The 57,671-nt window shown below is 72.6% G+C and carries 41 protein-coding genes and 1 tRNA gene (1 of these 42 running past the window's edge); 18 read left to right on the plus strand and 24 right to left on the minus strand.

The window, feature by feature from the left end; genetic code table 11:
• Window positions 1-21: 21 nt before the first annotated feature.
• Window positions 22-94 (plus strand) — tRNA-Arg (locus ACFYYF_RS27955).
• A 184-nt stretch (window positions 95-278) separates the two neighbouring features.
• Here ACFYYF_RS27955 and ACFYYF_RS27960 read toward each other — a convergent pair.
• From ACFYYF_RS27960 to ACFYYF_RS27980, 5 genes are all read right to left on the minus strand, one after another.
• Entirely contained in the window at window positions 279-2,852 is a 2,574-nt protein-coding gene (locus ACFYYF_RS27960) for an Ig-like domain repeat protein (protein ID WP_388780359.1), read from the minus strand.
• A gap of 327 nt (window positions 2,853-3,179) precedes the next feature.
• Complete coding sequence (locus ACFYYF_RS27965; RefSeq protein ID WP_388780360.1) at window positions 3,180-4,562, minus strand: hypothetical protein; 1,383 nt, start codon at window positions 4,560-4,562, stop codon at window positions 3,180-3,182.
• 163 nt (window positions 4,563-4,725) lie between these two features.
• Entirely contained in the window at window positions 4,726-5,130 is a 405-nt protein-coding gene (locus tag ACFYYF_RS27970; protein ID WP_388780361.1) for a hypothetical protein, read from the minus strand.
• Window positions 5,131-5,496: 366 nt separating this feature from the next.
• Window positions 5,497-5,796, minus strand: a complete 300-nt coding sequence (locus ACFYYF_RS27975; RefSeq protein WP_388780362.1) for a hypothetical protein — start codon at window positions 5,794-5,796, stop codon at window positions 5,497-5,499.
• A 325-nt stretch (window positions 5,797-6,121) separates the two neighbouring features.
• Window positions 6,122-7,354 carry an MFS transporter gene (locus ACFYYF_RS27980; protein WP_388780363.1) on the minus strand — a complete coding sequence of 411 codons (1,233 nt, stop codon included), beginning with the start codon at window positions 7,352-7,354 and terminating at the stop codon, window positions 6,122-6,124.
• A 90-nt stretch (window positions 7,355-7,444) separates the two neighbouring features.
• Here ACFYYF_RS27980 and ACFYYF_RS27985 point away from each other — a divergent pair, with 90 nt between their 5' ends.
• From ACFYYF_RS27985 to ACFYYF_RS28000, 4 genes are all read left to right on the plus strand, one after another.
• Entirely contained in the window at window positions 7,445-8,491 is a 1,047-nt protein-coding gene (locus ACFYYF_RS27985) for a transcriptional regulator (RefSeq protein ID WP_388780364.1), read from the plus strand.
• A gap of 9 nt (window positions 8,492-8,500) precedes the next feature.
• Entirely contained in the window at window positions 8,501-9,007 is a 507-nt protein-coding gene (locus ACFYYF_RS27990) for a glutathione peroxidase (RefSeq protein WP_388780365.1), read from the plus strand.
• Between the two features lie 71 nt (window positions 9,008-9,078).
• Window positions 9,079-9,945, plus strand: a complete 867-nt coding sequence (locus ACFYYF_RS27995) for a MerR family transcriptional regulator (protein ID WP_388780366.1) — start codon at window positions 9,079-9,081, stop codon at window positions 9,943-9,945.
• Window positions 9,946-10,471: 526 nt separating this feature from the next.
• Window positions 10,472-11,407, plus strand: coding sequence for an alpha/beta fold hydrolase (locus ACFYYF_RS28000; protein ID WP_388780367.1), 936 nt, complete (start codon window positions 10,472-10,474; stop codon window positions 11,405-11,407).
• 103 nt (window positions 11,408-11,510) lie between these two features.
• On the opposite strand, the gene ACFYYF_RS28005 is transcribed toward ACFYYF_RS28000, so the two are convergent.
• Both ACFYYF_RS28005 and ACFYYF_RS28010 read right to left on the minus strand, forming a co-directional pair.
• Window positions 11,511-13,631, minus strand: coding sequence for an MFS transporter (locus tag ACFYYF_RS28005; protein WP_388780368.1), 2,121 nt, complete (start codon window positions 13,629-13,631; stop codon window positions 11,511-11,513).
• Window positions 13,632-13,834: 203 nt separating this feature from the next.
• Complete coding sequence (locus ACFYYF_RS28010) at window positions 13,835-16,432, minus strand: D-alanyl-D-alanine carboxypeptidase (RefSeq protein ID WP_388780369.1); 2,598 nt, start codon at window positions 16,430-16,432, stop codon at window positions 13,835-13,837.
• A 394-nt stretch (window positions 16,433-16,826) separates the two neighbouring features.
• On the opposite strand from ACFYYF_RS28010, the gene ACFYYF_RS28015 reads away from it, so the two are divergent.
• The 3 genes from ACFYYF_RS28015 (at window position 16,827) to ACFYYF_RS28025 (ending at window position 19,358) form a co-directional block, all read left to right on the plus strand.
• The gene (locus ACFYYF_RS28015; RefSeq protein ID WP_361678322.1) at window positions 16,827-17,582 is read left to right on the plus strand and encodes a GPP34 family phosphoprotein; all 756 of its coding nucleotides are present in this window, start codon (window positions 16,827-16,829) and stop codon (window positions 17,580-17,582) included.
• A gap of 428 nt (window positions 17,583-18,010) precedes the next feature.
• Window positions 18,011-18,868 carry a helix-turn-helix transcriptional regulator gene (locus ACFYYF_RS28020; protein ID WP_361678325.1) on the plus strand — a complete coding sequence of 286 codons (858 nt, stop codon included), beginning with the start codon at window positions 18,011-18,013 and terminating at the stop codon, window positions 18,866-18,868.
• Window positions 18,869-19,148: 280 nt separating this feature from the next.
• The gene (locus tag ACFYYF_RS28025) at window positions 19,149-19,358 is read left to right on the plus strand and encodes a DUF397 domain-containing protein (protein ID WP_361678328.1); all 210 of its coding nucleotides are present in this window, start codon (window positions 19,149-19,151) and stop codon (window positions 19,356-19,358) included.
• Window positions 19,359-19,493: 135 nt separating this feature from the next.
• On the opposite strand, the gene ACFYYF_RS28030 is transcribed toward ACFYYF_RS28025, so the two are convergent.
• Window positions 19,494-20,333: a hypothetical protein gene (locus ACFYYF_RS28030; RefSeq protein ID WP_388780370.1), complete on the minus strand. Its 840-nt coding sequence runs from the start codon at window positions 20,331-20,333 to the stop codon at window positions 19,494-19,496.
• A 121-nt stretch (window positions 20,334-20,454) separates the two neighbouring features.
• Between ACFYYF_RS28030 and ACFYYF_RS28035 the strand changes: the two genes are divergently transcribed.
• Complete coding sequence (locus ACFYYF_RS28035; protein ID WP_361678334.1) at window positions 20,455-21,240, plus strand: SDR family oxidoreductase; 786 nt, start codon at window positions 20,455-20,457, stop codon at window positions 21,238-21,240.
• 343 nt (window positions 21,241-21,583) lie between these two features.
• Window positions 21,584-23,155 (plus strand): sodium:solute symporter family protein, encoded by a 1,572-nt coding sequence (locus ACFYYF_RS28040; RefSeq protein WP_388780371.1) that lies wholly within the window; start codon window positions 21,584-21,586, stop codon window positions 23,153-23,155.
• Between the two features lie 42 nt (window positions 23,156-23,197).
• Here ACFYYF_RS28040 and ACFYYF_RS28045 read toward each other — a convergent pair whose 3' ends face one another.
• The 4 genes from ACFYYF_RS28045 to ACFYYF_RS28060 all read right to left on the minus strand — a co-directional run bounded on the left by ACFYYF_RS28045 (window position 23,198) and on the right by ACFYYF_RS28060 (window position 32,759).
• Complete coding sequence (locus ACFYYF_RS28045) at window positions 23,198-24,313, minus strand: ADP-ribosylglycohydrolase family protein (RefSeq protein ID WP_388780372.1); 1,116 nt, start codon at window positions 24,311-24,313, stop codon at window positions 23,198-23,200.
• A gap of 116 nt (window positions 24,314-24,429) precedes the next feature.
• A complete protein-coding gene (locus ACFYYF_RS28050; protein ID WP_388780373.1) occupies window positions 24,430-27,762 on the minus strand; it encodes a tetratricopeptide repeat protein in 3,333 nt (1,110 codons plus the stop codon).
• A 156-nt stretch (window positions 27,763-27,918) separates the two neighbouring features.
• Complete coding sequence (locus tag ACFYYF_RS28055; protein WP_388780516.1) at window positions 27,919-30,027, minus strand: LamG domain-containing protein; 2,109 nt, start codon at window positions 30,025-30,027, stop codon at window positions 27,919-27,921.
• A 137-nt stretch (window positions 30,028-30,164) separates the two neighbouring features.
• Complete coding sequence (locus tag ACFYYF_RS28060) at window positions 30,165-32,759, minus strand: bifunctional FO biosynthesis protein CofGH (protein ID WP_388780374.1); 2,595 nt, start codon at window positions 32,757-32,759, stop codon at window positions 30,165-30,167.
• A 194-nt stretch (window positions 32,760-32,953) separates the two neighbouring features.
• Here ACFYYF_RS28060 and ACFYYF_RS28065 point away from each other — a divergent pair, with 194 nt between their 5' ends.
• Complete coding sequence (locus ACFYYF_RS28065) at window positions 32,954-34,468, plus strand: CehA/McbA family metallohydrolase (protein WP_388780375.1); 1,515 nt, start codon at window positions 32,954-32,956, stop codon at window positions 34,466-34,468.
• 124 nt (window positions 34,469-34,592) lie between these two features.
• Here ACFYYF_RS28065 and ACFYYF_RS28070 read toward each other — a convergent pair whose 3' ends face one another.
• Entirely contained in the window at window positions 34,593-35,429 is an 837-nt protein-coding gene (locus ACFYYF_RS28070) for an endonuclease/exonuclease/phosphatase family protein (RefSeq protein ID WP_388780517.1), read from the minus strand.
• Window positions 35,430-35,521: 92 nt separating this feature from the next.
• Between ACFYYF_RS28070 and ACFYYF_RS28075 the strand changes: the two genes are divergently transcribed.
• Entirely contained in the window at window positions 35,522-35,917 is a 396-nt protein-coding gene (locus ACFYYF_RS28075; RefSeq protein WP_388780376.1) for a nitroreductase/quinone reductase family protein, read from the plus strand.
• A 365-nt stretch (window positions 35,918-36,282) separates the two neighbouring features.
• A complete protein-coding gene (locus ACFYYF_RS28080; RefSeq protein WP_388780377.1) occupies window positions 36,283-37,113 on the plus strand; it encodes a DUF4232 domain-containing protein in 831 nt (276 codons plus the stop codon).
• Here ACFYYF_RS28080 and ACFYYF_RS28085 read toward each other — a convergent pair.
• From ACFYYF_RS28085 to ACFYYF_RS28125, 9 genes are all read right to left on the minus strand, one after another.
• On the minus strand, window positions 37,100-37,900 hold the full coding sequence (locus ACFYYF_RS28085) for a TetR/AcrR family transcriptional regulator (RefSeq protein WP_388780378.1): 801 nt from the start codon (window positions 37,898-37,900) through the stop codon (window positions 37,100-37,102). The two genes, ACFYYF_RS28080 and ACFYYF_RS28085, sit on opposite strands and share 14 nt — an antisense overlap.
• Before the next feature lie 46 nt (window positions 37,901-37,946).
• A complete protein-coding gene (locus ACFYYF_RS28090; protein ID WP_388780379.1) occupies window positions 37,947-38,690 on the minus strand; it encodes an SDR family oxidoreductase in 744 nt (247 codons plus the stop codon).
• A 287-nt stretch (window positions 38,691-38,977) separates the two neighbouring features.
• Window positions 38,978-40,441: an aldehyde dehydrogenase family protein gene (locus ACFYYF_RS28095; protein WP_388780380.1), complete on the minus strand. Its 1,464-nt coding sequence runs from the start codon at window positions 40,439-40,441 to the stop codon at window positions 38,978-38,980.
• Window positions 40,438-42,168: an amidohydrolase family protein gene (locus ACFYYF_RS28100; protein WP_388780381.1), complete on the minus strand. Its 1,731-nt coding sequence runs from the start codon at window positions 42,166-42,168 to the stop codon at window positions 40,438-40,440. The genes ACFYYF_RS28095 and ACFYYF_RS28100 overlap by 4 nt, the downstream gene beginning before the upstream one ends.
• A gap of 14 nt (window positions 42,169-42,182) precedes the next feature.
• On the minus strand, window positions 42,183-43,301 hold the full coding sequence (locus ACFYYF_RS28105; protein WP_365482464.1) for an LLM class flavin-dependent oxidoreductase: 1,119 nt from the start codon (window positions 43,299-43,301) through the stop codon (window positions 42,183-42,185).
• Window positions 43,302-43,399: 98 nt separating this feature from the next.
• Complete coding sequence (locus ACFYYF_RS28110) at window positions 43,400-44,176, minus strand: SDR family NAD(P)-dependent oxidoreductase (protein WP_388780382.1); 777 nt, start codon at window positions 44,174-44,176, stop codon at window positions 43,400-43,402.
• 11 nt (window positions 44,177-44,187) lie between these two features.
• A complete protein-coding gene (locus ACFYYF_RS28115; protein ID WP_388780383.1) occupies window positions 44,188-45,129 on the minus strand; it encodes an LLM class F420-dependent oxidoreductase in 942 nt (313 codons plus the stop codon).
• A gap of 159 nt (window positions 45,130-45,288) precedes the next feature.
• Entirely contained in the window at window positions 45,289-46,764 is a 1,476-nt protein-coding gene (locus tag ACFYYF_RS28120; protein ID WP_388780384.1) for a VCBS repeat-containing protein, read from the minus strand.
• A gap of 182 nt (window positions 46,765-46,946) precedes the next feature.
• On the minus strand, window positions 46,947-48,206 hold the full coding sequence (locus ACFYYF_RS28125) for an amidohydrolase family protein (protein WP_361678381.1): 1,260 nt from the start codon (window positions 48,204-48,206) through the stop codon (window positions 46,947-46,949).
• 291 nt (window positions 48,207-48,497) lie between these two features.
• On the opposite strand from ACFYYF_RS28125, the gene ACFYYF_RS28130 reads away from it, so the two are divergent.
• Window positions 48,498-51,452: a BTAD domain-containing putative transcriptional regulator gene (locus ACFYYF_RS28130; RefSeq protein WP_388780385.1), complete on the plus strand. Its 2,955-nt coding sequence runs from the start codon at window positions 48,498-48,500 to the stop codon at window positions 51,450-51,452.
• 217 nt (window positions 51,453-51,669) lie between these two features.
• The gene (locus ACFYYF_RS28135; protein WP_351859908.1) at window positions 51,670-51,849 is read left to right on the plus strand and encodes a hypothetical protein; all 180 of its coding nucleotides are present in this window, start codon (window positions 51,670-51,672) and stop codon (window positions 51,847-51,849) included.
• Between the two features lie 103 nt (window positions 51,850-51,952).
• On the opposite strand, the gene ACFYYF_RS28140 is transcribed toward ACFYYF_RS28135, so the two are convergent.
• On the minus strand, window positions 51,953-53,581 hold the full coding sequence (locus ACFYYF_RS28140; RefSeq protein ID WP_388780386.1) for a fatty acid--CoA ligase family protein: 1,629 nt from the start codon (window positions 53,579-53,581) through the stop codon (window positions 51,953-51,955).
• A gap of 98 nt (window positions 53,582-53,679) precedes the next feature.
• Between ACFYYF_RS28140 and ACFYYF_RS28145 the strand changes: the two genes are divergently transcribed.
• The 3 genes from ACFYYF_RS28145 to ACFYYF_RS28155 all read left to right on the plus strand — a co-directional run bounded on the left by ACFYYF_RS28145 (window position 53,680) and on the right by ACFYYF_RS28155 (window position 56,154).
• Window positions 53,680-54,828, plus strand: coding sequence for a lipid-transfer protein (locus ACFYYF_RS28145; RefSeq protein ID WP_361678391.1), 1,149 nt, complete (start codon window positions 53,680-53,682; stop codon window positions 54,826-54,828).
• 112 nt (window positions 54,829-54,940) lie between these two features.
• Window positions 54,941-55,366: a Zn-ribbon domain-containing OB-fold protein gene (locus ACFYYF_RS28150; RefSeq protein WP_388780518.1), complete on the plus strand. Its 426-nt coding sequence runs from the start codon at window positions 54,941-54,943 to the stop codon at window positions 55,364-55,366.
• Window positions 55,363-56,154, plus strand: a complete 792-nt coding sequence (locus ACFYYF_RS28155) for an enoyl-CoA hydratase/isomerase family protein (protein ID WP_388780387.1) — start codon at window positions 55,363-55,365, stop codon at window positions 56,152-56,154. Before ACFYYF_RS28150 ends, ACFYYF_RS28155 begins: the two co-directional genes overlap by 4 nt.
• Before the next feature lie 356 nt (window positions 56,155-56,510).
• Here ACFYYF_RS28155 and ACFYYF_RS28160 read toward each other — a convergent pair whose 3' ends face one another.
• Window positions 56,511-57,671, minus strand: the 3' end of a protein-coding gene (locus ACFYYF_RS28160; protein WP_388780388.1) for a PQQ-binding-like beta-propeller repeat protein. The gene runs 1,164 nt beyond the window's last position; only the last 1,161 of its 2,325 coding nucleotides appear in the window; its start codon lies beyond the right edge, outside the window — the gene reads right to left on this strand; the stop codon is at window positions 56,511-56,513.

Raw genomic sequence — 57,671 nt, forward strand, 5'->3', positions numbered from 1 at the left:
CGGATCGCACACGATCCGCACGCCTTCGTAGCTCAGGGGATAGAGCACCGCTCTCCTAAAGCGGGTGTCGCAGGTTCGAATCCTGCCGGGGGCACCGACAGAAGGGCCAGCTCAGGAGGGGTTTCCTCCCGGGCTGGCCCTTTGTCGTGATCGCGGCCGTGGCACGCCCGTCGCCCGGAAAGGCCCCGGACCGATCGCGGTCCGGGGCCTGGGGTGTCCGGGTCCTGTTCGCCGGCAGTGCCGGCCTCTCGGGAGTTCCGGCCGGCCCGGGACGTGGGTCAGTTGGTGAAGTAGATGTACTTCCAGGCGCTGTAGGTGGTGGAGTTGACGGTGTCGCCGGAGGTGTCGTTGATGTAGGCCGAGCGGACGCGGACGCGGAGGCCCGCCTCGTCGGAGGCACCGAGGTCGATGACGCTCTTGCCGTTGGAGGCGAGGTCGTAGAACTCCTCGAAGCCGCGGTGCCACGCGCCCTGGTAGTAGACGTCGACGTCCAGCCGGTGGCTGCGGCCCGGGTAGTAGCTCATCGTCGTGGTGAAGAGCGGGCCGGTGTTCTTGCGGTACCAGTAGTACGTCGAGGAGTTCGCGCTGATCTTGCCCGTCTTGTAGTACTTCGTCAGCGAGGTGGAGACGTTCACCTTGGCGTACGCGGTGACCTTGACCGACTTCGGGGCGGTGCGGGCGTCACCGGCGAAGACCGCGGTGATCGTGGTGTCCCGCTTCATGTCCACCACGGCGGAGACGTTTCCGCTGGAGTTGACGGTCGCCTTCTTCACCAGGACGTCGGGTTTGTCCGAGCCGAAGGGGTTGGCCCAGATCTCCACCGTGCGGTTCTTGTAGGTGGTGCCCAGGTGCGCCGTGAAGGTGACGTCCTTGTCGTACGAGTACACCGTGCCGTTGTTGTTCAGGCTCAGCGTGGTGGCGGTCCGCGAGACGGCCACCGTGTCCGAGCCGGACGCCGGGGCGTGGGTGGCGTCGCCCGCGTAGGAGACCGTGTACTTCACGTCGCCGCCGGCGGGCGGGGTGTCGGTGAGGGAGAAGGTGCCGTCCGTCTTGGTCTTCACCGAGGTGAGGGCCTTGCCGGAGGGGGACTCCAGGTCCGTGCGCTTGACCGTGAGCACCGTGCCGGCCGGCAGCGCCTCGGCGTTGGCGGCCTTGCCGGTGACGGTCAGCGACTTGGCGCGGGTGGCCGTGGCGGGCGCGCTCACCGTCACCGTCGTGGTGCTGCGGGAGACGGCCACGGTGTCCGAGCCGGACGCCGGGGCGTGGCCGGTGTCGCCCGCGTACGAGACCGTGTACTTCACGTCGCCGCCGACGGGCGGGGTGTCGGTGAAGGAGAACGTGCCGTCCTCGGCGGTCGTCACCGGGTCCAGCGTCTTGCCCGACGGCGACTGCGCATCCGTACGGGTCACCGTCAGCGACGTCCCCGCCGGCAACGGATCACCACCACTCACCTTCCCGCCGACCGTCAGCGACTTACCGGGAACGACCGACGAAGGCGCGCTCACCGTCACCGTCGTGGTGCTGCGGGACACGGTCACCGTCTGGGTGCCGGACGCCGGGGCGTGGCCCGTGTCGCCCGCGTAGGAGACCGTGTACTTCGCATCGCCCTCGGCCGACGGAGTGTCCGTGAAGGAGAACGTGCCGTCCTCGGCCGTCGTCACCGGGGCCAGCGTCTTGCCCGACGGCGACTGCGCATCCGTACGGGTCACCGTCAGCGACGTCCCCGCCGGCAACGGATCACCACCACTCACCTTCCCGCTGACTGTCAACGACTTACCGGGAACGGCCGACGAAGGCGCGCTCACCGTCACGGTGGTGGCGGCCTTGGAGGGCGCGTTCAGGGTGTTGAGGCGGTACGTGCTGCCGTTGGCGGTGACGGCGAAGAGGTGGTTGCCGTCCGGTTCCCAGGCCAGGCCGTCCGGAACCAGGGTGCCGGTTTCGGCGAACTCGTACGTGCGGAGCGGGTCGGTCGTGCCGGGCTTGAAGACGTAGACGTCCGCCTCGTACGAGCCGTCGATGCCCGCGGCGACGGTGCCGTCCGCGGCGATGTCGACGGCGTTCGGGTAGGCGTCGGTCGGGTAGCTGCCGACCTCCTTCAGGTCCGCGGTGGACAGCACCTGGTGCTTGTAGGGCCAGCCGCTGGCCGTGACGACCTGGCTGCCGTCGGGGGTCACCGCGAGATCGCGCAGGTTGCTGCCGCCCTGTCCCTGCGCGATCAGCTTGGGCGCGCCGGCGCCGGAGACGTCATAGGTCGCCACGGCGGCGGGGCTGAGGCCCGACTCGGCGGCGGCCAGCACACCCGGCGCGGCCGGGTTGGTGTTCAGCAGGGGCGCGTAGTACCAGCGGCTGGCGCTGTCCTGGGCCACGGCGAGGACGGGGTCCGGGCCCGAGAGGTCGAGGGAGCCGATGTCTCCGTGGGTCGGGGTGCCGTAGCCGAACCACAGCTTCCCGCCGGTGCGGGCGAGGCTCTTCGGGGCGTCGGCGGTGCCGGTCGAGTAGCGGGCGGACTCGGTGAGGCCCGCCGTGTCGATGGCCGCGATCTCGTCGCTGCCGGCGACGGCCACGTACAGCGTCTGCGAGTCGGCGGAGAGTTCGAGGCCGGTCGCCGCGGACAGCGAGCCGAACGTCCCGACGACGTCGCCGTCGTAGTCGGTGGCGACGACCTTGTCGCCCTCCGGGTCGCTGACGAAAACGTGCTGGTGAACGCTGTCCACCACGACGTCGGCGACGGAGGCGACGGGCAGGACGACGTTGCCGTCGGCGTGTGCGGCCGTGGACCCGAGGCCCGTCAGCGCCGCGGAGCTGAAGAGGACGGCGAGGGCCGTCGCGGTGGAGATTCTGCGGTTGCGCAAGGTGGTTCGAACCCCATGAGCCGTGGGAGGCCGCGCGTCACCGGAGGTCGGAAGGCACCGGGCGCGGCATGTTCCGGCTGCCTATGACATGTGTGTGACAACGAAGCCGTCGCAATGGTTGTGCGCGGGAAGGAGAGATTCCGGGATTCCGGGATTCCGAGACCTCTCCCGCGGCGGTGTCCGGGCCGGGACCGCGGCCGGTGCGTGCGTCCGGTCGGCGCGGCCCCGGTGGCGTCGGCGTCCGGTCGGCGCGGCCCCGCTGGCGTCAGCGTCGGGTCGCCCCGGCCCCGCTGACGTCGGCGTCCGGTCGGCGCGGCCCCGGTGGCGTCAGCGTCGGGTCGCGCGGCGGCGGACCAGGAGCACCGTGCCCGCTCCGACGGCGAGGGCCGCGCCTGCCGCGGCCGTCAGCGGCAGCGTCGTACCGGAGCCGGTGCTCGCCAGGCCGCCACCCGTGGTCGCGGCGCCCGGGGTACCCGTGGAACCGGCCGTCGCGGGGCCGCCGGTACCGGATCCGTCCGTGGAGCCGGAGCCGCCGGTGGAGGACGTCGAGCCGGACGTCGAACCGGAACCGCCCGCGGAGCCGGCTCCCCCGGCCGAGCCGCCGCCCGTGGAACCGGTGCCGCCCGTCGACCCGCCGCCCGTGGAACCGGTGCCGCCCGTCGAGCCGTCGCCGTCGGCATGGGCGTCGAGAAGGATCGCGGCCGTGTCGTTCTTCTTGTTCCTGTCGAACGGGCGATCCTTCGCCTCGAGAGCAACCGAACCCTTGGCCCCGGGCACCGTCTTGTCGACGCGCACGGTGAAGGTGTAGGTGTCCGTGGTGTTCTCGTTGACGAAGTAGTAGTCGTGGGGAACGCAGCTGTAGCTGCCGGAGCCGGTCTGCTTGCAGAAGCGGGCTGTCCTGGTCACCGTCGTTCCGGCGGGCATCTGCACCAGGATGCTGGTCGCTGGGCCGTCCCCGTTCACCCAGGCCGGTCCCGCGTTGGTGAAGCCCACCTCCAGCGTGACCGACTTCCCGGCGCGGCCCGTCTGCCGTGCCGCCACCTGGAAGTCGGCCGTGTTCACCGCCGCCACCGGCACGGTGGCCCGGTCGGCCTGGAAATACTCGTCCTCCGAGGACGGCCGGTGGCCGTCGCCGACCGGAGTGTCCGGGGGCAGCTGGACCAGCTTCACCGCGGGTCCGGTCCCGGGCACGTAGTCGTCGGCGCTGCCGTCCTCACGGGGGTCGTAGTTGCCGACCATCACATGGGCGTGCTCGTACAGGGCGGGGGCGAGAACGTCCAGGGACAGCGTCTTCTCGGGTGCGTAGACGGCACCCGCCTCCACCGTCTGGTCGAACTCGCAGATCACGCCGGACTCCCCCGGGAGCCCGTCCTCGTCGCCGGGGACCGCCGGGGCGCCGGGGGACTCCCGGCGGGGGCGTTCACAGTTGGAGGGCAGCTCCTGGTGCGTCAGTCCACGGCTGAAGTCGTAGCTCAGCCAGACCTTCGCGATGGGCTTGGAGCCCTTGTTCGCGAAGGTGCCCGGCAGCTCGAAGCTGTCGCCGGGCCTCACGCCGTCGACCGGGCTCTGCGGGCCCAGGACCAGACCGGGCCGGGTGCCGTCGGCAGAGGCGGGCGCCGCGGCCAGGGCCAGGGAGGCCAGGGCGGCGGCGGCCAGCACGGCGGCGGTCCCGCTCAGCGGGCGGACGCGGCCGGCAACGGTTCGGAGCATGAGCCATCCCTTGCGGTGAAGCGGCGAGAACGAAGAGGCGAACGGCGGGGGAACGGAAGTTCCGCCGCGTCAGACACCCCTCGGCACCGGACGGTTGTACGGCGTCGATGCCAAAGGGAGGTCGCCCTTCCGCCGCGACCCGCAAGGGCCGGGCGTCTTCGTCCTACTTCTTCACGGGGTCCAGGCAGAGGACGAACTTCTCGGCGTCCCACTCCTGCGCGAGGGCGGCCTCGCCGACCTTGCACGCGTTGACGTCGAAGGTGTCCTCGACGACCTTGAGCACCTTGTAGTTGGCGTCCTTGTCGTCGCAACCCTTCGTCTCCACGTCGGGGTTGTTCTCGGAGCCGGTGACCCGGACGCAGTCGCCGACCTCGGCATGCACCGGGGAGTCGAAGACGTAGCCGATGCCGAGCTTCACGACCACCGCGACGACGATCAGGACGACGACGCCGAGGAACTTCTTCACCTTGCTCTGCTTGGCGGGCGCCTCGGGCGCCGGCGCGGGAGCCCCCGGAGCCTGGGGGAACTGCGGGTCTTGCGGGGCGGCGGGGGGCGTCGGAGCGCTCATGTGTGGTCTTCCCGGATCTTGCAGGGTCATCGAACGCGCGTACGCTACACGAACCGTAAGAATGAGATAAGCGGGGGCTGTGAGGCAGCTCGGCGGCCGGATCGGGGCCTTCGCGGCCCATCGCGGCCCATCGGGACCTTCGCGGCCGGATCGGGGCCTTCGCCGGGGCATGGCACAGAGGGCCGGCCCGGGAGAGGTCTCTCCCGGGCCGGCCCTCTGTGCTCCGTCGGTGCTCCGCCGGTGTTCCGCGCCGCCGCTTCCGGCAGTCCGGCAGCGTCACGGCGACCGCCTACGACCTGCCTCCAGGGCGCTGTACGGCTCTACCGGTGGGTGTCGCGGGCCGGAGTCCCGCCGGCCGGACAGGCCTCAGGCGGCACCGGTGATGCCGGGGGCGATGTAGCGGCGGTGGAGCGGGTTGAAGGACGTGTCGGGGGCGCCGGTCATGCCGGCCTTCTGGATCGCGGGGGCGAGACGTTCGGCGAAGAAGGCCTCGAACGCCTCCTGGGACTCCCAGACGTCGGTGACGTGCAGGCCCTGGGCGTCGAACCAGGCCACGTGCATCTGACCGCCCGCCCCCGGAACCTCCTCCCACTGCACCGCGTCCCGCACGGTGTCGTACTGCTCCGGCGTGGCGTCCGCCCAGTGCATCGACATCACGATTGCCATGTCCGGCCCCTTGCTGCTCGTAGTGGTGACGCCGTTCCCGGACCAGCAGACACCCGCCCGCCGCCGCTCACATCTCCACAGCGGCCAAAGGCGTCCCTGCCGGTACCGGGCACCGAGATCGTTCCACCCGCCGGGCCGCGCCGGACAGAGCGTGCGGAGGCACACCGGCGCCCGCGGACACCCTCGTACGCTCGCCACCGGGCCCGCGCTCCGCAGGCTTCGCGACGGTACGACGACCGACGGTACGGCGGCTCAACAGGCCTCCCCCTCGGCGGGATCGGCGGTGGCCCTCGCCGTACAACCAGTCGCGGTAACCAGTCGCGTTTCAGGGAGAGTTCACTTCCGCCGGCCGGTCCCTCGGCGTGGACGATTCCGGGCCTCGGCCCTTCGGGAGCGCGGTGCGGTGACGGAGCAGTGCGGGGGTCAGGGCCAGTGTCACGGCGACCGAGGCGGCGGCCATCACCGTCATCGCCTGTGCGGGCGAGGTGAGTTGGGCGATCCCGCCTGCCAGTGCCGCGCTCACGCCCTGCAGGGTGAGCATGCCCGCCGTGTGGAGCCCGAGGGCGTGACCGCTGAGTTCGTCGGGGATGAGCGCCACCAGCCGTTCCTGCTGGATCAGGCTCGCGCCGAAGCCGATCGAGGCGAGGGCGACGAGGGCGGCCGCCACGGCCACGCCCGGGCGCAGCGCGAAGAAGAGGTACGGCGTCGCGAGGAGCAGCAGGACGGGGATGCCCAGGCGGGCGCGGACGCGGGGCGGCAGCAGCCGTCCGGTCGTCAAGTCGCCGGCGAACATGCCGAGGGCGGCGAAGGCGAACAGCGCTCCGGCCCGGTCCGGCGCGTACGACACGTACAGCGATTCGCAGCCGACGATCAGGCCGTTCGGCACCCAGAGCAGGAGATAGAGGGTGCGCCGCTCGGGTGAGGAGAAGAGGCGGGCGTTGGCGCGCCAGGTCCGGGCGACGGACGGACGGCCCTTCGCGCGCGGCGCCCGGGCGGTCAGGCCGAGCCGGGCGGTCAGGGCGGCCGCCAGGTACAGCCCGGCCGCCAGGAGGAGCGTGACGCGCGGGGACAGCAGGGCCACCAGGACGCCACCGGTGGCGTATCCGGTGATCTGGGCGATCCCGCTCATCATGTTGAACACCGAACGCCCCAGCAGATAGCCCTCCTTGGCGAGGATCTCGGTCAGCAGGCCCCACAGGACCCCGCCGCCGAAGGACTGGATCAGCCCGAGGAGCAGGAGGAGGGCGAAGACCGTCCAGACCGGCAGACCGGGGACGGCCATCACCGCCGTGCCGAGCCCGAAGAGGAGCGCGATGCCCGCCACCGTCGCGCGCGGCGGCAGCCGGTCGGCGGCCGAGAGCAGGGTGGCCGCGCCGACCATCTGGGCGAGCGAGGGCCCGAACATGCTCAGCGCGCTGAGCAGGGGCGAGCCGGTGGCCCGGTACACGAGGGTGCCGAGGGCCAGACCGCTCACCGTCGAGGCGGCGGTCCGGAAGCAGGAGGAGACGAAGAGCGGGGTGAACTCCCGCGTGCGGAAGAGCTCGGAGTAGCTGCGCATCCGCGGAGTCTGCGGCGGCGACCGGGTGGTCGATATTGTTTCGCGCGGGTGCGAAACGTCAGGGGCCGGACGGGACGGGGAGGGAAGGACATGGGCTGGTGGCAGGTGAACGCCGACACTCTCGCCGGGAGCCGCTTCGTGCTGTCGCCGCTCGCCGAGACGTTCGCCTCCCTGAAGCTGCTGCACTCGCGGACCGCCACGCACCCCGGGGAACGCGCCTGGCTGGACGCCCATCTGCCGGCGTACCTCGCACGGCTGGCCGCCGACCCCGTCACCGCGCTGCTCGTGCGCTGCGGGCTCGGACAGGCGTGGATCGCCGACTTCCTCACCCCGACCCCGTACGGCGACGAGACCTTCGAGGCCGAGGTCGCCCGGGTGCGGGACGTCTCGCCGCGTGACGCCCGCGCCCATCTGGTCCGCTCGGTGGGCGGCCCGCTGCCCGCCGCTCTCGCGGACCGCGACGACCTGCCCGAGCGGGCCGCCGCGCTGCTCACCGCCGTGTGGGAGGAGTCCGTACGCCCCGACTGGGAGCGGCGGCGGCGCGTCCTGGAGGCCGACGTGGTGGCGCGGACCGCGCGGCTGGGCCAGGGCGGCTGGGCGGCGGCACTGGACGGGCTGCGGCCCGGGACGCGCTGGCTCGGGGACAACCGGCTCCAGGTCAACCTCCACGAGTACCCGCCGCGGGAGATCTCCGGCGCCCAGCTCGTCTTCGTCCCCGTCACACCGAAGGCCGGCTGGGTCTCCTGGGAGGGGCACGACCGCTACGCCCTGGTCTACCCGTGCTCGGGCGCCCTGACCGACGTGGGCGCGGCGGTGGTGCCGGAGAGTCTGGGGGCGCTGCTCGGGGCGGCGCGGGCCGGAGTCCTGGCCCGCCTCGACTCGCCCCTGTCCACCAGCCAGCTCGTCGCCGTGACGGGGCAGGGGCTGGGGTCGGTCGGCCGCCATCTGCGGGTCCTGCTGGACGCGCGGCTCGTGCGGCGGCGGCGGGCCGGACGGTCGGTGCTGTACTCGCGCACGGCCGCCGGTGAGGTGCTCGTCACAGCGCAGGGCCAGGACCTGCCCGGGACAGGGGAATTGCCGGACGGGCCCCGGGAGCCGGCCGGCGGAACCGACGGGGCCGCCACCTACCGGAGTTAGCATCCGCTTATGACTACTGACAACACCGGTACCTCCGTGCTCGACATCGAGATCGGGTCCCTCCAGGGGGGCTCCGCCGACCTGTCCCAGTACGCGGGCAAGGCCGTCCTCATCGTGAACGTGGCCTCCAAGTGCGGGCTGACCCCGCAGTACGCCGGTCTTGAGCGGCTGCAGGAGCGCTTCGCCGGCCAGGGCTTCACCGTCCTCGGCGTGCCCTGCAACCAGTTCCTCGGCCAGGAGCCCGGCAGCTCCGAGGAGATCGCCGAGTTCTGCTCCGCGACCTACGGCGTGACCTTCCCGATGACCGAGAAGGTCGAGGTGAACGGTGACGCGCGGCACGGGCTGTACGAGCGTCTGGTGGGCACCGCCGACGCCGAGGGGCACTCCGGCGACATCCGCTGGAACTTCGAGAAGTTCCTGATCGGCCGGGACGGCACGGTCGTCGGCCGCTTCTCGCCGCAGACCGAGCCGGAGGCGGCCGAGCTGGTCTCCGCGGTCGAGAAGGCCATCGGCTGAACCCTGTACCGCTGTTGACCTTGCCCCTGGGGCAAGGGGGAGCGTCCCTGTCACCGGGCGGAAGGCGCCCGGTGACGGAGGATGACAGGGTGGACAAGGACCTGCTCACCATCGGCGCGTTCGCCTCGCGGGCGCGGCTCTCGGCGAAGGCTCTGCGGCTGTACGACCGGCTGGGGCTGCTGACCCCGGCGTACGTCGACGAGGTCAGCGGCTACCGCTACTACCGGGCCGCGCAGACCGAACGGGCCCGGCTCGTCGCGCTCCTGCGCCAGCTGGACATGCCGCTGGCGCGGATCGCGGACGTGGTGGAGGCACACGGCACGGAAGCCGCCTCGCTGCTCGCCGCGTACTGGGACGGTGCCGAGGCCCGGTTCGCCTCGCAGCGGGCGCTCGCCGACTACCTCCGTGGACGTCTTTCCGGGAGGAGTTCCGAGATGTACGAGAAGTTCGTCGTCGAGACCACCGAGGTGCCCGAGCAGGTCGTACTGACCGAGAAGCGGCACGTCCTGGCGCCCGAGCTGCCGGTGTGGATCCCCGGCTCGCTGGGGCGGCTGGAGGAGGGCGCCGGGGAGGCCGGGGGCGTCACCGGGCCGCCGTTCGTCGTGTACCACGCGGAGGTCGGCGTGGAGAGCGACGGTCCGGCGGAGACGTGCGTTCCGGTCGCCGACGCGGCCGCGGCACGGGCGTGGGCCGAGCGGCAGGGCCGGGCCACCGGGGCCGAGGTCCGCGTCGAGCCGGCCCGCCGCATCGCGTTCGTCCGCATCAGCAAGGCGCAGGTCGCCCACCCGCAGATCCTGGCCGCCTTCGAGGCGGTCGAGAGCTGGGTCGGCGAACGGGGACTGACCGTCGACGGCCCGTGCCGGGAGATCTACTTCGCCGACTGGGACGCGGCGGGCCCGGAGGACCCGGTCTGCGACGTGGCGTTTCCGGTGAGGTGACGTGGACTGGCCGGACCTGGACTGGCCGGACCTGACCTACCGGGCATGGCCTGGCCTGCACTGACTCGGCCTGGCCGGGCCTGGCCTGCAACGACTTGGCCGGACCCGGCCGGGTCCGGACCGGGCGTGGCCGGCCCGGGCGTGGCCGGACCGGTCCGTCTCACGGCCGCCCGGGAGGGCCGAGCCGGGCCTGACCGGGCCTTGCCTGACCTGGCCCGACCGGACCGAAACGGGGCAAGCCGAGCCGGGCCGGGCCGCCTGACGGCCAGTGGCGCCGCCCGGCCGACGGCATCGCACGACCGGCGGCATCCCACGGCCGGCGGCTTCGCACGGGCCGGCGGCATCGCCCGGCGGTTGAAGTGGCCCGGTGTGAAACGCCGGTGGGCGTGGCGTGGCTGTCGTGCCGCGCCACGCCCACCTTCGTGCGGTGCAGCGCCCACCTTCGTGTGACATTGCGGGCACCGCACCCGGGAGCCGTGTACGAGTGGTGAGTTTCGGTGGTCTCGTCCCCTCTCGGGAGTTCGCTGTGCCTTCTGTCGCTTCCTCGGTCCCTGTCGTCGCCCCCGTGCCGGGAGGCGGGACGTCCACGGAAGTGGCGGAGTACCGGCTCTCGTGGGAGGGCTACGGATACACCGCACGGGTCGCCCGGCACGGCTCCCCCGTCACCGAGCCGCTGCTCGTGCTCGGCGGGTCGGACCAGACGCGCCACTCGTGGATGCGGCACGAGCGGTGGCTCGGGGAACTCGGGACCGTCGTCACGGTGGATCTGCCCGGGTTCGGGGACGCGGACTTCCTCCCCGCCGAGCACGGGATCGACTTCCTGGCCGAGTGCGCGGGGCACATGCTGCGCGGGCTCGGGCTCGGCCCGGTGAACCTGTTCGCGGGGTGCTACGGCGCGGCGGTCGGGCTCCGGCTCGCCCAGCGGTATCCCGAGCTGCTGCGCCGGGTCGCCGTGCAGGGGATGTCGGACCACATTCCGCGCTGGTTCGCCGAGGCGCTCGTCGGCTGGGTCCGGCTCCTGGAGCAGGGCCGCGTCGAGGAGACCGCCGAGGAGTTCGTACGGTGCTTCGTGCCGCCGCCCGGCGACCGCACCGTACGCAAGCACGCCGCGCTGACCCGGCTGATGTACCAGCAGTTCGCCGCGCAGAGCCCGCGCGACGTCGCCGTGACGGTCGAGCGGAACCGGCGGCTGCTGGCCCACGAGTGGTACCGGCGCGCGCCCGTCCCCGCCGTCCCCTATCTGGTGTTCACCGGCGAGCACGACACGCTGACCACCCCCGACATGGTCCGCTCGGTGGCGGCGGACCTGCCGGGCGCGTGCTTCACCACGATCGCGGAGAGCGGCCATCTGGCCCATCTCCAGCGGCCCGAGGACGTCTGCGATCTGCTCGTCCGCTTCTTCCGCGACGGACGGCCCGAGGAGGCCGGCCTGTCGTACTGCGGGCCGTTCGAGCGGTGCTAGTGCCGGGCGTCCCGACGGGGCGCGCGTCGCCTGTCGCGGCACCGGGGCCCGGAACCTGTCCGGCGGATCGAGCCGGACGGGCCCCGGTGCGGTCGCGGAGGGCTCAGCGCAGTTCCTCCGGGCACGGGGTTCCGCGGGGGAGCTGGTACGGCGCCGCGAGCCGGTAGGTGCCCGGCTTCGGGGCGAGCAGTTCCGTCCACGTGTCGCCCGCCGCGGTCTCCTCCGTCGGCGTCAGACAGCCGTTGAGATTCCTGTACGTCTTCGGGGTGCCGTCCGCGCGGCGCTTCGACGCCTGCGTCTCCTGGGGTGCCTTCAGGCTCTTGCCGTCCTCGTCCACGATGCTCAGCCACGGCGAGTACGGGATGCGGATGAGGATGCGGCCCGCCTTCTTCACCTCGATGGTCATCTCGCCCTGCTCGGCCAGGTCGACCTCGGCGTGCGGCTCGGCCAGCGGGGTGGGGTCGGTGACGGTGAAGAGCTGCCAGTTGGCGTCGCCCCAGATCTGCTTCAGATAGGGCATGCCCCGCTGGACGAGTTCGCGTTCGCGCTGGCCGCCGTCGCCGTCCGGTTCGCCCTTGGGCAGCACGACGTAGTGGATGGCCCAGCGCTGGAGCCACTCGTGGTAGTTCGCGGAGTTGAGCGTGTCGTCGTAGAAGAGCGGGTTGCGCTCCATGTCGGCCTGACGGTTCCAGCCGCGGGCGAGGTTCACGTAGGGGGCGAGGGCGGAGGCCTCGCGGTGCGAGCGGGCCGGGACCACCTCGACGCGGCCCTTCTCGGCGTCCACGAGCTGGAGCTGGTTGACGAGCGGCGCCAGCTCGCGCGCCCAGGACGCCGCCGGGGTCGTGTGCACGATGTCGTCGACCGTCTTGAAGCCGATCCAGACGGTGAACGCGGTGAGGGCGAGGACGGCGGTGTACCACTTCCGTGTCTTCGGCACGGTGAAGGGCAGCGCGGCGACCAGCGCGACTCCCGCGAACAGCATCGCCAGGCGCGTGATGTTCGAGCCGATCTGCGAGCTGATCAGCCAGACGAGGAGCACCGCGAGGCCGTACACCGCCGCCGTGATCCGTACCGTCGTCCACTCCTTGGGCACGACGTACCAGACCGAGGCGGCGCACGCGAACGGCAGGATGACCGAGAAGAACGTCATGGGCTGGGTGCCCGAGAAGGGGAACAGCAGGGCCGAGAGCCCGACGACGACCGTCGGGGCGATGCCGAGGGCGTAGGCACCCGGTCGGCGCTTCTGGAGGAACATGGCCGCGGCCAGCAGGCCCATGAACAGTCCGGCGACCGGTGAGGCGGCCGTCGCGAGCGCGGCCAGCGGCGCCGCGCACAGGGCCTTCGCCCAGCGCTTGTAGCGCCAGCGGTGGGGCCAGCAGAAGACGACGGCGACCGCGGCGAGCGAGAACGCCGTGCCGAGGCCGTACGTCACCCGGCCGGAGATCGCGTTGCAGACCAGCGCGAAGATGCCCGCGAGCGAGGTGGCGATCGGGTTCCGGACGACCCGGCTGCGCACGAGGATCAGCGTCAGCAGGCCGGCCGAGAGCGTTCCGGCGATCATCATCGTCGTACGGACGCCGAGCACCGACATCAGATACGGCGACACCACGCTGTACGAGACCGGGTGCATCCCGCCGTACCAGGCGAGGTTGTACGCCGAGTCCGGGTGCCGGCCGACGAACTCCGCCCACGCGTCCTGCGCCGCGAGATCGCCGCCACTGTTCGCGAACGTGAAGAACCACACGATGTGGAGCACGCCGGCGAAGGCCGTGAGGATCAGGACGGGGTAGCGGCGGAGGAGGCCGAGCGGCGCGAAACCGGCCGAGGCGACCGGCTCGGACTCCGCGGATTCGGCCCCCGCGGATTCGGACCCGGCGGATTCGGACCCGGCGGATTCGGACCCTTCGGGCCGGGACCCGGCGGGCTCACCGTCCCGTTGCCCGGCGGGCTCACCGTCCGGTTTCCCGGCGGGCTTTCCGGAGATCTTTCCGGCGGACGCGGACCCGGACCCGGCGGGCCTCCCGGCGACGCCGTCGCCCGCGCCCGCGTCCGTGTCCGTGCCCGAGTGCGCCTCAGGGCCCGCGTCCGGCGCTGTGCGCGTCCCGGCGCCCGCGTCCGTGACTACGTCCCGGACGGCTTCCCGGATGCCGGCGTGCGGTATTCGCGGGCCCGTTCCCCGGCCCGCGTCGGCGTCGTCGGCGTGTGTCGGCTCCGCTGTCGCCACTGCAAGGTTCTCCCGCTGTCCCGTTGGTCCGTTCTGGGCCGGGACCCGCGGCTCGCGAGCAGCCCCGATTAGCGCGACGCTAGCACGCACTCCGCCGGACGGCCCCCGAGTGGGGCACCGTCCGACGGAGTGCGGTGCGGGTGCTGCTCCCCGCGGTACGTCACCGATGCGTGCGCGCGTACGCCATCGGTGCGCGTGTTCGCTCAGCCGACCCGGGTCACCTTCGCGCCGAAGCCGGGCTCGGCCAGGTCCGACTTGAGCGCGACGGGAATCCGTACGGCCTCGCTGGAACCGTCGCCGACCCGCAGCTCGCCGACGACCGTGCCGGCCTTGCCGGTGTGCGGCACGGCGGACTTGCCCTCGCCGATGCTCAGCTTCGTCTTCAGTCCGGGCCAGCCGATCGCCGTCATGTTCTTGGTGGCGACGACCGGGGTACGGCCGCCGAGCTGGTCGTCCACGTAGCCGACGACCTGACCCTTCTTCACCACCGTGGCGGTGACCAGGCTCTGCTGGACCTTGTCGATCAGCTTCTGGCTGTTCGCGAGCGCCAGCTGGAGGCTGTCCCAGACCTTGCCGGTGCCGGCGTTCTGGTTCATGACCGCGCCGTAGATCGTCTGGGTCTTGCCGTCCACCACCTTGGTCGCGGCCCACACCAGGTTGCCGCCCGCGGGCGTCGACGAACCGGTCTTCAGACCGATCACGCCGACCTGCTTCACCAGCAGATCGTTGTTGTTGTAGATCGTGTTGGCCAGCCCCGGGACGTCCGCCTTGGCCATGCCGACGATGCTGCGGAACACGTCGTTCTTCATGACCTCCTTGGCCAGCTTGATCTGGTCGGTGGCCGTGCTGACCGTCGTCTTCTGCAGACCGCTCGGGTCCGTGTACGTCGTGTTCGTCATGCCGAGGTCCTTGGCCGCGGCGTTCATCTTGGTGACGAAGCTCTTGGCGTCGGAGTCCCAGCGGGCCAGCAGGCGCGCCACGTTGTTGCCCGAGGGGATCATCAGCATCTGGAGCATCTGGCGCTCGGTGAACTGCTGGCCCTTGGACAGCGCCGCCGTCGACTCGTCGGGCAGCTTCGACTCGTCCTCGGCCTGCTGGTCGACGGTGATCTTCTCGCCGTCCTCGTTCCCCTTCAGCGGGTGCTCCTGAAGGATCACGTACGCCGTCATGATCTTGGCGACGCTCGCCGTGGGCGCGGGGGTCTGCTTGCCGTCGGTGCCGAGGCTGCCGACGCCGTCCACCTCGATCGCGGACTGTCCCTGACCGGGCCAGGGCAGGTCGAGGGTGCCGCCGCCGAAGGTGTACGTGCTGTCGGCGCTGAGCGTGAGGGTCGGGGCCGGCAGCGGGCGGAAGGCCTGCGCGACTGCAAAGATCACCACGAGCAGCAGGACCAGCGGCGTCCAGATCTTGACCCGCCGCACGAGGGTGCGGACCGGGGTCTGCGGCGGCGGCGGAGTGTTCGTCAGCTCGGCGAGCAGGTCCAGCGGGGGCTTCGGCGGAAGCGGGAGCTGGGTGGTGCGCTCCGGGCCGACCTGCGGAATGGCCGTGGTGGCCGCCGCGGGCCCGTCGACCGGCTTCGGGGTGACGCCGGGCGCGGCGGTCCGCCCGGGCTTCGCGGAGGGCGCGGGCGCGGGCTTCGGGCGCGCCGGAGGGGGGAAGTCGTCGAGGCGGTTGAGCGGCACGAACTTGCTGGTGCGCGCGGCGGTGCCGGCGGGCTTGGCGTCGGGCTCGGCGGTGGGCCGTTCGGCGGCCTTGTCGGAAGCCTTGTCGGCGGACTTGCCCGCGGGCTCGTCCGCGGGGGCGTCCGTCGGCCCGTCGGCGGGCTTCCTCGTGGCGCCGCCCAGCTTGAGCATGGTGGTGGGCTGGTCCACGGCCGGGCGCCGGGGGGTCTTGAAGACGGCGGTGGGCTGGTCGACGGGCGGCTCGGCGGCGGAGCCCTTGCCGGCCTCCGCGTCGTGGTCCTCGTCGGCCCGCGTGTCCGAGGGTTCGTCCCGCGCCGCGTCCGGGATCGCGTCGGCCGGGGCGTCCGAGGGCCCGTCGGAGGAGTCCCCGTCGCCGTCGTGCCGGCCCTCGGGCGCCGCGTCGCGCTTGTCCTCGGGCTCGGTGTCGCGCTTGTCCTCGGGCTCGTCCCCGGCGGCGGAGGCGGGCTCGTCCTCCTCGTCCGCGGGAGTCTCGTCCGAGGCGGCCTCCGGCGCGGCTTCAGGCTTCCGGCCGGACTCGGGCTCCTCGTCGGCGGCGATATCGATGTCGGCGGCGTCGGCGGCCGGTTCGGTGGCCTCCTCGTCCGTGCCGGACGCCGCGTCGGACGCGGCGGGCGTGCCGGACGTACCGGCCGCCTCGGACGTGCTCCCGGCCGTCGCGGAGTCCGCGGGCCGGCCCGGCTCCTCGGCGAGCTCCGCCTCGGCGGCGTCGGCGTCCACGGCGTCCGTGCCCGCGCCGGTCTCGTCGGCGTCGGAGGCCGCCGTGTCGTCCACGGTGTCGTCCGCGGCGTCGTCGCCGCCTGCGGGCCCGTCGTCGTCCGCGGAGCCGGAGCCGCCCTCGGAGCCGGTCGTGTCCGCCGGAGCGGACTCGTCCGCCCCGGAGACCCACGCGGCCACCGCCGCGCGCAGCCGGGTGTCGCCCTCGGCGTTCTTGTCACCGGCCGCGCCCTCGCCGTCGGCGGACTCGGAGACACGCTCCGGCTCCGCCGTACGGGAAGCGTCCGCCGTACGGGCGCTCTCACCCGAGAACGCCTTCGTGGAGAACACCGCCGTCGCCTGATCCACCCGTACCGTGGCGGCCCTCTCGCGGGCCATCGCCATCCGGGGATCGGCCGGAGCCGAGCTCTGGGCCGATGCCGACGCCTGAGCGCCCGACCGCGCCGGACCCGGAACCGCCGCCGGGGTCGCCGGCGTCGCTTCTGCCGACGACGCCGACGACTCGTGCTGCTTCGACCTGTCGGGGGACTCGCCCGCCACCGATGCCTCCTCCATGCGGCGCGCGCCCTCCGCGCGCCGAAACCGAACCGTCAAACCGTTGAACCGCCGCCCGGACACCGCTGCCCGAACCCTGTACCAGTGTCCTGTGCGAGGGCTCGACCCCTTGCGGTAGACGAGAACGACATACCTGCCGGTTCCCTCATATTCCGGTCACGTGCTCTCGACAGACCAATGTGAGAGGGGTCACCCTGTCATTCATCCACGCGGGGAGGCATGGATGGGCAAGAGCCGCAGAACAATTCCGGAGGAGCTTCTGCTGCTGGCGTTGGACCCGGCCACGGGTACCACCGCGCAGCCGCAGTCGCTCGACCTCGGTCTGGCCGGAGCACAGCTAGTGGAGCTGGCGCTGGCCGGACGGATAGCCCCAGACGGGGATCGTATCGCCGTGGTGGTGCCACGGCCGACCGGAGATCCAACACTGGACTGTGCGTTGGAACTCCTTCGCCGACGCGGAGCACCCGTACGCGCGGTCAACTGGATCGGCGGACCCCGCCTGGGGCTCCGCCAGACCTACCTCTCGCATCTGGAGAGGTGCGGCATGGTCCATGCCGTGGCCGGCCAGATGTGCGGGGTGCTTCCGACGACTCGCTACCAGGCGACGGACACGGAAATCAGCCGGGAGATCCGAAACCGGCTGGACAACGCGATCCGCACCGGCGTACCGCCGGACCCGCGGACCGCGGCGCTCGCCGCGCTGGCCCATGCGGTCGGTCTCGGCAAGCACCTGTATCCGGGGAACGAGGGACGCTCGTCCCGCTCCCGGCTGCGGGATCTGATCAGGCACGACCCCATGGGCGGCCTCGTGGCGCACGCCGTGATGGACGTTCAGAGCGGTGTGGCCGCACAGCCACGCCGCAGCCCGGCACCGGCAGGCCGTCCGGCCACCGCCGGAGTCAGGTCCGCACCGGAGCCCGCACGCGGTGTTCCGATGCAACCGCGCCATGGTTCGATGGCGCGCGCCGTGGCGCACTGAGCCGCGGGCCCACGACGGCCCGCGTCCCACACCGCCGGCAACCTGCACGGCACACAGCACCCGCACCGCCAGCACCGCCGTAAGACACCAGCGCCGCACCGCAGTCCCCATGATCCGGTTCGGGAGCCGCAGGATCGCGCGGGGTGGCCGGGACCGTACGTCCGGACGACGACACGGTTCCGGCCGCCCCGCGCGACCGCATGCGAGGGGCTGCCCGTCTCCGGGGTCCGGCGCGATCTCGGCCCCGCGTCGGCGGAGTTCGGCGGGGTCGTCGGCCACGGCGCCGGACGCGTATACACGCCGAATCTGCGAACTTGCGCCCACCAGGCGCATATACGCCGTTTCCCAGCGGTAGAAAGCACCTTGGTGGCAATCTGCTCAACAGCAGATACGCAAAGTACAGGCCCTTAGCCGGAGGTGCACGTCCCGTGGCGTCAAGTGTCAATCCCACCGTCCGGCGGCGCCGGCTGGGCCAGGAGCTTCGGCGGCTCCGCGAACTCAAGGGCATGACGGCCGAAGAGGTCGCCGAGCGCCTGCTGGTGTCACAGTCGAAGATCAGCCGGCTGGAGAACGGCAGGCGCAGTATCAGCCAGCGCGACGTCCGCGATCTGTGCGGAGTCTACGAGGTCGAGGACCACCGGATCGTCGACTCGCTGATGCAGATGGCCAAGGACTCGCGCCAGCAGGGCTGGTGGCACTCCTTCGGCGACATCCCGTACAGCGTCTACATCGGCCTGGAGACCGACGCCGCGAGCCTGCGCGTGTACGACCCGCAGGTCGTCCCGGGCCTGCTGCAGACCCGGCAGTACGCCGAGGCGCTGATCGCGGGGGCGCTGCCGGAGACCGCGCCCGCCGACATCGACAAGCGCGTCCAGGTGCGGATGAAGCGGCAGGAACGAATCTCCGCCCCCGACAACCCGCTGCGCCTGTGGACCGTCCTCGACGAGGCGGCCCTGCGCCGCGCCGTCGGCAACCGCGCTCTGATGCGTGAGCAGTTGGAGTACCTCGTCGAGCAGTCCCAGCTGCCGCACGTCACCGTGCAGGTGATCCCCTTCGACATGGGCGCGCATCCGGGCCTGAACGGCCAGTACGCGATCCTGGAGTTCCCCGACGCGGCCGACTCCAGCGTCGTCTACATCGAGGGCGTGACCAGCGACCTGTACCTGGAGAAGGCGAACGACGTCCAGAAGTACAGCGTCATGTACGAGCACCTGCGGGCCCAGGCCCTGAACGTGGAGCAGTCACGGCAGTTCATCGCGGACATCGCGAAGGACTACGCCCGCTGATCGGCACGGGGCGGCCTCCCGGGGCGCCCCAGCCGTTGAGCGGCCGGACCCTACACTGTCGCCGCCCCGGCGCGGAAGACCCCCATGGAATATGCCATCCAGTCGAGTGAATAGTCGCTTCGTCAGCCGATGTTGGCGAGTAGCGTCGATCACGCCATCGAGCAACAACGTTGGCGCAAACCGGACCGCGGGAGCCCTGACGGATCCGCAGTCCGGTGTCAGTGCGCCGACGGCTTCATGGCGGCAACTCATCGACGAACGACAGTTTTCTGGAGCGATCATGGCAATTCAGCAGGGCGCCCTCGACACCTGGACCAAGTCTTCCTACTCCACCGGCAACGGCGCCTGCGTCGAGGTCAAGTCCCCGGTTCTCTCCTCGCTGGCGGTCCGGGACTCCAAGGTCCCCGCCGGCCCCACGCTCGCGTTCCCCGCGGACGCCTGGAACGCCTTCGTCACCGAGGTGAGCCGCGGAGCCTCCGGCCTCGTCTGACCCTGTGGCCGGGACAACTTCACACGTTCCACCGACAGAGCCCTCTCGTCCGGCCCGCCGTCCTGGCCGAGAGGGCCGCCTTCTTCCTTCGGCTCGATGCGCCCCGGGGGCGCGGGAGCCGTCGGGCGCCCCTCTTCAGCGCAGGCGGTCCACGTAGGTGTCCGTTCCCGGGATCGTGGGGATGAACGGTGCCACCAGCTCCACGCGTCCCAGGCCCGATTCGGCCACGGCCCCGTCCAGGCCCGTGAAATGTGCCTCCCAGCAGTCGCGCGGGTCCTCCTGAAGGAACCACAGCAGGGTCAGCCGGGTGTCCACGCCCTCGACCTGCTTCACATAGGTCATCCGGTCGCCGGGGAGCGGGGTCGGCCGGAAGACGGTGACGAGGGCGGCGGGTGAGCCCGCCAGCAGCCCGGGCAGGTGGCGGGAGCGCAGCCATTCCAGCAACTCGGCCCGCTGTCCGGCGGATTCGGCGTCGACGACCTCGACCACGAGGCCCGCGTAGGGGTGGTCGAGGGCGTGGAAGTCGCGGGGGCCCGCGGCCCCGTCGCGGTAGACGGTGGCCTCGTGGTCCTGGAAGGCCGTGAAGACGTGCGTACGGTCCTGGTAGACGCGGCCGTCGCGGTTCAGCCGCCTGTTGATGCCGACGGTCCACTTCATGTGGTCGTCGTAGCGGCCCTCGGTGACCCAGTAGGTGGAGATGTAGCAGCCGGCGGTGACCGGCTGGGCGACCGCCGACTTCTCGGGGTAGCGCAGGAGCTGGAGGTCGCGGGTGGCCACCCAGCGCCGCCCGGCGTACATCCAGGGCATGGCCATGGCGCCCGCGTAGTAGTGGTCGTCCTCGTACCAGCGGTTGTAGGCGTACTCGTGGCCCGGGTGCGGTTCGACCAGAGTGATCAGGGCGTGGCCCGGGTGGACGCCGTACGGGCCGAGGGCGGCCAGTTCCGCGTAGGTCTCGCTGCGGGTCTCCTCCGACATGACGAACCCCTTCCTCGGTGGAACGTGCGCGGGTGGAACGTGCGCGGGACTTCCTTCCTCCGCCGGACGCCCATACTCTGACGCCCCGTCAGACAATGCGCCAGAGCCGAGGAGGCCCCGGATGTCTTTGCTCACCGGCAGGACCGTCGTGGTGTCGGGCGTCGGGGCCGGGCTCGGCCATCAGGTCGCGGCGGCCGTCGTGCGCGACGGGGGCAACGCAGTGCTCGGGGCGCGCACGGAGGCCAATCTCGCCAAGTCGGCGGCCGAACTGGACCCGGACGGAACGCACACGGCGTTCCGGGCGACGGACATCACCGACGAGGGGCAGTGCGACGCTCTCGCGGCGCTCGCGACCGAGCGCTTCGGGCGGATCGACGCGGTGGTCCATGTCGCCGCCTGGGACAGCTACTTCGGCGGCCTGGAGGACGCCGACTTCGCGACCTGGCAGTCGGTCATCGACGTGAACCTGCTCGGCACGCTGCGGATGACCCGCGCCTGCCTGCCCGCACTGAAGGAGCGCGGCGGCTCCGTCGTCATCATCGGGACACAGTCGTCGGTCGCCGCGCCGAGCCAGGTGCGGCAGGCGGCGTACGCGGCCTCGAAGGGCGCGCTGACGAGCGCGATGTACTCCCTGGCGCGCGAGCTCGGCCCGCACCGGATACGGGTCAACACCGTTCTGCCCGGCTGGATGTGGGGCCCTCCGGTCGAGGCGTACGTGCAGTTCACGGCCCACACCGAGCAGGTGCCCGAGACGGACGTCCTCAAGCGGCTCACGGAGCGGATGGCGCTGCCCGAACTGGCCACGGACGGGGACGTCGCGGACGCCGCGGTGTTCCTGGCGTCGGACCGGGCGCGGGCGATCACGGGGCAGTCGCTGCTCGTGAACGCGGGCGAACTGATGCGGTAGTCGATACGGCCGGCGGCTCCTCTCCCAGGCGCACGGGACCCGCATCCCGTACGGCTGTCGGCTTCTCCTTGCTGCTGTGCTGCTGTGGGTCTGGCGAAGTGCCCGCTCATGGTGTGTCCCACGTCACGGGCGCGACAACCGCCCGACGGGTAAAGTGGAGGCAAAATCGTTCTGCTTTCTGACCTGTGTTCATATCCGTGACCGCGAGAGGTCTTGACCGGCCGGTCGGACCAGCGGTTCAATCCCCCAAGTCCCCGCTCCCGCACGGGGCCGCCCGACTGCCTACTGGCGAAGTGCCGTCCGGTATCTGCAGGTTCACAAGGCGGACCCCTGGAGGGGGCACATGAACGGTCTCGACTGGGCCGTCCTGGTCGCGTACTTCGGCGTGATGACCGCGATCGGCGTCTGGTCCCACAAGCGTGTGGACGATGTCAGCGACTTCTTCACCGCGGGCGGCAAGATGCCGTGGTGGCTGTCCGGCATCTCGCACCACATGTCGGGCTACAGCGCGGTGATGTTCACCGGCTACGCCGGCATCGCGTACACCTACGGCATCACCTCGTACGTCACCTGGGCGCTGCCCATCGCCATCGGCGTCGCCATCGGCGCCAAGGCCTTCGCGCCCCGGCTCAACCGGCTGCGCTCACGGCTGCACGTCGCCTCACCCCTCGAATACCTCAAGGACCGCTACAACGTGCAGACGCAGCAGGCGCTGGCGTGGTCCGGCATCCTGCTGAAGATCGTGGACGTCGGCGCGAAGTGGGCGGCCATCGCCACCCTGCTCAGCGTCTTCACCGGCGTCACGCTCACCCAGGGCATCATCATCACCGGCGGCATCACGGCCGTGTACTGCACGATCGGCGGCCTGTGGGCCGACGCGCTGACCGAACTGGGCCAGTTCGTCATCCAGTTGCTGGCCGGACTGTCGATGCTGGTCATCGTGCTGAACAAGATCTCCGACCAGGGCGGGATCTCCAAGGCGCTGGACTCGCCGAAGCTGCACGGTCACGGAGACGGGTTCGCGGGCCCGTATCTGACGGTGTTCTTCATCGCGTACCTGTTCATCAAGCTCTTCGAGTACAACGGCGGCATGTGGAACCAGGCCCAGCGCTACATGGCCACCGGTGACGCCAGGCAGGCCACGCGGTCCGCGTTCCTGTCCGCCGGACTGTGGTTCGTGTGGCCGGTGATCCTGTTCATCCCGATGTGGCTCTCGCCGCTCCTCGTCACCGCGCAGAAGCCGGACGGCTCGGACGCCTACGGCCTGATGACCGAACAGCTCCTGCCGCACGGGCTGCTGGGCCTCGTCGTCGTCGGGTTCTTCTCCCACACGATGGCCATGTGCTCCTCGGACGCGAACGCCATCGCGGCCGTGTTCACCCGCGACGTGATGCCGGTGTTCTCCCGGGCCGCGCGCGCCTGGGACACGCGTGCGGGGCTCATCGCGGGCCGCGTGACCACCGTCGCCTTCCTCGGCCTGTCCATGGCCGTGGCGACCCAGGTCAACTCCCCCACGTTCAAGGACATCATCACCGTCGTCATCAAGTGGGTGGCGGGGCTGATGGGACCGATCGCGATCCCGTTCATCCTCGGTCTGCTGCGGCCGTTCCGCCGCTCGGGACCGACGGCGGCCCTCACGAGCTGGGCGTGCGGTCTGCTCGCCTTCTTCCTCGTCAACTACCACCTGGACTTCTCCCAGCGCACGGACGTGAAGCTGGAGTACCAGGTCGCCCTCCCGATGGTCATCTCGCTCGTCCTGTACGTCCTCATCGGGTTCCTGCGGCCCGAGGACACCCCGGAGCGGGACGCGCTCATCGAACTGATCAACACGGACGACGACGGCTCGGCCGCCGCGGCGGTCCCGGCACCGGCGGGCGCCCCGGACGGAGTGGCGGGCACGCCGGTGAAGGACTAGGCGAGGGCCCCGGACAACCCGGGGGCCTGTCGTGTCCCCGGCTCAGGCGCGGGGGTAGCGGGCGAGCCAGCCCGGGGACGATCCGGCGGGGCCGTGCAGCGCGGGCCCCTGGGTCATCTCCATCGCGAAGTCGTCCGCGAGGACCAGCACCGTGGGACGGCCCTCCAGTTCGGCCAGCCAGGCCGGCGGGAGGGCCGTCTCGCCGTGCAGGGCGCCCAGCAGACCTCCCGCGAGGGCGCCGACGACGGCGGAGGGCCCGCCGTGGTTCACCGACAGGCACAGACCGTGCCGGACGTCCTCACCCACCAGCACGCAGTACACCGCGGCGGCCAGCGGCCCCTCGGCGATGCCGCTCACGGCGAGCTCCTGGACCCGCTCGGGCGAGGGCATGCCCTGCCGTACGGCGCCCAGCGCGTGCTGGAGCGCGGCGGCGGCCGGCTGGTGCCCCGGACGGGTCGCGAGCAGCGCGAGGGCCTGCTGCACGGCCGCGTCGGGGTTCTCGCCGCGGGCCAGCGCGTGCACGATCACGGCGTACGCACCCGCCGTCAGGTACGCCGAGGGGTGACCGTGCGTCTGGGCGGCGCACTCGACGGCGAGCTGCATGACGAGCTGCGGCTCCCAGCCGACGAGCAGTCCGAAGGGAGCGGAACGGCCGGCGGCCTCGGGGCCCTGCTCGCCGGGGTTCTTGGGGGCGTCCAGCGTCCCCATGATGTCGTCGGCGAGGCCGAGCAGACAGGCCCTGGCGGGGTTCCGGCGGGCGTAGAGCCACTCCTCGCGGGCCAGCCAGCCGTCGTCCTTGCGGCGTTCGTCGGGCCCCCAGTCGCTCTGGGTGGCCGCCCAGCGGCGGTAGGCGCGGTGCACGTCGGAGGGCGGATGCCAGGCACCGGTGTCGCGGCGCACCTGGGCGCGGATCAGTCCGTCGACGCCGAACAGGGCGAGCTGGGTGAGGTGCGTGACGGCGCCCCGCCGCCCGTACGCGGGGACGGGACCGACCAGGCCCTCCGCGCCGTAGGTCTCCCGGATCCCCTCCAGCGAGAGCCCGTCGACCGGGGCGCCCAGCGCGTCGCCGACCGCGGCGCCCAGCAGCGTCCCGCGGACCCGGCTCCGGAAGTCCTGCTGCTCCCCACGGCCCCAGACGGCACCGGCTGTCGCACCCACCGAGACCTCCTGAGGCACTGTCCCTACGCCCGACAGCAAAGCACTGTAATCGAACGGGAACGGTCGCCCGAGGCCGCGGATCCATAAAGATCCGGTCGGATCCGCCACGGGCGTGATCAGCCGGTGGGGCGCTCCCGGACGGCGTCACGGGCCGCCGTGACCGCCGCGAGGCGCGGGGCCAGCTCGGCGGTCTCGCCGCCGGGGCAGCGCAGGAGTTCGGTGAGGGCGTCCACGAGGTCCGCCAGCTCGTCCCAGCCGGGTTCCAGGGCCAGCAGAGCGGCCAGTTCACGGTCGGCGCCGGCCCAGTCGGCGAGGGCCCAGCCGACGATGCACCGGCCGGACGCGCGCAGAGTGCCGTCGGACTCCGCGTCCAGCAGCTGCGCCAGCTCCCGCCACCAGGGCTCCGCGGCCGACCGGCCCCGGGAGCGATGCTCGGTCATCGCCAGCTCGAAGGTGCCCGACAGCGGGGCCCTCTCGCGCAGTCGCTCGGCGAGCGCCCGGGCGGGCTCCCACCGGCCGGTGTGCCGCAGGACCTCGACGTGGAGCTGGTCGCGGTCCGGGACGAGGTCGTCGTCCGGTCCCGGGGCCGGGTCCTCGGCCAGCCGCGCCGCCGCCTCCTCCCACCGGCCGCAGTGGATCAGCAGCTCCACGATCTCGTGGCGTGCCGTGTCCGTGTCCCCGCCCAGGGCGATCCTCCCCTCCCAGTCGGCCAGCGCCCGCTCGGTCCGTCCGGTCGCCAGGAAGACACGGGCGCGCTGGTCGCGGGCGTAGGCGTAGTCCGGGTCGGCCGCGAGGGCCCGGTCCAGCCAGGCCAGCGCCTCCGCGTACTCCCCGAGGTCGCGGTGGACGGCCCCCAGGCAGCCCATCGCCGAGGCGTTCCCGGGGTCCTGTTCCAAGAGGTTCCGGAAGACGGCGATCGCCTCCTGGTGCCGGTCCTCCAGGTAGTGGGTGTTGCCCAGCTCGATCGCGATCCAGTCGGCGTCCGGGTCCGCGGCGAGCGCGCGCCGCAGGTCCTCGTGCGCGCCGGGCAGGTCCCCGAGGCGGCGCCTCGCCCGCGCCCGCATCACCAGCGCCCAGGAGTACTCCGGATCCAGGTCGAGGGCGCGGTCGAGGTCGGCCAAGGCCTCCCGGCCGTGGCCCAGTTCGTGGTGCGCCACGCCGCGGCTCGCCAGGGCCGAGGGGTAGTCGGGTTCGAGGGTGAGGGCCCGGCCGAGTTCGGTGACCGCCTCCTCGAAGCGGCCCGCGAGCCGGTAGGTGTCGCCCCGTTCGGACGCGACCCAGGCGGAGCCGGGATCCAGGCGGGCCGCCCGCTCCAGATCGGCGAACGCCTTCTCCCACTCGTCCGTGTCCCGGCGCAGCCGGGCCCTGCGCACGAGCGGCCACAGCAGGTCCCCGTCGATGCTCAGTGCCCGGTCGAAGTCCGCGGCCGCCTCCTCGAACCGGCCGAGGGCGTGCCGGCACACCGCCCGGGAGGCCAGCGCGTCGGCGTTCGTCGGGTCGAGGGCGACGGCACGGTCGAAGTCGGCCGCCGCTTCCTCCACGCGGCCCGCCATGCGACGGGTCTCCGCGCGCTCGGCGATGATCCAGCCCGTCCCGGGCAGCAGTTCGTCCGCGCGGTCGAAGGCGGCGAGCGCCGCGGGGTGGTCGCCCAGCAACTGGTGGGTGAGGGCGCGGCCGAAGTGCACCCGTGCCTCGTCCGGATCGATCTCCAGCGCCCTGTCGTACTCGCCCAGCGCCCGTGTGTACTCCCCGGCGATCCGCAGTTCCCTGGCGCGCACGCCGTGCGCCAGGGCCCGGGCCGGACCCTGGAGTGCGGGGCTGGCCAGCATCAGCTCCATCGCCCGGCCGACCCCGTCCCCGTCGTCGGCGAGGGCCGCGGCCAGCGACCTGCCCAGCGCGCCCAGGACCGGGGCCCCGGCCGCGTCCCCGGCCTCCTGGAGCATCCTGGCCCAGGCGCGCCCGGCCACCTTGTCGACACGGCAGGCCCGGACCGTGGTGTGCAGCGCGTCGCCGAGTGCCGCGCGAGGGCGCGCGCACAGCCGGTGGTACGACTCCTCCAGCCGCAGCCGCCGCCAGGGCTCGTGCCGCCACACCTCGTCGGGATCCTCCAGTCCCCTCGCCGCCTCGTCCCGCCACCGGCGGAAGGCCTCCGCCAGCCGCTCGTGGCGCTCGCTCCAGCCGCGCGGGGAATGGCTCCGCTGGAGCCGGAGCATCGCCTCGCGGACCAGGTCGTGGTAGCGGACCCGGTCGCCCCGGCCGTCCACGAAGGACAGCGCGCGCAGCCAGTCGAACAGCGCGCCGCTCTCCTCGGCTGCGTGCTCCTCGTCCGCGTGCTCCACGGCGGCCCGGAACACGTCCAGGTCCAGGGTCCGCGGCAGGGCGCACACGAGCGCCACCGCCCGGCGCAGCGGGTCCGGTTCCCACTTGAGGAAGCGTTCGACGGCCGTGGCCGAGGGGTCTCCGACGTCCTCGGGGTCGGCGGGGCGCTGCTCGGCCAGGGTCGACACCAGCAGCGGGAGTCCGCCGGTGAGCCGCAGGACCTCCGCGACCACCGGCTCCGCGACGACACCCTTGCCGGCGAGGAGGCCCCGTGCCTCGATCTCGGTGAACGGCCCGAGGGGCAGCTCGGTGACGAAGTCGCCGAAGCCGCCCCAGCGGGCGGTGTCGAGGGGGCGCTGTCCGGCGGTCACCACGACGACGGTGGCGGGCAGGACGCCGTACTCACGGGTGGTCATCATCGTGTGGAGCCAGCCGTCGAGGAACGGGCCGGTCCGCTCGTAGGTGTCGAAGAACAGGACGATCCACGGCACGTCCCGGGCCGCCTCGGAGAGCTCCGCGACGAGGACCGGGGTGAGCACGTCCTGCGGGGCGAGGACCAGCCGTACGTCCTCCTGGCTGCGCAGCCGGGCGCTGACCCTGGCGTACAGCCGGTCGGCACCCTGCGCCAGCTGGGCCGGGTCCATGATTCCGGAGAGGGCGCCGACGCCCGGCACCATCCCGAGTCCCAGCAGGCCCGCCCGCGCCACCGTCAGGCCGGCCGTCGAGGGGCCGGGCCGTTCCGCGTCCGGCGGGGCGAGGACCGCGGCCTGCACCTCGTGCCGCCGCTCGCGGTACGCCGCCAGCAGACGGTCCAGCTCCTTGAACCGGCGCCCCTGCGAGGCGAACTGACGGCTCATCGCCTCCATGGCCTCGGGAAGGCCGGTGACGTTCTCGTCGACATGGGCGGTCAACGCACCGGACTCGGAGGCCAGTTGTTCCATCTCGCGGACGAGGAACGTCTTGCCGACGCCCGCGGTGCCGTGCACGTGGAACAGGAACCGGTGCCGCTCGTCCTCCGGAGGCAGTTCGAAGTTGCCGCGGAACAGGGCGCGTTCGCTCCCCCGCCCGACGAACCCGTGCCGCCGCCGCCCCTCGATCAGCTCCTGCATCGACGGCCTCGCGCCCACCATCGGCCCGCCCCTTCCCCCGTGGTCCGACCGCTCCGCCCCCAGTCTGACGCACGCCACCACCGACCGAACGGCGACGACGGGACACGGCCACGGGCGACCGGAACACGCTTCCGGCCGCCCGACGCGGCGCTGTTCAGCCCCCGAGGACCGGCGGTCTCACGGGTTGATGTCGGCACCCATGCCCAGCTGGGCGATCTGGCTGTCGCTCAGGACCCCCTCGTAGGCCTGCACCTCGTCCACGTCGCCGTGGAGGTACTCGGTCCAGTCGTCACCGGCCCTGGCCCGGCCGACCTGGAGAGCGCCGGTGCTGTGCCACCCGTTCGGGAAGCCAGCACTGGCCTGCGCGTCGAGGTTGCCGTCGACGTAGAGCTTGATCGTGTCGCTCGCGTCGTCGTAGACCACCGCGAGACGGTGACCGAGGCCCTCACCGCCGTCCGCGAACTCGGCCTCGGACACCACCTTCTCCGGGGCTCCGGCCTCGTCCTTCTCCGGCATCACGAGCTGCCAGGTGTGCGAGGACGGCTCGTAACGCACCTTGAAGGCGTCAGTGTGCTCGCCCGCCTGGGAGAGCACGGTCATCGGGTGGGCGGGCTCGGAGTCGGCGAGGCGCACGACGACACCGACGGTGAAGCTGTCCCCCGTGTCCACGGCCGGTCCGTCGGTGGCGGCGTACCCGCTCTCGCCGTCCAGGTGCAGATGTCCGTCGCCGACCAGCGCGTAGGGCACGGGCGGGCAGTCGGGGTCCAGTTCCGGAAGGCAGGAGCCGTCGGAGCCCCGGAAGACCGTCGCTCCCGCACCGAGCCGCAGCGGAGAGCCGCCCGCCTGCTCGGGGCTCGCGCCGTCCGTCGCGTTCTCCAGCGACCAGTGGCCGAGCCGCTTCGGCGTGCGGTGGGCGAGTTCGGAGACCTCGTCCGGCACGACGACCCGGTCGTGGACCTGTACGTCGGCGATGTCGCCGTGCCAGCGGTCGCGGTAGCCCGAGGCACCGCGCGCACGGCCGATCTGGAACGCTCCGGACGCCTCGGCGGGCGTCGCGGCCGCCGCGGTGCCGGCCTCGCGGCCGTTGACGTACAGCCGGGCCTTGCCCGTCTCCGCGTCGTACAGCCCCAGGACGTGGGCCCATTCGCCGGTCTCGGGCGCACCGCCGGAGACCCGCGCGCCGCCGATCGTGAACGACCAGGCCGGGCCGGAGACCTCGGCGCGCAGGCCGAGCGAGAATCCGGGGGTGCCGTCCGCGTCCTGGGAGGCGACCGTCATGGTCCGGCCGGTCTCGTCGGGCCGCACCCAGGCGCTGACGGCGAAGGACTTCCGGATGTCGGCGGCCGGGGTGTCCGGGGTGAGGAAACCGTGGCCGCTGCCGTCCAGCGCGACGGAGGCGGTGGTGCCTGTGCCCGCGGGCGCGGGGCCGCCGAAGGTCACGCCGGTGCCGGCGCGGGCGGCGGTGCCCGACTCGGCCGCGGCCGACCGGGAGCCGGCCGGGTCGCTCAGCTTCCAGCGGGCGACGGGGGCGCGGCCGGACTGGACGTTGAAGTCGTAGGTCGTCTGACCGCTGCTGCGGCCGGCCCGGTCGATCGCGCGGACCTGGAGGTACTTCGGCCCGCTCCTGAGCGGCAGGTACGGGATGGTCACGGCCCCGCCCGGACGGGCCGGGGACACGGTGCCGTAGGGGCCGCCCGTGAAGCCGTAGGAGTACGACACCACGTCGTCCGAGGGCGAGTCCATCGTGAAGTGGCCGTAGACGCCGACGCCGTCCACCCAGAACTTCTCGTCCGGGGTGGGGTACTCGGGCGAGGTGATCGTCGCGTTCGCCGGATTCGTGTCGTCGACCACGAACGAGCAGACCGAGCCGGCTCCCTCGTCGCTCCATGGGGAGGTGGCCTTGGTGTCGTTCGCGCGGACGTGCCAGGAGACGACCGTGTTCACGGGAAGGTCGGAGGGCGTCGTCCAGTACTGGGGCAACCCCGACGACAGGGTGATGGTGGTGAAGGAGCGGCGCTGCTCCACGCCCGCCGAGTCCGTCCACCAGGCCTCGAACTCGCCCTTGACGGGGCTGGACTCCGAGGGCTGGTTGTCCTCCTCCGGGTCGTAGAGCACGGCGCTGAGCCGGGGCGGCTGCGCGACGTACGCCGTGTTCTCTCCCGTCGCGCACGCGCTGTTCCCTGTTTTCAGGTCCTGCACGAGCGGCTGTTTCGGCGGCAGGTTGTCCAGCGCGGCCGCCGGGGCGGCGGCCGCGGCCACCAGCGCCACCGCGCAGCACCCCACCATCAGCCGACCGCGTCCGACCGCTCTTCCGGGACTCCTCAAGTCACCCTCCCCTGACGACACTTGGCGCTTGATGATCAAGCGAGCCGCATGAACCTAGCAGGGGCCACCGACAGCACAGAAAAGGTTTTCTCCCGGCGTCAGTCCAGCACCGGCAGCAGGTCCGGCAGGTGGCCGTCCGAGGCGGCTGCCGCGTGTTGGCGTTCCTGGGGGACCTCGCCGTAGAGGGTGGTGCGGGGTCTGGCGGGGCGGCCCGCCGCCTCGGCCACCGCGATCAGTTCTCCGACCGACTTGTAGGAGCCGTAACTGGAGCCCGCCATGCGGGAGATGGTCTCCTCCATCAGGGTGCCGCCGAGGTCGTTGGCGCCGGAGCGGAGCATTTCGGCCGCCCCCTCCGTGCCCAGCTTGACCCAACTCGTCTGGATGTTGGGGATGTGCGGGTGGAGCAGGAGACGGGCCATGGCCATGACCGCGCGGTTGTCGCGGGTCGTCGGGCCCGGCCGGGCGATGCCGGCCAGGTAGACGGGGGCGTTGGTGTGGATGAAGGGCAGGGTCACGAACTCCGTGAAGCCGCCGGTCCGCTGCTGGATGCGGGAGAGCGTGCGGAAGTGGCCGAGCCAGTGGCGGGGCTGGTCGACATGGCCGTACATCATGGTGGAGGAGGAGCGGATGCCGAGTTCGTGGGCCGTGGTGACGACCTCGATCCAGGTCGCCGCGGGCAGCTTGCCCTTGGTCAGGACCCAGCGCACCTCGTCGTCCAGGATCTCCGCCGCCGTGCCCGGAATGGTGTCCAGGCCCGCCTCCTTGGCCGCGATCAGCCATTCGCGGATGGACAGGCCGGTGCGGGTCGCGCCGTTCACCACCTCCATAGGGGAGAAGGCGTGGACGTGCATGCCGGGGACCCGTTCCTTCACGGCCCTCGCGATGTCGAAGTACGCCGTGCCCGGCAGGTCCGGGTGGATGCCGCCCTGCATGCACACCTCGACCGCGCCGACGTCCCAGGCCTGGGCGGCGCGGTCGGCGACCTGCTCAAGGGACAGCGTGTAGGCGTCGGCGTCCGTGCGGCGCTGGGCGAAGGCGCAGAAACGGCAGCCCGTGTAGCAGACGTTGGTGAAGTTGATGTTGCGGGTCACGATGTACGTGACGTCGTCGCCGACGGCCGCTCGGCGCACGTCGTCGGCGATCCGGCACAGGGCGTCCAGCGCCGGGCCGTCGGCGTGCAGCAGCGCCAGGGCCTCGTCGTCGGTCAGCTTCGTGGGGTCGTCCGCCGCGGTCGCGAGGGCCGCGCGGACGTCCGTGTCGATCCGGGACGGCACCATCCCCGGGGCCGCGGCCTCCCGCAGGGCCGCCCAGTCGCCGTACACGGTGTCGAAGTCCTCACGGCGGTCGCCGGTACGGCCCTCGGTGTCGATGCTGTGGTGCAGATCGGTGCGCCCCGAGGACGTGAAGACCTCCTCGGGCTCCTGCCACGGCCGGCCCTCGACCACCGCGTCCGGCAGCGCGAGACCGGTCTGCGGATCCGCGAGCGCCCGTACGTGCGGCAGCAGCCGCGGGTCCAGCCAGGGCTCTCCCCGCTGCACGAACTCCGGGTAGACACAGAGGCGTTCACGCAGCTCGAAGCCCGCCTCGGCCGACCGCTCGCGCAGCAGCTCGATCTGCGGCCAGGGCCGCTCAGGGTTGACGTGGTCGATGGTCAGCGGCGAGACCCCGCCCCAGTCGTCGATCCCGGCGCCGATGAGCCGCCCGTACTCGCCGGCCACCAGGTTGGGCGGCGCCTGGAGGCAGGCGGCCGGGCCCATGATGTGCCGGGCGACGGCGACGGTGGCGATCAGCTCGTCCAGCTCCGCGTCCGGCATGCCGCGCATCGCGGTGTCCGGCTTGGCGCGGAAGTTCTGGATGATCAGCTCCTGGATGCCGTGGTGGGCCCGGGAGATCCGGCGCAGCGCGAACAGGGAGTCGGCGCGCTCCTCGTACGTCTCGCCGATACCGATCAGCAGCCCGCTGGTGAACGGGACGGAGGAGCGGCCGGCGTCCTCCAGGACCCGCAGCCGGACGGCGGGCTCCTTGTCCGGGGAGCCGAAGTGGGGGCCGCCGGGCTCGGACCACAGCCGGGTCGCGGTGGTCTCCAGCATCATGCCCATCGACGGGGCGACCGGCTTCAGCCGCTGGAAGTCGGTCCACGACATCACACCCGGGTTCAGGTGCGGCAGCAGGCCCGTCTCCTCCAGGATGCGGATCGAGATCGCCCGTACGTAGGCGATCGTGTCGTCGTACCCGTGCGCGTCCAGCCATTCTCGGGCCTCGGGCCAGCGGTCCTCCGGCTTGTCGCCGAGGGTGATCAGGGCTTCCTTGCAGCCGAGTCCGGCCCCCCGGCGGGCGATGTCCAGGACCTCGTCCGGGGACATGAACATCCCGTGGCCGGCGCGGCGCAGCTTGCCGGGGACGGTGACGAAGGTGCAGTAGTGGCACTTGTCCCGGCACAGCCGGGTCAGCGGGATGAAGACGCTCTTGGAGTACGTGATGACGCCGGGGCGGCCGGCCGCGTCGAGGCCCGCGTCCCGCACCCGGGCGGCGGAGGCGGCCAGGTCGTCCAGGTCCGCGCCGCGCGCCTGGAGCAGCACCGCGGCCTCGGTCACGTCGAGCGCGACGCCGTCCCGCGCGCGCTTCAGTGCTCGCCGCATGGAGTTCGCCGTCGGCCCGGATCCGGGAGTGGTGCCCGTAGCGGAGGTCGTCATCCTTCGAGCATACGGTCGAGGTGATCAGGTATCGCCGGGCGTGCCCGATTCGGGCCGCGCGGCATCTGTCGGTCTCCTTGCAAGCCGTCGATTCCCCTGGCGTGCCCCCGCGTTCACCGCCCGCTCCCACAGTGGTCCGTGGCACTTCGCAGCACTCATGTCACGGTCACACCCGACTCCGGGGGAGCAGCGGTATGTGCGAGGACGACCACGGCATCGGCAGACGCGCGCTGTTCGTGACGGGAGCGGCGGCCGCGCTTACGTTGGGAAGTGTGACCTTCCCCAGCGGCGCGCACGCGGAACCGGCGGACGACCAGGAGACGCGGACGGTGCGCGGCACCCTCCCCACCGGCTCCCCCGACTTCGTGTATCTCCCGGTCGACGTGCCGGCCGGGGTCGCGGAGATCAAGGTCTCCTACAGCTACGAGCGGCCGTCCGTACCGGCCGGCACCGCGGGCAACGCCCTGGACATCGGCGTCTTCGACGAGCACGGCACGGAGCTGGGCGGCCGCGGCTTCCGGGGCTGGTCGGGCGGCGCGCGCACGGAGTTCTTCATCCGCTCGGACGACGCGACCCCCGGCTACATCCCCGGGCCGGTCCGCCCCGGCACCTGGCACATCGCGCTCGGCCCGTACACGGTGGCGCCCCAGGGGCTGGCGTACGAGGTCACGATCACCCTGACGTACGGGAAGCCGGTCCCCGCCCCGGAGCCGGTCTACCCGCCCGCGCGCGCCGGGGGCCGCGGCCGTGCCTGGTACCGCGGCGACTGCCATCTGCACTCCTGGTACTCGGACGGCCGCCGCACACCCGCCGAGATCGCGGCGCTGGCGCGGGCGGCGGGCCTGGACTTCATCAACTCCTCCGACCACAACACGCATGCCGCGCATCCGCACTGGGCGGACCAGGCGGGCGACGATCTGCTGATCATGCTCGGCGAGGAGGTGACCACCCGCAACGGGCACGTGCTGGCGCTCGGCACGGAGCCGGGGACCTTCGTCGACTGGCGCTACCGGGCCCGCGACAACCGCTTCGGCCGCTTCGCGCGCCGGATCCGCGCCGCCGGCGGGCTGGTCGTCCCCGCGCACCCGCACGCCACGTGTGTCGGCTGCGGCTGGAAGTTCGGCTTCGGCGAGGCGGACGCGGTCGAGGTGTGGAACGGCCCGTACACCCCCGACGACGAGGTCGCGCTCGCGGACTGGGACAGCATGCTGGTCGCCGCGGTGCGCGGGGGCCGGGACTGGCTCCCGGCGATGGGCAACAGCGACGCGCACCGCGACCCCGACCGGGTCGGCTCCCCGCAGACGGTCGTCCTCGCCGACGACCTGACCCGCGAGGCGATCCAGGAGGGCATCCGCGCGGGCCGTTCCTACGTCGCCGAGTCGAAGCTGATCTCCCTCTCCTTCTCGGCGTCCGGCGCCAAGGGCGAACACGCGGGCATCGGGGAGCGGTTGAGGGTCGCCCCGGACACCCCGGTCACCGTCCGCCTGGAGGCCGCCGGCGCACCGCGCTGCACGGTCCGCCTCGTCACCGACCAGGGCACGCTGTTCACGAGCGACCCGCTGCCGGTCGCGGGTTCCGGGACGGTCGAGTGGCGTACGACGGCGTCCTACGCGGCGTACGTACGCGCGGAGCTGCGCCACGAGACGGCGGCGGGCCCGGTCCCGGGGGCTCTGGCGGCGTTCACGAACCCCATCTTCCTGGGGCACTAGCTTCGCCGCGGCGGGCTCCGGGGCTCCCGGCGGGCAGGGATCAGGGCGCGCAGGGCTCAAGGCGCCGCAGGGCTCAAGGCGCCGCAGGGCTCAAGGCGCCGCAGGGCTCAAGGCGCCGCAGGGCTCAGGGCGTGTCCGGATCGTGCGGGGGGAGGGACAGGTCGGCCACGACGGCCGCGTGGTCCGAGGGCCATACCCCGCCGACCGGCCCGACTCCGGCCCGCCGTACGGAGCGGACGTGCCCGAGGCCGCCGGGGCCGGGCGGCCCGACGTGGACGTAGTCGATGCGGGCGGCGGGGCTGTGCGGGCCGACATGGGCGTTCGCCGGGTCCCAAGTGGCCCAGGGTGCCGACGGGTCGGCGTACTCCCAGGCGTCGAGGAAGACCTGTCCGGGAACCACCGGGTTCGTCTTGTACCCGCCGAACAGGCGGATCTCGTCGGAGTCCGGCCAGGCGTTGAAGTCACCCGTGACGACCGGGGGGAAGTCCGTGCCGCCCCGGTGCCGGGCGACGAACTCCGCGAGGGCGGTGACCTGTTCGCGGCGCACCCCGGAGGCGTGGATGGCCGAGGTGAGGTGGGTGGTGAAGAAGGGCACCTCGTGGGTGGGCGTGGCCAGGCGGGCGTGCAGGGCGAGCCTTCCGTCGTACAGCTCCTCGGGGGCGGGCAGCCGCAGCACCTCCTGCGCCACCACCGGCCAGCGGCTCAGCACGGCGTTGCCGACGTCGACCGTGTCGTCCCCGATCCGCCGCTGCCAGCGGTCCGAGGCGTCGGAAGCGGCCCAGGTCCAGTGCATCCCGAGCTCGTCCGCGAGCCACCCGGCGAGGTTCTGGCCGCCGCGCTCCCACACCTCCTGCAGCCCGACGACGTCGGGACGCAGCTCACGCAGCACCGCGAGGATCGCCTTCTGCCGCTCCTCCCAGGGCCCGAACCGCCACCAGAGGTTCCAGGTCACGACCCGCATCCACAGCCACCTGCTCCCGTCGCGCGACATCGGGGACCATTGAAACAACTCCCTTGTGCCACACACCAGCCCGGACAGGAGCCCCACCGACCATGGCCCGCCTCACCGACCTCAGGTTCCGCGCCACGACCGCCCTCCAGCGGAACCTCGTCAACCCGATCTCGCGCCGGATGCCGTTCCAGACGCTCCTGGAGACCACCGGCCGTGTCTCCGGCCTGCCCCGCCGCACCCCGCTCGGTGGCCGCCGCGTGGGCGACGCCTTCTGGCTGGTCTCGGAGTTCGGGGAGCGGTCGCAGTACATACGCAACATCCAGGCGGACCCCAGGGTGCGCGTGCGGCTCCGCGGCCGCTGGCACGAGGGCACGGCCCATCTCCTCCCGGACGACGACGCGGTGGCCCGGCTGCGCACCCTGCCCCGCGGCAACAGCGCGGCGGTACGGCTGATCGGGACGGGGCTGATAACGGTGCGGGTGGATCTGCGGGGGTGAGCCCCGCGGGGTGAGCCGGCGGGGGTGGGTCCGCGGGGGTCCCGCACCCCTGTCGGTCGAGGGTCCCGCATCCCTGTCGGGCATCCCAGGCTTCCGCGTTTCCGCAGGTCGTCGTGGGTGGGATGGTTTCACCGTCTCAGGTTGCCGGGCGTCCGTTGCCCCGGGTCCACGGGGAATCCCATGCTGTGGATGTCGCACCGGCCGAGCGGATCGTCCGCTCGGCGGCGCCACGACAACCCGGCCCACCCGTCGACGGGGACACCCATGTCCTCATGCACCAGGGACGGGCGGATGCCCCGGGTGGGGGTGCCCGGCCGCCGGCGCGTGCGACGTCCATACGGACCGGAAAAGGAAACGGGGACACCATGAACACGCCTGCCCGCAGGAACCGCAAGAGCCCCAGGGGCTGGAAGTCCTACGCCCTCGGGGCGGGGGCGGCCGTGGCGCTGCTCGCGGCCACGGCGTGCCAGCCGGGCGCGGCCGAGGGCTCGGACAGCCCCAACTCCTCGGCCGAGCCCGGCTCGACGGCTTCGGCGAAGCCCGGCGGCGCCTCGGGCACCACGGGCGGCGACGGGACCGGCAGCAGTGCCGGCAGCTCGTCCGGCACCGGCGGTACGGGCGGCACGGGCGCGGCAGGCGGCACGAGCAGCGCCGGCAGCACGGGCGACACGGGTGGCACGGGCAACGCGGGTGGCGGCACCGGCGGCACGGGCGGCAAAGGCACCGGCGCCAGCGGAGGCACCACGGGCGGGGGCGGCAAGCAGAGCATCGCCGCCTGCTCCCAGCAGGAGCTCGGTGTGTCCGCCGTGACGGAGCGGGACGCCCGGCACCTCGTCCTCACCGTCCAGAACGCGAGCGACAAGAAGTGCAACCTGTACGGCTACCCCCTCGTGCGGCTCGGTGACGGCCGGACCACGGCCCCCGTGATCAAGGACAGCGACCCGGACCCGGGAAAGCCCGTCACGCTCGCTCCGGGCCAGGAGGGGTACGCCGCCCTGCTCGTCAGCGGCCCCATGGACGAGTACGAGGCGAAGAGCATCACCCTCACGCTCCAGGGCAGCAGGCCCGGCAGCACCGTGGGCGGCCCGATCGACGTCCCCATGCCCGTGTCCACGCTGTACGCGAACGACTTCCAGCGCGTCACCTACTGGACTACCGCCTCCGGCTACGCCCTGGACTTCATCATGTCGAAGTGACGGACCCCGGTCCCCTTTCCGGCGTGCGCCGCGGGCTCTGGCCGGGCGTGTTCGACAGGCGGTCCAGCCATTCTCCGAGCAGTCCCGCCTCCGCGGGGGTGAAGGCGGGGCTCGGGTTCCGGCGGAGCTGCGCGCCGAGGCGGGTCGCGGTCGCCGGGACCCCGGGGGCGGCGGCCCGCCCCCCTTCGGGCACGTCCTGCGGCTCCAGCACCTCCGGGGTGAACACGGAGGCGTGCACCGCGTCCCGTACGCGGCGCGACAGGCTCTCGTCCGCGAACGTCGCCGGGCGGGAGACCAGCATCAGAGCGACGCCGACGTTCGCGGACATGATCATCTGTGCGGCGAGTTCGGGGGCGAGGCGGAGCTTGCCCTGTTCGGCGGCGCGGCGCAGGTCGCCGGTGAGGATCCGGTGGGCCTCCAGCGCCGCGGCGGGCGGGGTGCGCATCACCGGGGAGTGCATCAGGCGATAGAGGTTCGGGTTCCGCAGGGCGAACTCGGTGTGGCCGTCCCAGCCTTCGCGCAGGTCCTGGACCGGGTCCGTGCCGGGGTGCCGTTCCCGCTTGGCCGCGAGGTAGCGCTCCCAGCCGTGGTCGACGACGGCCGACAGCAGACCCTGCTTGTCGCCGAAGTGGCGGTAGAGCGCCGGGGCTCCGACCCCGGCGGCCTCGCACACGGACCGGGTCGAGACGTCACCGTCGGGGGACTTCGCGACCAGCTCGGCGGCCACGGCGAGGATGCGCGCCCTGGTGGTCACGGGGGCTGCGCCGGGGTTCGTGCTGTCGCTCATGGCGGAGATCCTGGCATCTTGGGGGCCGCGGGCGGAACGGAGGGCGTCAGGCGATGCCGCCGTTGGCGCGCAGGACCTGGCCGTTGACCCAGCGGCCCGCGGGGCCCGCGAGGAAGGCGACGACGGAGGCGATGTCCTCGGGTGTGCCGAGGCGTTCCAGCGGCGGCTGGGCGGCCATCCGCGCGATGGTCTCCTCGTCCTTGCCGTCCAGGAAGAGGGCGGTGGCGGTCGGTCCGGGGGCCACGGCGTTGACGGTGACGTCCCGGCCGCGCATCTCGCGGGCGAGGATGAGGGTCATGGCCTCGACGGCGCCCTTCGTGGCGGCGTACGCGGTGTAGCCGGGGATCGCGAGAGCCAGTACGGAGCTGGAGAAGTTGATGATCGCGCCGCCCGTGCGCAGCCGGCGCGCCGCCTGCTGGTCCACGACGAACGTGCCGCGGATGTTGGTGCGGTGCATGCGGTCCAGGGCGTCGAGGTCGAGGTCGACGAGCGGGGCCAGGGTCATGACACCGGCGGCGTGGACGACGACGTCGACACCGCCGAAGGTCTGCTCGGCCGCGTCGAAGAGGGCGGCTACCTCCGCCTCCTCGGCGACGTCGGCGCGGAAGGCGACGGCCTGCCCGCCCGCCTCGGCGATGGCCGCGACCGCCTTGTCGGCCTCGGCGGCGTTGCCCGCGTAGTTCACGACGACGGCGAATCCCTCACGGGCCAGCCGCTCGGCACTCTCACGGCCGATGCCGCGGGACCCTCCGGTGACGATCGCGACGCGCGTGCTCGGCTGCTCACTCATGGCGTTGCTCCTTGTCTCGGCCGGGGTAGCGGCGTTCACCATCCTGATGAGAGCAACGCTAACACCGCAGCCGTAGCATCGCTACCCGAGAAGGCCGCGACCCCGGTAGCGGCGCTACGCCGAGCGGGTGCGTGCCGACCTGTTGCGTGCCGAACGGGAAGCGGGAGTGAGGAGGCGGGAGGGAGCGGGCCGGATTCCCCGGCCGCCACTCCAGGCACCCGGCGCCTCTCCCCCGGCACCCGGCACCCCTCTCCCCCAGGCCCGCCACCGCACCCCGGCCCGTCACCTCACCCAGGCCACACGATCGACTGGGTCTCGCTGTACGCGTGCAGGGCGTACGAGCCCACGTCGCGGCCCACCCCGCTCTTCTTGAAGCCGCCGAAGGGGGCCTCCATGTTGCGGCCGACCGTGTTGACGCCGACTCCGCCCGCGCGCAGCCGGCCGGCGACGCGGAAGGCGCGGGCCACGTCGCCGGACCAGACGTAGTCGATCAAGCCGTAGTCGGAGTCGTCGGCGAGGGCGATCGCCTCCTCCTCGTCGTCGAAGGGCAGGACGACGACGACCGGGCCGAAGATCTCCTCCCGGACGACCCTCATGTCCGGGGTGCAGTCGGTCAGAAGGGTCGGGGCCACGTAGAAACCGCTGGGGAGGGAGGGGCGTTCGCCGCCCGTCACGATCCGCACGCCCTCCTTGCGGCCGAGTTCGACGTAGGACTCGACGCGGTCGCGGTGGGCCGCCGAGATGACCGGGCCGACCACAGTGTCCCGCTCGCGCGGATCGCCCACCTTCAAGTGGCGTGCATAGGCCGCCAGTTGGCTGACGAGGAGGTCGTGCACGCCCCGCTGCACCAGCACCCGCGTCGGCGCCGTGCAGATCTGCCCGCTGTAGAACGAGAAGGTCGTGCCGATGCCCGAGACCGCCGAGGCGAGGTCCGCGTCGTCGAAGACGATCGCCGCGCCCTTGCCGCCCAGTTCCATGAGCTGGCGCTTCATCCCGCGTCCGCACACCTCGGCGATCCGCTGCCCCACCGCCGTCGAACCGGTGAAGCTGACCATGTCGACGTCCGGGGAGTCGACCGCGGCCTCGCCGGACTCCGCCGTCGAGCCGCCGACCACGTTCACCACGCCCGGCGGCACACCGGCCGCCTCCAGCGCCTCCGCCATCCGGTACACGGACAGCGGGTCCTGCGGGGCCGGCTTCACCACCACGGTGTTGCCCATCGCCAGCGCGGGGGCGATCTTGCCCGCCGGGTTGGCCCACGGGTTGTTGTACGAGGTGATGCAGGTGACCACGCCGACGGGCCGGCGCACGGCCAGCGCGCCCATCACCGCGGCCCCGCCGAACGGTCCCGCCTCGTTGATCTGCGGCGGCAGCGCGCTCTCGACCGGCTCGGGCCGCGCGTAGCGCCGGAAACGGGCCATCCCGACCCCGACCTGCATGCCGCGCGCCGTCCCGGTGGTGGCGCCGCTCTCCGCCTGCGCGAGGTCGGCGTACGGCACGAGGTTGCGCCGGATGACGTCCGCCGCCCGCGCGAGGACGCCGGCCCGCTCCTCGGCGGACGTGCGCGACCAGGACCCGAAGGCCTCGCGGGCCGCCGCCGCAGCCGCGTGCACCTGGGCCCGCGACGCCTCGGGCGCGAGCCCGACCACCTTCTCGGTCGCCGGGTCGACGACCTCGTGGAAGCCGTGCTCGGGCGTCACCCACGCCCCGCCGATGAACAGCCGCTGCCCGGTGCCCGACGAGCCCGTCACCGGGTGCTCACCGTCCGGGTGTCGCGGCCCGACCGCAGCACCTTGCCCGGCACCGCGCCCGTCACCACGTCGTCGCGGATCGCCTCGACCCCGTTGACCCACACGGCCCGCACCCCGATCGCCCGGGAGTCGAGCCGCGGACTGTCACCCGGCAGGTCGTGCACCAGGACGGCCTTGCCGGCGTCGATCCGCTCCGGGTCGAACAGCACCAGGTCCGCATGGAATCCCACCTCGACCCGCCCGCGTCCGCGCAGCCCGAACAGCCGCGCCGGATCGTCCGTCAGCATCTTCACCGCCTGCTCCAGCGAGGCGAGCCTTCGGCCCCGCAGGCAGTCGCCGAGGAACCGGGTGGTGTACGGGGCCCCGCACATCCGGTCCAGATGGGCGCCCGCGTCGGAGCCGCCGAGCAGGACGTCCTGGTGCTGCCAGGTCTCGGCGCGCAGGGCCCAGGAGTCCGGGTCGTTGTCGGTGGGCATGGGCCACAGGACCGTCCGCAGTTCGTCGGCCGCGCAGATCTCCACCAGGCACGCGAACGGCTCCTGCCCGCGTTCGGCGGCGATGTCCCGCACCACGCGCCCGGTCAGACCCTCGTTGGCGGCGCTGTAGGTGTCGCCGATGACGTACCGGCCGAAGTCGGCGAGCCGCCGGAAGACGCCCGCCTCCCTGCTCGCCGCGCGCCTCAGCAGCTCCGCGCGGACCTCGGGGTCGCGGAGTCTCGCGATGCGCTCGGGCACGGGCAGCGCGAGCACCGGTCCCCAGCCGGGGATCAGGTTCAGCGCGCAGAAGGTGCCGAGCGACATGTTCATCGGGGTGAGGATCGGCATGGTGAGCGCGACCACGCGGCCGCCTGACTTGCGGGCGCGTTCGCTCGCCTCCAGCTGGCGCGGGACCCGTTCGGGGACGGCGGAGTCGATCGTCAGGACGTTCCAGTTGAGCGGGCGGCCCGCGGCCGCGCTCATCTCCACGAACAGGTCGATCTCGGCGTCGCTGAACTGGTCCAGGCAGCCGGCCGTGATCGCCTCGATCTGGGTGCCCTCGTGCTCCCCCACGGCCCGGGAGAGGGCGAGCAGTTCGGCGGGCCGGGCGTGCCGAGAGGCGACCGGGCTGCCGTCGCCGTCCGAGTGCGTGGAGGACTGGGTGGTGGACAGACCCCAGGCCCCGGCGTCCATGGCCTCGTGGAACAGCCGCAGCATGGCGTCGAGTTGATCGCCGGAGGGCTGGCCGCCGACCGCGTCGGGGCCCATCACGTACCGGCGCAGCGCGCAATGCCCCACCATGAAGCCCGCGTTGACCGCGATGCGGCCCTCCAGGGCGTCGAGGTAGTCCCCGAAGGTGTACCAGTTCCAGGGCGCGCCCTCCTCCAGGGCGACCAGGGACATGCCCTCGACCCTGGACAGCATGCGGCGCGTGTAGTCGGCGTCCTCGGGGCGGGCGGGGTTCAGCGGGGCGAGGGTGAAGCCGCAGTTGCCGCCCGCGACCGTGGTGACGCCGTGGTTGAGGGAGGGGGTCGCGTACGGGTCCCAGAAGAGCTGGGCGTCGTAGTGCGTGTGCGGGTCGACGAAGCCGGGGGCGAGGACGAGCCCGTGCGCGTCCTCGCTGGTCCGGGCCGGTTCGGTGACCGTGCCGATCACGGCGACCCGGCCGCCGCCGATGCCCACGTCCGCGGTGCGGGCGGGCGCTCCCGTCCCGTCCACGACGGTCGCGCCCTTGATCAGATGGTCGAGCATCGCGGAAGCACCCCCTAGGCGGCTTGGCGGAACCGGGTCGTGCGGTGCACCGGGTCCGTGTCGATCTTCGGAATGACGTGCTCGCCGATGAGCCGGATCGTCTGGAGGGTCTCCTCCTTGGGGACGCCGACGGGCAGCCCGAAGCTGAGCTGGTCGGCGCCGGCCTGCTCCCAGCGCTTGCACTGGGTGAGCACCTCGTCCGGGTCGCCGCAGATCAGCAGCTCCTCCTCGATGAGGAGCTCGACGAACTCGGGGGTGTACTCGGGGAGGGTCTCGGGCCAGACGGGGAAGCCCTCGGGGCGCGGGAAGGTGTCGTGGTAGCGGAAGACGAGGGAGGGCAGGTAGTGCAGCCCGCCGCCGACCGCGATCCGGATCGCCTCGTCGTGGGTGGGCGCGCAGATGGCGGTGGTGGTCACCATCACGTTGTCGTTGACGAAGTCGCCGATGGGCTCGGCGTTCACGACGGCGGTCTTGTATTGCTCCAGGACCCACTCCATGTCGGCGACCTTCTGCACGCTGAAGCCGAGCACGCCGAGGCCCTTGCGGGCGGCCATGGCGTACGAGGGCGGCGACCCGGCGGCGTACCACATCGCGGGGTGCGACTTCCCGTACGGCTTGGGCAGGATCTTGCGCGGCGGCAGCGACCAGTGCTTGCCCTGGAAGCCCACGTACTCGTCCTGGAGCCACATCTTGGGGAACTCGGCGATGGTCTCTTCCCAGATCTCCTTGGTGAAGTTCATGTCGGTGATGCCGGGGAGGAAGCCGAGGATCTCGTGCGAACCCGCGCCTCGGCCGGATCCGAACTCGAAGCGGTTGCCGCTGAGATGGTCGAGCATGGCGACCTTCTCGGCGACCTTGACCGGGTGGTTGACCTGGGCGAGCGGGTTGAAGATGCCGGATCCGAGGTGGATGCGGTCGGTGGCGTGCGCCAGGTAGCCGAGGTAGACGTCGTTGGCCGAGAGGTGCGAGTACTCCTCCAGGAAGTGGTGTTCGGACGCCCAGGCGTACTTGAAGCCGGACTTGTCCGCCTGGATGACGTACTCGGTCTCCTCCATCAGCGCCTTGTGCTCCGCGAGCGGGTCGGTCTCGGCCCGCTTGCCCACGTATCCCTGTACAAAGAGCCCGAATTCCAAGGAGGTTCACCGTCCCCATCCAGTTATCTGACATACCGTCAGATTCATTGAGCCGACTGTTCCACCGCGGGCATGCACCGTCAATAGCTGACGCGTCGTCAGAGAACGCTCACGCCGGCGAGCCAGCCGCCGTCGATCACGAAGGGCTGCCCGGTGATGTACGAGGAGTCCTCGCCGGTCAGGAACAGGGCGAGCCTCGCCACGTCCTCGGGGCGGCCGATCCGGCCGAGCGGCACGAGCTTGCCGTAGAACGCGTCGAGCGCCTGCGAGGCCTCCTCGCCGTCCGTGCCGCGGGAGAGCTGGGCCGGGTTGCTCATGGCCGTGTCGACGGCTCCCGGGCAGACGGCGTTGACCCGGATCCCCTTGTCCGCGAGTTCGAGCGCCGCGACGCGGGTGAGCCCGACGATGGCGTGCTTGGTCGCCGCGTACGCGCCCACGTACGCCATCCCCGTCAGCCCGGTGAAGGAGGCCGTGTTCACGATCGTGCCGCCGCCGGCCGCGGCGATCTCGGGCGCCAGCGCCTTGATCCCGAGGAACACCCCGACCTGGTTGACCTGCACGATCTGCATGAACTCCGCGAGCGGGGTGTCGACGAGCGCGTTGAAGCGCAGGATGCCGGCGTTGTTCACCAGCCCGTCGATCCGCCCGTACGCGGCCTTCGCCGAGGCGACCGCCGCCGTCCAGTCCTCCTCCCGGCCCACGTCCAGGTGGACGAAGTGCGCGCCGATCTCCGCGGCGAGCTCCCCGCCCTGGTCGTCGAGCACGTCCGCGACGACCACGCGCGCGCCCTCCGCGGCGAAGAGCCGCGCCTCCTGCTCGCCCTGTCCGCGCGCCGCGCCAGTGATGAGGACGACCCGCCCGTCCAGCTTGCCCATGCCATCACTCCCTAGCCGAGGTGGGGTGCGACGTCCGCGCCGAACGCCGCCATCTGGTCCGTGAGTTCGGCACGGCTCCTGCTGCGGAACCGCACCTGGATCTGGTGCACACCCATCGCGCCGTACGCCCGCAGCGAGGCGGCCAGCGCCTCGGGCGGTCCGCTCAGCGTCCGCCGTCCGACCTCCCAGCCGGGCTCGCCGACGTACAGCGGCTCGGTGATGGCGCCGATCGTGAGAGGCGCCCCGACGCCCGCCTCGGCGCGCAGGGCCGTGAGCCGGGCGATCTGGCCCGGCAGCCGGTCGCGCGGATCGCCCTGCGGCAGCCAGCCGTCGCCGCGCAGCGCGGCCCGGCGCACGGCGGCGGGCGAGGAGCCGCCCACCCACACGGGCACCCGTTCCTGGGCGGGCCTGGGCCGCTGGCCGAGACCTTCGAAGTCGTACGTCTTGCCGTGGTGGACGGGGAACTCCTCCGGCCCGAGCGCGGCGCGCAACGCGTCGATCGTCTCGTCGAGGACGGCTCCCCTGCGCTCGAAGTCGGCCCCGACCGCCTCGAACTCCTCCCGTACGTGCCCGGCGCCGACCCCGAGGATCAGCCGGCCGCCCGAGAGGTGGTCGAGGGTCGCGTACTGCTTGGCCGTGACGAGCGGGTGCCGGAGCCCGACGACCGCGACATGGCTGAGCAGCCGGACGCGCCGGGTCACGGCCGCGAGGAAGGCGAGCGTGGCGACGGGGTCGTACCAGACCGTGCTCATGGCGTCCGCGAGCCGGCGCGGTATGGCGACGTGGTCGCAGCTCGCGATGTAGGCGAAGCCGGCGCGGTCGGCGGCACGGGCGATCTCGACGAGGTCGTCGACGCCGGCGGCGGCTTCCCAGGGTTCCGCGTAGATGGCGCTCTGCGACTGGACGGGGAGCTGGATGCCGTAGGAGAGGCGTTCCTCGGACGGGACGGGCACGACGACCCCCTTGCCTGGCTGACGGTCCCGAACTGCCTGACGGTCCGTCAGATCTAATGGGACTCGCACATAGTCGTCGCTGACGCCGCGTCATACAAGGGGCGGCCCCGGCGGAAAATGTCCGCCGGGGCCGTCGTCCGGGAGAGCACGCGGGATGCGTCAGGGGGCGAGGCCGTAGCCGAACCAGGCGTCGGTGACGGGCGCGCCGAGGGTGGCGGGCCCGAAGGAGACGGAGCCGGTGGCGGTCGGGCCGGTGCTGATGGAGCGGAAGGCCCAAACGCCGCCGTCGTAGGTGTTCTCCCCGTACGCGGCGACGTACAGCTCCGCGCGGCCGTCGTGGTTGGCGTCGGTCAGCGCGGTGTACCCGCCGAAGAGGTCGCCCTTCTCGGCGGTGCCGGGAACACCCGTGGCGTCCTGGCTGAAGGACACGGCGCCGCTGCCCGTGAGTCCGGACGCCGAACCGCGCAGGACGGCCACGCCGCCCGCCGAGGCGAGCGTGCCGATGGCCTCGCCCGGGGTGCCGACGGCGACGTCCGCGTACCCGTCGCCGTTGACGTCGCCGACGGAGATGCCGAGGCCGAAGTCGTCGCCCTTCTCGGACACTCCGGGCACGCCCGCCGTGTCCTGGTTGATCACCGTCGTACGGGAGGTGTCGGGGCCGCTCGCCGAGCCGTAGACCACGCCGACCTGCCCGCCGAGGAGCTCCGGCTCGACGGATTCCTCGCCGTGGCCGTCGACGGGACGCCCGATGACGAGGTCGGCGTAGCCGTCCTTGTTCACGTCGCCGACGCCGAGGCTGGAGCCGCCGGGCATGTCGGTGCCGTCGGCCCGCGTCAGTTCGACCGGGTCGCTCAGCCCCTGCTTGGTGCCGTGGAGGTAGGCGATGCGGTAGCCGACGCCCGCCCAAAATTCCTCGACCGGGGTGTGGATGAGGCCGACGAGGTCGGTGATGCCGTCGTGGTCGACGTCCCCGGCCGCGACGTCGTCGATGAGGTAGGGGTTGTTGATGTCGTCGTCCGTGTCGAGGACGAGGCTCCCGGTCGCCGCGGCACCGGCGGTGCGGGTGAACGGGCCGGTCAGCAGGTGGTTGTCCGCGGCCACGTCGAGCCGACCGTCGCCGTTGAAGTCGCCGACGACCGTGTTCCGGGTCCTGACCTGGTCGAACGTGGAGCCGGCCGCCACGACCCTTCCGCCGGACAGTCCCGCTCTTCCGCCCCAGACGACGGTAAGAGTGCCCGCCCCCGGCACGGACCCGACGCCCTCGCCCGGGGCGCCGACGACCAGGTCCGTGTACCCGTCGCCGTCCAGGTCGCCGTGGGACAGGCCCCAGCCGAACCGGTCGCCGGTCTCGGCGGCGCCGGGTATGCCGGCCGTGTCCTGGCTGATGACCTGCCGGTGCTTGGTGTCCAGCCCCTTCGAGGAGCCGTACACGACGCTCACGTATCCCGCACGGCCGTGCCCACCGACCGTGCCTTGCAACGCGGGGACGGCGAGGTCCGCGTACCCGTCGCCGTTGAAGTCGGCGCGCACGCTCGTCGTACCGGCGGCGTGCGCGCTCACCGGGCCGACGACGGCCCCGGCGGCGGCCACGGCGGCCACGAGTGCGAGGCGAGAAAGAGACCTGCGTCGTCTCATGTGGAACCCAACTCCTGCGGTGAAGGAACGGCCGACCGGCAGCGGAATCATAGATTCCGCTGCCGGTACGACTTTCCTCACGGGCACGGGGTTGCCCGGGGGTCGGCGGGAGTTCCCGAACTGTTATCCGGCGCCGCCGGCCACGCGCACCCGGCACCGCGGTCCCTCCGCCCCTCAACCCCTCAGCCCGCCCAGAGCCCGTCCGCCGTCAGGCCCAGCAGGTCGATCGCGTTCCCCCGTACGATCCGCTCGACGACGTCCGGGGCCAGGTGGCCCATCTGGGCCTCGCCGACCTCCTTCGACTTCGGCCAGGTGGAGTCGGAGTGCGGGTAGTCGGTCTCGTAGAGGACGTTGCCGACGCCGATCGCGTCGAGGTTGCGCAGCCCGAAGGCGTCGTCGAAGAAACAGCCGTACACATGGTCGGCGAACAGCTCGGACGGCGGCCGGTGGACCTTGTCGGCCACCCCGCCCCAGGCGCGGTTCTCCTCCCACACCACGTCGGCGCGTTCCAGGATGTACGGGATCCAGCCGATCTGTCCCTCCGCGTACATCACCTTCAGGTTCGGGAAGCGCTCGAACTTGCCGCTCATGAGCCAGTCGACCATCGAGAAGCAGCAGTTGGCGAAGGTGATCGTGGAGCCGACCGCGGGCGGCGCGTCGGCCGAGGTCGACGGCATCCGGCTGCTGGAGCCGATGTGCATGGCGATGACCGTGCCCGTCTCGTCACAGGCGGCGAGGAAGGGGTCCCAGTCGTCGGTGTGCACGGACGGGAGCCCGAGGTGCGGCGGGATTTCGGAGAAGGCCACCGCGCGCACCCCGCGGGCGGCGTTGCGCCGCACCTCGTCCGCCGCGAGCCGGGCGTCCCACAGCGGTACGAGCGTCAGCGGTATGAGACGTCCGTGGGCGTCGGGCCCGCACCACTCCTCCACCATCCAGTCGTTGTAGGCCCGCACCGAGAGGAGGCCCAGCTCACGGTCAGCCGCCTCGGTGAACGTCTGCCCGCAGAAACGGGGGAAGGTGGGGAAGCAGAGGGCGGACTGGACGTGGTTGACGTCCATGTCGGCCAGCCGCCGCGGCACGTCGTACGAACCGGGGCGCATCTGCTCGTACGTGATGACCTCGAGCCGGATCTCGTCGCGGGCGTAGCCGACGGCCGTGTCGAGGCGGGTGAGGGGCCGGTGCAGATCTTCGTAGACCCACCAGTCCCCGACGGGACCCTCGTCTCCCGGCGCACCCATGACGGGGGCGAACTTCCCGCCCAGGAAGGTCATTTCCTTCAGGGGCGCGCGGACGATGCGGGGCCCGGTGTCCTGGTACCTCGCGGGCAGCCGGTCCCGCCAGACGCCGGGCGGTTCGACCGTGTGGTCGTCCACCGAGATGATCCGGGGGAAGGCGGCCTGGGCGTCCGCCGAGGGGCTCTGCGCGGTTTCCGTCGTCTCCATACCGGCCACGGTAGCGCTGATCTGACGACCCGTCAGCTCTCTGACGGAGACCTGCCGGCCCGGCTACGGGCACCCGCCGGACCGCCGCCATCGGCCCGCACCGGCGCCCGTCGGAGGACACCGCCGGCGGCAGCGCGGAGATGAAGGGGCGCGAAAGTGTGAGGAGCCTGTGTGGGGACCGTGTGAACTGCCGGGCCACACCTTGTGATCGCTGTCTCGCACGGCTGACGCATCCGCCATGAACAAGGCAAACTGGCCTCGTTGCACTGACAGTTCGGCAGGGGGACAGCGATGGACGGTGTGCCGCGCGTACCGAAGCAGTGGCGTCCGGGCCCCGAGGAGCCCGCGGCGTTGCGCTTCAGCGTGCTCGGCCCGGTGCGCGCCTGGCTCGGTGACGATCCGCTGCCGGCCGGGTCCCCACAGCAACGCGCCCTGCTGGCCGCGCTGCTGCTGCGCGACGGACGCACCGCCACGGCCTCCGAGCTGATCGACGCCCTGTGGGGCGACGAGCCCCCGTCCCAGGCTCTGGCCGCCCTGCGCACGTACGCCTCCCGGCTGCGCAAGACGCTCGGCGCGGAGGTGCTGGTCAGCGAGTCCGGCGGCTACGCCATCCGCTCCCTGCGCGAGGGCGCGCTCGACCACGTGAACGCCCAGGAACTGGCCGCCGACGCCGAGAAGGCGCGCGCGGCGGGCGACCTGTCCCGCGCCCGCGACCTGCTCAGGGACGCCCTCGCCCTGTGGGACGGCGAACCGCTCGCGAGCATCCCCGGCCCCTACGCGGAGACCCAGCGGGCCCGTCTGGAGGAGTGGCGCCTGCAACTCCTCGAATCCTGCCTGGACATGGACCTGGAACAGGGCTTCCACGCGGAGGCGGTCTCCGAACTCACCGCGCTCACCGCCGCGCACCCGCTGCGCGAACGCCTGCGCGAACTGCTGATGCTGGCGCTGTACCGCTCCGGACGCCAGGCGGAAGCCCTCGCCGTGTACGCGGACACCCGGCGGCTGCTCGCCGACGAGCTGGGCGTGGACCCCCGGCAGGGGCTGAAGGAACTCCAGCAGCGCATACTCCAGGCGGACCCGGGCCTCGCGGAACCCTCCGCCCCGAAGGCGGAACCCGTCGTCGCCCTCGTCCGCCCGGCCCAGCTCCCGGCGACCGTCACCGACTTCACCGGCCGGGCGTCCTTCGTGCAGGAACTGAGCGACGTCCTCGCCGCCGCGTCCTCCGAGGAGGGCCGGGTCATGGCCGTCTCGGCGCTCGCGGGCATCGGCGGCGTCGGCAAGACCACCCTCGCGGTGCACGTGGCCCACCAGGCCCGCGGGGCCTTCCCCGACGGACAGCTGTACGTCGACCTGCAGGGCGCCGGGTCCCGGGCGGCCGAACCCGAGACGGTCCTCGGCGCCTTCCTGCGCGCCCTCGGAACCGCGGACTCCGCGATCCCGGACTCGCTGGAGGAACGCTCGGCCCTCTACCGCTCCGTCCTCGACGGGCGCCGCGTCCTGGTCCTGCTGGACAACGCCCGCGACGCCGCCCAGGTGCGGCCGCTGCTGCCCGGCACCGAGGGCTGCGCCGCCCTGGTGACCTCGCGCATCCGGATGGTGGACCTGGCGGGCGCCCATCTCGTGGACCTCGACGTGATGTCCCCCGAGGAGGCGCTGCAGCTCTTCACGAAGATCGTGGGCGAGGAGCGGGTCGCCTCCGAGCGGGAGGCCGCCCTCGACGTGGTCGCGGCCTGCGGCTTCCTGCCCCTGGCCATCCGGATCGCCGCCTCCCGGCTCGCCGCCCGCCGCACCTGGACGGTGTCGGTGCTCGCGGCGAAGCTCGGTGACGAGCGGCGCCGGCTCGACGAGCTCCAGGCCGGCGACCTGGCCGTCAAGGCCACCTTCGAGCTCGGCTACGGCCAGCTGGAGCCGGCCCAGGCGCGCGCCTTCCGGCTGCTGGGCCTCGCCGACGGCCCCGACATCTCGCTGGCGGCCGCGGCGGCGGTGCTGGACCTCCCGGCCGAGGCCACCGAGGACCTGCTGGAGTCCCTGGTCGACACCTCCCTGCTGGAGTCGGCGGCGCCCGGCCGCTACCGCTACCACGACCTCGTCCGCCTCTACGCGCGTGCGTGCGCCGAACGCGACGAACAGCCCCCGAGCGAGCGGGCGGCGGCCCTGTCGCGGCTGCTGGACTTCTACCTGAGCACGGCGGCGGGCGTCTACGCGATCGAACGCCCGGGCGACCGCCTGGTGGACCACCTGGAACCGACGGCCCACACGGGCCTGACGTTCGAGGACCGGCACCGGGCGCAGGACTGGCTGTACTCGGAGGCGATCTCCCTGCTGGCGTGTGTCCGGCAGTCCACCGGGGACGGATTCCTCCGGCGCTCCGTCGACGCGCTGTGGGCCTCCGTGGACCTGGCGGAGTCCGGCACGAACTCCAAGGCGTACGAAGGGGTCGCCGCCGCGCTGCGGGAAGCGGCCCAGGAGGCCGCCGACGCGCACGCCGAGGCGCGGGCCCTCGTCACGCTGGCTTACGTGCACTACTACACCGGCCGCTTCGAGCCCGCCCGCGAGGCCGCCGCGCAGGCCCTCGAACTGGCCGCCGAGACCGACCATCTGACGAGCTGCTGGGCATCCAACACCCTGGGGGTGATCGCCCTCCTGCAGAACCAGTACGAGGACGGCGAGGCACATCTCACGCGGGCGATCGAGAGCTTCCGGGCCTGCCACGACCGGGCCGGCGAGGCCAGCGCCCTGTGCAACCTCTCGCGCATCCACCTCGCCACCGGGCGCACCGGCAGCGCCGTGTCGCTGGCTCAGCAGGGCACCGACATGTACGACGACATGGGCCACGCCCTGAAGGGCGCCAACGGCCGCTACGCGCTGGGCCTCGCCCTCACCCAGAGCGGCCGGCTTGCGGAGGCGAACGCCCGTCTCGGAGAGGCGCTCGCGGTGTTCCGCAACAGCCGCCAGCGCCTGTGGGAGGGCATGTCCCTGTTCCGCCTCGCGGAGGCCGATCTCGCGGCCCAGCGCCCGGCCGCCGCGGCGACGAACGCCGAGACGGCCCTGACGGTGCTGCGGGGCATCGGCGGCGAGTGGCGCAGGGGCAATGTCCTCATCGTGCTCGGCCAGGCGCTGAACGCGATCGGCCACTCCGGCCGGGCCCAGGTCTGCTGGCGCGAATCCCTCGACATCTTCCAGACGTTGGGCTCTCCGGAGGCCGCCACGGTCAGGGCACTGCTGAATCCGATGGCGGTTGCCTAGGGCTCATAGGCGTTCGCATGCCGGGGCGTTCATCGTTCGTTTATCGCCGCCCGGCAGTCTCTGTGTTGTCGATCCGTCGCGTCGGGGGGCAGTCGGGACGACCTGAGGCCGTAGCACTAAGGTAATCGGCCCCGAGTGCCCGTCCGGCGGCCCACGGGGGAGCTGCCGGACGGGCCGCTCCAAACAACGCACCAAGACTGTCAGGGGGACAGCCACCATGAGCGACACCAACAGCACCGACAACATCCACGCCACGGACGAGCCGACCGGCGGGGCCTCCACGGACAACATCCACGCCACGAGCGAGCCGCTCACCGGCAAGAACCCGATCACCAAGGACGACGGCACCGGCGACGCCTCGACGGACAACATCCACGCGACGGACGAGCCGGTCTAAGTCCCACCTGGGGGGGCGGACTTACACCACACGGGGATCGACCGCGGCGGCGCGGAGGGGGAGCCGCCGCGGTCGCCGTGTGTCCGGGGGCGGTGCGCCGGGCTCAACGCCCCCGCAGCTCCCCCTTCACCACCTTGCCGCTCGCGTTGCGTGGGAGTTCGGGGACGAAGGCGATCGTGCGGGGGACCTTGTAGTTCGCCATTTCGCGGCGGGACCAGGTGATCAGGGCGTCGGCCGTGAGGGCGGAGTGCGGGCGGCGGACGACGTAGGCCCGGCCGACCTCGCCGAGGCGGCTGTCGGGGACGCCGACGACGGCCACGTCGGCGACGTCGGGATGCAGGCCGAGGAGCTGCTCGATCTCCGCGGGGTAGGCGTTGAACCCGCCGACGATGAACATGTCCTTGATCCGGTCGGTGATGCGGAGGTTGCCCTCGGCGTCGAGGACGCCGACGTCGCCCGTGCGCAGCCAGCCGTCCGGCGTCAGGGCCTCCGCCGTGGCGGCCGCGTCCTCGAAGTAGCCGCTCATCACGTTGAAGCCGCGGACCATGACCTCGCCGGGCGTCCCGGGGGCCACCGGGGCTCCCGAGGCGTCCACCACCCGTACCTCGGTGTCCGGGATCGCCCGGCCCGAGGTCGAGGCGATCACCTCCGGCCGGTCCCCCCGGCGGCACATGGTGACGATGCCGCTCGCCTCGGAGAGGCCGTACGCCGTCAGGACCGTGTCCACGCCGAGTTCGGCGCGCAGGCGCTCGACCAGCCGCAACGGGACGACGGCGGCGCCGGTCACCACCAGCCGCAGCGCGGAGAGGTCGTAGGTGTCGCGGGCGGGATGGTCGAGGAGGGACTGGTGGAGGGTGGGCGGGCCGGGCAGGACGGATATGCGCTCCGCGGCCACGTTCGCGAGCACCGTGTCCACGTCGAACACCGGCTGCGGCACCATCGTCGCCCCGCGCATCAGACAGGCGATGATCCCCGCCTTGTACCCGAAGGTGTGGAAGAACGGGTTCACGATCAGATAGCGGTCGCCCTCGCGCAGACCGGCGAGGTCGCTCCAGATCTCGTAGCCGCGCAAGGTCTGCGCGTGGGTGATCAGGGCGCCCTTCGGCCGGCCCGTGGTGCCCGAGGTGAAGACGATGTCCGAGGGGGAGCCGCCCGACACGGCCTCCCCGCGGCGGCGCACCTCGTCCCGCCCGACGCCCTCCCCGTCCGCCAGGAAGTCCTTGAACGTGCGGAAGTCGGCGGGGGCGTCGTCCGCGAGGACCACCACCCGCTCCAGGTGCGGAAGCCCGGGGAGCGGTCCGGCGGCCGGTCCGGGGTCGGCTCCCCCGTCCGCTTCCCCGGGCTCCCACGCCGCCCGGCGCAGCGAGGCCACGTACGACGTGCCGAGGAACGTCCCCGTCACGAAGAGCAGCTTCGCCCGGCTCCTGGCCAGGACGTACGCCGCCTCGGCGCCCTTGAAGCGGGTGTTGAGGGGGACCAGGACCGCCCCCGCGGACACCGCGCCGAGGGCGGAGACGATCCAGTCGAGGGTGTTCGGGGCCCAGATGGCGACGCGGTCGCCCGCGCGGACGCCGTTCGCCATGCAGGCGGCGGCGGCGCGCTCGACCCGGGCACCCAACTCCGCGTAGGAGACGCGTGTCCGGCCCTCGACGACGGCCTCGCGGTCCGCGAACCGGGCCGCCGCCGACCGTACGAGGCCGGGGACCGCGCCCCACTCCAGGTCACCGCGCATCGTTTACCTCCCGCCGGAGCACCACTAGCTGACTGACCGTCAGATTAGCTGTAGCCTGACGGACTGTCAGCAGCCGGGACCGTCCGCGGAGGTCACCCATGCCAGGGCTCAAGGACGCCACAGCCGTCGTCGGAATCGGGCAGACCGCCTTCGCCAAACGCCTCCCGGAATCCGAGAAGACGCTGGCCTGCCGCGCGATCCTCGCCGCGCTCGACGACGCCGGCATCACGCCCGCGGAGGTCGACGGGCTCGCCTCCTACACCATGGAGGAGACCGACGAGGTGGAGGTCGCCAAGGCCGTCGGGCTCGGCGACCTCACCTTCTTCAGCAAGGTCGGTTACGGGGGCGGCGGTTCCTGCGCCACCGTCGCGCACCTGGCCGCCGCCGTCGCCGCGGGCCAGGCGACGGTGGGCGTGGCCTGGCGCTCGCGCAAGCGGGGCAGCGGACCGCGCCCCTGGAAGAACACGGCCGTGCAGCTCCCCACCCCGGCCCAGTGGACCCGGCCCTTCGGACTGCTGCGGCCCGCCGACGAGATCGGGATGCTCGCGCGCCGGTACATGCACGAGTACGGGGCGACCCGCGACCACCTCTTCAACGTGGCCCTGGCCTGCCGCAACCGCGCCAACCAGAACCCGGCCGCGATGATGTACGAACGCCCGCTGACCCGCGAGATGTACATGAACGCCCGCTGGATCAGCGAGCCCCTCTGCCTCTTCGACAACTGTCTGGAGACCGACGGCGCGCTCGCCTGCGTGATCGTGTCCGCCGAGCGGGCCCGCGACTGCCGGCAGCGGCCCGTCTACGTCCATTCCGCCGCGCAGGGCCTGCCCGCCCAGCACCACGGGATGGTCAACTACTGGAACGACGACCCGCTCACCGGGCCCGCCTGGACCGCCGCCCGGCATCTGTGGAAGCACGCCGACCTCACACCCGAGGACGTGGACGTGGCACAGATCTACGACGCGTTCACGCCGCTGATACCCCTCTCGCTGGAGGGCTACGGCTTCTGCGGACGCGGGGAGGGCGCGGCCTTCACGGAGGGCGGGGCGCTGGAGATCGGCGGACGGCTGCCCGTCAACACCGGGGGCGGCGGGCTCAGCGAGGCCTACGTGCACGGCTTCAACCTCATCAACGAGGGCGTGAAGCAGTTGCGGGGAACGAGCACGGCACAGGTGCCGGGAGCGGCGACCTGTCTGGTCACGGCGGGGGAAGGGGTCCCGACCTCCGCACTCCTGCTGAGGAGCTGAGGGAGCCGGGATGACCGACACGACAGAGACGACAGGGACGGGCATGGCGACCGGGACGGGCGTGAGCGCCGGGGCTTCCGGGGGCGCCGGGACGGACGCGAGCGGGGAGCGTCTGCTTTCCCCCGTCCCCGACGACGACGGGGCGCCCTTCTGGGAGTACGCCGCCCGGGGCGAACTGCGCGTCCAGGCCTGCGCCGACTGCGGTGAGCTGCGCTTCCCGCCGCGCCCCTGCTGCCCGCACTGCCAGTCCTTCGCAAACGAGTGGCGCCGGATGAGCGGACGGGGCCGGATCTGGTCGTACGTCGTCCCGCATCCGCCGCTCCTTCCCGCCTACGCTGCGCTGTCCCCGTACAACGCGATCGTGGTGGAGCTGGACGAGGCGCCGCGGATACGGCTGGCGGGGAACCTGGTGAGCGGGCCGGACGCGCCCATCGACTCCGTTCCGGTGCGGCGGATCCGGATCGGGGCCCGGGTGCAGGCGGTGTTCGCCGAGGTGAACGGCGTGAGCGTGCCGCGCTGGGTCCTGGAGCGGGCGTGAGCGGGCAGACGGGCGGCGGCGGGCTCGCGGTGAGCGTCGACAAGGACTCCGGGGTCGCCGTCCTGACGCTCGACCGGCAGGACCGGCTCAACGCGATCGACCTCCCGACGGCCGCCGAACTGGTCGCCGCCTGGCGCGAGTTCCGGTTCGACGACACCGTACGGGCGCTCGTCGTGACCGGCGCGGGACGGCGGGCCTTCTGCACCGGGATCGACCGCGGCGCCGAGGTGCCGCAGCCGGACTCCCCGTACATGGTGGACGATCCGCTCGCCTCGATCGGTCCGAAGGCCAACGGGCTGTGGAAGCCGGTGATCGCCGCCGTGAACGGGATCGCCTGCGGCGGTGCCTTCTACCTGCTGGGCGAGTCGGAGTTCGTCGTCGCCGACGAGGAGGCCACCTTCTTCGACCCGCACACGACGTACGGCATGGTCAGCGCGTACGAGTCGGTCTACCTCGCGCAGCGGATGCCGTTCGGGGAGGTGGCGCGGATGGCGCTGATGGGGACCGCCGAGCGCATGTCCGCGCGGCGGGCCCACGAGGTGGGACTGGTGTCCGAACTCACCGCGCCGGGCGCGGCGTTGGCGGCGGCCGTCGCGTGCGCGGCGGTCATCGCGTCCTATCCGGCCGAAGCCGTGCAGGGGACCGTGCGGGCGCTGTGGTCGGCGCAGGAGGCGACCCGGGCGGCGGCCCTGGCCCAGGCTCCGCAGCTCGTCTCGCTGGGGAACCTGCCCGCCGAGCGGCAGGCGCGGCTGTTCGCGGCACGCAGGCCGGGATTCCGGCTGCGCTGAGGGCCCTTCGGGCGGCGGGCGGTGGAACACCGCTCCCGCGGGACCGGAGGAACCCTCGACCCCGGCCGGAGCGGGCCGGTCCGGCGCTCGCTCCCTGTGGCGGGCCGGTCACCGCGGGCGTAGCCTCGGCAGCCGGAGCGGCTTCCGCAGGCCGTCCGCGTGTACGACGGCCGCCGTCCGGAGACCCTTCCGTGCCCGGTACGGCGGCCGTCACACAAGCTCGGCCCCCCGGGCCGCCCCGGCGGAGGCCGGGGCCCCGGCGGCCGTCACGGCGGTACGGGCTCCGGACGCCGTGACCGAGATCCGGACCCGGTGCCGCGGCGGGCGGTGTCCGCCCGCCGCGACGCCCGGGCGCCTCACGTGGTGCGAGCGGTCCCGGTGCCCTTCTCCGCGTCCAGCGCGTACACGCAGCGGTCCTTGCTGCACGCGTACACGACACCGTCCTTGACCACGGGCGCCCCGGTGATCTCGCCGCCGGTGGCCAGCTTCCAGCGCAGGCGCCCGTCGTCGGCCTTGAGGGTGTACAGGAGGTGGTCGGTGGAGCCGAAGTGGATACGGCCCTCGGCCACCGCCGGAGCGCCCACCAGGTCGCCCCCGGCCTGGAAGCGCCACTTCGGGGTGCCGGTGACGGCGTCCAGCGTGTACAGGCCCTTGCCGCTGCCCACATGGACGTGTCCGGCGGCCACCAGGACCGGCTCGGTGGAGGCGCGGGACTCGGTGGCGATCCGCCAGCGGTCGCGGCCGTCGGTCGCGTCGAGGGCGTACACCGTGCCGAGGTAGTCGGCGAGGTAGACGCCACCGCCGGTCACCGCGGGGCCCGGGGCGAAGGTGGGCGGACAGAGGAAGACGGCCGGAGCCTCGAAGTGCCAGCGGACATGACCACTGGCCACGTCGATCGCGAGGACGCGGGTGCCGGCGCAGATGTAGACGTAGCCGTCGGGCGCGTGCGTCATGCGGACCGGTACACCGCCGCAGGAGGCCGCGTCGCCGATCGGGTACGACCAGCGCTCCTCGCCCGTACGGGCCTCCAGGGCGCGCAGCCGGGCGTCCTTCCAGACGTACACCGTGCCGTCGTGGATCGACGGACCGGCCTCCGGGGACTCGAAGTCCGTCTGGGCGCCGCTGATCTCCCAGAGCTTCTGGCCGTTGGCGGCCTCCCACGCCTGGACGCCGCCGCCGCGGGTGCCGGTGAGGACCGTTCCGCGGTCGGCCTGGAGAGAGTAGACCCAGGCGTCCGTGGACAGCCGCCACAGGTCCGCGCCCTCCCTGGCTTCGAGGGCGTACAGCGTCGGCCCGTCGGAGGCGTGGATGCGGCCGTCCGCCACCGCCATCGACCAGGCCACGTCACGGGTCTTGAAACGGCGCCGGCCGGTCGCCACGTCGAGGGCGTGGACCTCGAAGGAGGTGACGTAGACGAGGTCGTCGGCGACCGAGGGGGTGCCCCACACGTCGTTCGACATGCGGAAACGCCAGGGACGCCAGCCCGCGGTCGCGTCGGGCGCCGGGGCCGTGGGCAC

Origin of the sequence: Streptomyces sp. NPDC001914, from assembly GCF_042891215.1 — a bacterium.
In the GTDB taxonomy this organism is placed as follows: Bacteria; Actinomycetota; Actinomycetes; order Streptomycetales; family Streptomycetaceae; genus Streptomyces.

Excerpts from the sequence above, each read along its gene's own strand:
- ACFYYF_RS28075 (WP_388780376.1), top strand. The coding sequence starts at position 35,522 with ATGGCCCGCCTCACCGACCTCAGGTTCCGCGCCACGACCGCCCTCCAG.
- ACFYYF_RS28010 (WP_388780369.1), bottom strand. The coding sequence starts at position 16,432 with ATGGCGATGGCCCGCGAGAGGGCCGCCACGGTACGGGTGGATCAGGCG.
- ACFYYF_RS28120 (WP_388780384.1), bottom strand. The coding sequence starts at position 46,764 with ATGAGACGACGCAGGTCTCTTTCTCGCCTCGCACTCGTGGCCGCCGTG.
- ACFYYF_RS28025 (WP_361678328.1), top strand. The coding sequence starts at position 19,149 with ATGGCAATTCAGCAGGGCGCCCTCGACACCTGGACCAAGTCTTCCTAC.
- ACFYYF_RS28125 (WP_361678381.1), bottom strand. The coding sequence starts at position 48,206 with ATGGAGACGACGGAAACCGCGCAGAGCCCCTCGGCGGACGCCCAGGCC.
- ACFYYF_RS27985 (WP_388780364.1), top strand. The coding sequence starts at position 7,445 with ATGGGCTGGTGGCAGGTGAACGCCGACACTCTCGCCGGGAGCCGCTTC.
- ACFYYF_RS28065 (WP_388780375.1), top strand. The coding sequence starts at position 32,954 with ATGTGCGAGGACGACCACGGCATCGGCAGACGCGCGCTGTTCGTGACG.
- ACFYYF_RS28035 (WP_361678334.1), top strand. The coding sequence starts at position 20,455 with ATGTCTTTGCTCACCGGCAGGACCGTCGTGGTGTCGGGCGTCGGGGCC.
- ACFYYF_RS27970 (WP_388780361.1), bottom strand. The coding sequence starts at position 5,130 with ATGAGCGCTCCGACGCCCCCCGCCGCCCCGCAAGACCCGCAGTTCCCC.
- ACFYYF_RS28080 (WP_388780377.1), top strand. The coding sequence starts at position 36,283 with ATGAACACGCCTGCCCGCAGGAACCGCAAGAGCCCCAGGGGCTGGAAG.
- ACFYYF_RS28110 (WP_388780382.1), bottom strand. The coding sequence starts at position 44,176 with ATGGGCAAGCTGGACGGGCGGGTCGTCCTCATCACTGGCGCGGCGCGC.
- ACFYYF_RS28015 (WP_361678322.1), top strand. The coding sequence starts at position 16,827 with ATGGGCAAGAGCCGCAGAACAATTCCGGAGGAGCTTCTGCTGCTGGCG.
- ACFYYF_RS28070 (WP_388780517.1), bottom strand. The coding sequence starts at position 35,429 with ATGCGGGTCGTGACCTGGAACCTCTGGTGGCGGTTCGGGCCCTGGGAG.
- ACFYYF_RS28140 (WP_388780386.1), bottom strand. The coding sequence starts at position 53,581 with ATGCGCGGTGACCTGGAGTGGGGCGCGGTCCCCGGCCTCGTACGGTCG.
- ACFYYF_RS28130 (WP_388780385.1), top strand. The coding sequence starts at position 48,498 with ATGGACGGTGTGCCGCGCGTACCGAAGCAGTGGCGTCCGGGCCCCGAG.
- ACFYYF_RS27975 (WP_388780362.1), bottom strand. The coding sequence starts at position 5,796 with ATGGCAATCGTGATGTCGATGCACTGGGCGGACGCCACGCCGGAGCAG.
- ACFYYF_RS28040 (WP_388780371.1), top strand. The coding sequence starts at position 21,584 with ATGAACGGTCTCGACTGGGCCGTCCTGGTCGCGTACTTCGGCGTGATG.
- ACFYYF_RS27965 (WP_388780360.1), bottom strand. The coding sequence starts at position 4,562 with ATGCTCCGAACCGTTGCCGGCCGCGTCCGCCCGCTGAGCGGGACCGCC.
- ACFYYF_RS27980 (WP_388780363.1), bottom strand. The coding sequence starts at position 7,354 with ATGCGCAGCTACTCCGAGCTCTTCCGCACGCGGGAGTTCACCCCGCTC.
- ACFYYF_RS28135 (WP_351859908.1), top strand. The coding sequence starts at position 51,670 with ATGAGCGACACCAACAGCACCGACAACATCCACGCCACGGACGAGCCG.
- ACFYYF_RS28060 (WP_388780374.1), bottom strand. The coding sequence starts at position 32,759 with ATGACGACCTCCGCTACGGGCACCACTCCCGGATCCGGGCCGACGGCG.
- ACFYYF_RS28050 (WP_388780373.1), bottom strand. The coding sequence starts at position 27,762 with ATGGTGGGCGCGAGGCCGTCGATGCAGGAGCTGATCGAGGGGCGGCGG.
- ACFYYF_RS28090 (WP_388780379.1), bottom strand. The coding sequence starts at position 38,690 with ATGAGTGAGCAGCCGAGCACGCGCGTCGCGATCGTCACCGGAGGGTCC.
- ACFYYF_RS28145 (WP_361678391.1), top strand. The coding sequence starts at position 53,680 with ATGCCAGGGCTCAAGGACGCCACAGCCGTCGTCGGAATCGGGCAGACC.
- ACFYYF_RS28100 (WP_388780381.1), bottom strand. The coding sequence starts at position 42,168 with ATGCTCGACCATCTGATCAAGGGCGCGACCGTCGTGGACGGGACGGGA.
- ACFYYF_RS28085 (WP_388780378.1), bottom strand. The coding sequence starts at position 37,900 with ATGAGCGACAGCACGAACCCCGGCGCAGCCCCCGTGACCACCAGGGCG.
- ACFYYF_RS28030 (WP_388780370.1), bottom strand. The coding sequence starts at position 20,333 with ATGTCGGAGGAGACCCGCAGCGAGACCTACGCGGAACTGGCCGCCCTC.
- ACFYYF_RS28055 (WP_388780516.1), bottom strand. The coding sequence starts at position 30,027 with ATGGTGGGGTGCTGCGCGGTGGCGCTGGTGGCCGCGGCCGCCGCCCCG.
- ACFYYF_RS27990 (WP_388780365.1), top strand. The coding sequence starts at position 8,501 with ATGACTACTGACAACACCGGTACCTCCGTGCTCGACATCGAGATCGGG.